Source organism: Reyranella sp. (assembly GCF_030651995.1).
In the GTDB taxonomy this organism is placed as follows: domain Bacteria; phylum Pseudomonadota; class Alphaproteobacteria; order Reyranellales; family Reyranellaceae; genus Reyranella.
Window position 1 is genome coordinate 55523 of sequence record NZ_JAUSBN010000040.1, and the last position, 49915, is coordinate 105437.

49 protein-coding genes (1 of these 49 only partly in view) are annotated in these 49915 nt (G+C 66.0%); 21 read left to right on the forward strand and 28 right to left on the reverse strand.

Features of this window, described 5'->3' with window-relative positions:
- The 3 genes in view from Q7V45_RS11970 to Q7V45_RS11980 are tightly spaced (at most 55 nt apart) and all read left to right on the forward strand, a layout consistent with a single transcriptional unit that may run on beyond the window.
- Window positions 1-79, forward strand: the 3' portion of a protein-coding gene (locus Q7V45_RS11970; RefSeq protein WP_304852126.1) for an efflux RND transporter periplasmic adaptor subunit. It extends 1055 nt beyond the left edge of the window; 79 of the gene's 1134 nt are visible here — the last part of the coding sequence; its start codon lies off the left edge, out of view; the stop codon is at window positions 77-79.
- Between the two features lie 11 nt (window positions 80-90).
- Window positions 91-3204, forward strand: coding sequence for an efflux RND transporter permease subunit (locus Q7V45_RS11975; protein WP_304852128.1), 3114 nt, complete (start codon window positions 91-93; stop codon window positions 3202-3204).
- 55 nt (window positions 3205-3259) lie between these two features.
- Window positions 3260-4438, forward strand: a complete 1179-nt coding sequence (locus Q7V45_RS11980; RefSeq protein WP_304852131.1) for a GNAT family N-acetyltransferase — start codon at window positions 3260-3262, stop codon at window positions 4436-4438.
- A gap of 4 nt (window positions 4439-4442) precedes the next feature.
- Here Q7V45_RS11980 and Q7V45_RS11985 read toward each other — a convergent pair whose 3' ends face one another.
- From Q7V45_RS11985 to Q7V45_RS12000, 4 genes are read right to left on the reverse strand one after another with little or no spacing between them, the layout of a single operon-like run.
- Window positions 4443-4616 carry a hypothetical protein gene (locus tag Q7V45_RS11985; protein WP_304852133.1) on the reverse strand — a complete coding sequence of 58 codons (174 nt, stop codon included), beginning with the start codon at window positions 4614-4616 and terminating at the stop codon, window positions 4443-4445.
- Window positions 4616-6937 (reverse strand): ATP-dependent Clp protease ATP-binding subunit ClpA, encoded by a 2322-nt coding sequence (gene clpA / locus Q7V45_RS11990; protein ID WP_304852135.1) that lies wholly within the window; start codon window positions 6935-6937, stop codon window positions 4616-4618. Before clpA ends, Q7V45_RS11985 begins: the two co-directional genes overlap by 1 nt.
- A gap of 42 nt (window positions 6938-6979) precedes the next feature.
- A complete protein-coding gene (gene clpS, locus Q7V45_RS11995; protein ID WP_304852137.1) occupies window positions 6980-7408 on the reverse strand; it encodes an ATP-dependent Clp protease adapter ClpS in 429 nt (142 codons plus the stop codon).
- A 51-nt stretch (window positions 7409-7459) separates the two neighbouring features.
- On the reverse strand, window positions 7460-8179 hold the full coding sequence (locus tag Q7V45_RS12000) for a hypothetical protein (protein ID WP_304852139.1): 720 nt from the start codon (window positions 8177-8179) through the stop codon (window positions 7460-7462).
- A gap of 161 nt (window positions 8180-8340) precedes the next feature.
- Here Q7V45_RS12000 and Q7V45_RS12005 point away from each other — a divergent pair, with 161 nt between their 5' ends.
- The gene (locus Q7V45_RS12005; RefSeq protein ID WP_304852142.1) at window positions 8341-9783 is read left to right on the forward strand and encodes a D-alanyl-D-alanine carboxypeptidase family protein; all 1443 of its coding nucleotides are present in this window, start codon (window positions 8341-8343) and stop codon (window positions 9781-9783) included.
- On the opposite strand, the gene Q7V45_RS12010 is transcribed toward Q7V45_RS12005, so the two are convergent.
- The 10 genes from Q7V45_RS12010 to fabD form a co-directional block, all read right to left on the reverse strand.
- Complete coding sequence (locus Q7V45_RS12010; protein ID WP_304852144.1) at window positions 9752-10186, reverse strand: gamma-glutamylcyclotransferase family protein; 435 nt, start codon at window positions 10184-10186, stop codon at window positions 9752-9754. The two genes, Q7V45_RS12005 and Q7V45_RS12010, sit on opposite strands and share 32 nt — an antisense overlap.
- On the reverse strand, window positions 10186-11589 hold the full coding sequence (gene pgmG / locus Q7V45_RS12015; RefSeq protein WP_304852147.1) for a phosphoglucomutase/phosphomannomutase PgmG: 1404 nt from the start codon (window positions 11587-11589) through the stop codon (window positions 10186-10188). The genes Q7V45_RS12010 and pgmG overlap by 1 nt, the downstream gene beginning before the upstream one ends.
- A gap of 34 nt (window positions 11590-11623) precedes the next feature.
- Entirely contained in the window at window positions 11624-12940 is a 1317-nt protein-coding gene (locus Q7V45_RS12020; RefSeq protein ID WP_304852149.1) for a UDP-glucose/GDP-mannose dehydrogenase family protein, read from the reverse strand.
- A 4-nt stretch (window positions 12941-12944) separates the two neighbouring features.
- Window positions 12945-13820, reverse strand: coding sequence for a UTP--glucose-1-phosphate uridylyltransferase GalU (galU, locus tag Q7V45_RS12025; protein WP_304852151.1), 876 nt, complete (start codon window positions 13818-13820; stop codon window positions 12945-12947).
- A gap of 117 nt (window positions 13821-13937) precedes the next feature.
- Window positions 13938-14648 carry a molecular chaperone DnaJ gene (locus Q7V45_RS12030; protein WP_304852153.1) on the reverse strand — a complete coding sequence of 237 codons (711 nt, stop codon included), beginning with the start codon at window positions 14646-14648 and terminating at the stop codon, window positions 13938-13940.
- Window positions 14649-14651: 3 nt separating this feature from the next.
- On the reverse strand, window positions 14652-15689 hold the full coding sequence (mltG, locus tag Q7V45_RS12035; RefSeq protein ID WP_304852155.1) for an endolytic transglycosylase MltG: 1038 nt from the start codon (window positions 15687-15689) through the stop codon (window positions 14652-14654).
- A gap of 22 nt (window positions 15690-15711) precedes the next feature.
- Window positions 15712-16968 carry a beta-ketoacyl-ACP synthase II gene (fabF, locus tag Q7V45_RS12040; RefSeq protein ID WP_304852157.1) on the reverse strand — a complete coding sequence of 419 codons (1257 nt, stop codon included), beginning with the start codon at window positions 16966-16968 and terminating at the stop codon, window positions 15712-15714.
- A 34-nt stretch (window positions 16969-17002) separates the two neighbouring features.
- Window positions 17003-17242: an acyl carrier protein gene (locus Q7V45_RS12045; RefSeq protein WP_295135853.1), complete on the reverse strand. Its 240-nt coding sequence runs from the start codon at window positions 17240-17242 to the stop codon at window positions 17003-17005.
- Window positions 17243-17376: 134 nt separating this feature from the next.
- Window positions 17377-18117, reverse strand: a complete 741-nt coding sequence (gene fabG / locus Q7V45_RS12050; protein ID WP_304852163.1) for a 3-oxoacyl-[acyl-carrier-protein] reductase — start codon at window positions 18115-18117, stop codon at window positions 17377-17379.
- Window positions 18118-18129: 12 nt separating this feature from the next.
- The gene (gene fabD, locus Q7V45_RS12055) at window positions 18130-19071 is read right to left on the reverse strand and encodes an ACP S-malonyltransferase (protein ID WP_304852165.1); all 942 of its coding nucleotides are present in this window, start codon (window positions 19069-19071) and stop codon (window positions 18130-18132) included.
- Window positions 19072-19308: 237 nt separating this feature from the next.
- On the opposite strand from fabD, the gene rpsF reads away from it, so the two are divergent.
- The 4 genes from rpsF to Q7V45_RS12075 all read left to right on the forward strand — a co-directional run bounded on the left by rpsF (window position 19309) and on the right by Q7V45_RS12075 (window position 22377).
- Window positions 19309-19764 carry a 30S ribosomal protein S6 gene (gene rpsF, locus Q7V45_RS12060; RefSeq protein ID WP_304852167.1) on the forward strand — a complete coding sequence of 152 codons (456 nt, stop codon included), beginning with the start codon at window positions 19309-19311 and terminating at the stop codon, window positions 19762-19764.
- Window positions 19761-19994, forward strand: a complete 234-nt coding sequence (gene rpsR / locus Q7V45_RS12065; protein ID WP_295135841.1) for a 30S ribosomal protein S18 — start codon at window positions 19761-19763, stop codon at window positions 19992-19994. The genes rpsF and rpsR overlap by 4 nt, the downstream gene beginning before the upstream one ends.
- 21 nt (window positions 19995-20015) lie before the next feature.
- Window positions 20016-20657, forward strand: coding sequence for a 50S ribosomal protein L9 (gene rplI, locus Q7V45_RS12070; protein ID WP_304852235.1), 642 nt, complete (start codon window positions 20016-20018; stop codon window positions 20655-20657).
- Between the two features lie 82 nt (window positions 20658-20739).
- Entirely contained in the window at window positions 20740-22377 is a 1638-nt protein-coding gene (locus Q7V45_RS12075) for an iron ABC transporter permease (RefSeq protein WP_304852171.1), read from the forward strand.
- Here Q7V45_RS12075 and Q7V45_RS12080 read toward each other — a convergent pair.
- Complete coding sequence (locus tag Q7V45_RS12080) at window positions 22352-23386, reverse strand: Fe(3+) ABC transporter substrate-binding protein (RefSeq protein WP_304852173.1); 1035 nt, start codon at window positions 23384-23386, stop codon at window positions 22352-22354. The two genes, Q7V45_RS12075 and Q7V45_RS12080, sit on opposite strands and share 26 nt — an antisense overlap.
- 287 nt (window positions 23387-23673) lie before the next feature.
- Here Q7V45_RS12080 and Q7V45_RS12085 point away from each other — a divergent pair, with 287 nt between their 5' ends.
- From Q7V45_RS12085 to Q7V45_RS12125, 9 genes are all read left to right on the forward strand, one after another.
- Window positions 23674-24798, forward strand: coding sequence for a cyclopropane-fatty-acyl-phospholipid synthase family protein (locus Q7V45_RS12085; protein ID WP_304852175.1), 1125 nt, complete (start codon window positions 23674-23676; stop codon window positions 24796-24798).
- Between the two features lie 87 nt (window positions 24799-24885).
- Window positions 24886-26412, forward strand: coding sequence for a replicative DNA helicase (locus tag Q7V45_RS12090; protein WP_304852177.1), 1527 nt, complete (start codon window positions 24886-24888; stop codon window positions 26410-26412).
- Between the two features lie 9 nt (window positions 26413-26421).
- A complete protein-coding gene (alr, locus tag Q7V45_RS12095; RefSeq protein WP_304852179.1) occupies window positions 26422-27591 on the forward strand; it encodes an alanine racemase in 1170 nt (389 codons plus the stop codon).
- On the forward strand, window positions 27588-28367 hold the full coding sequence (locus tag Q7V45_RS12100) for an ABC transporter permease (protein ID WP_304852181.1): 780 nt from the start codon (window positions 27588-27590) through the stop codon (window positions 28365-28367). Before alr ends, Q7V45_RS12100 begins: the two co-directional genes overlap by 4 nt.
- Window positions 28368-28381: 14 nt before the next feature.
- Window positions 28382-29155: an ABC transporter ATP-binding protein gene (locus Q7V45_RS12105; protein WP_304852184.1), complete on the forward strand. Its 774-nt coding sequence runs from the start codon at window positions 28382-28384 to the stop codon at window positions 29153-29155.
- 2 nt (window positions 29156-29157) lie between these two features.
- Window positions 29158-30621: a DNA repair protein RadA gene (gene radA / locus Q7V45_RS12110; RefSeq protein ID WP_304852186.1), complete on the forward strand. Its 1464-nt coding sequence runs from the start codon at window positions 29158-29160 to the stop codon at window positions 30619-30621.
- A 58-nt stretch (window positions 30622-30679) separates the two neighbouring features.
- The gene (locus Q7V45_RS12115) at window positions 30680-31291 is read left to right on the forward strand and encodes a CvpA family protein (RefSeq protein ID WP_304852188.1); all 612 of its coding nucleotides are present in this window, start codon (window positions 30680-30682) and stop codon (window positions 31289-31291) included.
- Window positions 31292-31337: 46 nt separating this feature from the next.
- Window positions 31338-32801 (forward strand): amidophosphoribosyltransferase, encoded by a 1464-nt coding sequence (gene purF, locus Q7V45_RS12120; protein ID WP_304852190.1) that lies wholly within the window; start codon window positions 31338-31340, stop codon window positions 32799-32801.
- A gap of 10 nt (window positions 32802-32811) precedes the next feature.
- Window positions 32812-33561 (forward strand): SDR family NAD(P)-dependent oxidoreductase, encoded by a 750-nt coding sequence (locus Q7V45_RS12125; protein WP_304852192.1) that lies wholly within the window; start codon window positions 32812-32814, stop codon window positions 33559-33561.
- 54 nt (window positions 33562-33615) lie between these two features.
- Here Q7V45_RS12125 and Q7V45_RS12130 read toward each other — a convergent pair whose 3' ends face one another.
- The 6 genes from Q7V45_RS12130 to Q7V45_RS12155 all read right to left on the reverse strand — a co-directional run bounded on the left by Q7V45_RS12130 (window position 33616) and on the right by Q7V45_RS12155 (window position 40873).
- Window positions 33616-35889, reverse strand: a complete 2274-nt coding sequence (locus tag Q7V45_RS12130) for a xanthine dehydrogenase family protein molybdopterin-binding subunit (protein ID WP_304852194.1) — start codon at window positions 35887-35889, stop codon at window positions 33616-33618.
- Window positions 35886-36362 (reverse strand): (2Fe-2S)-binding protein, encoded by a 477-nt coding sequence (locus Q7V45_RS12135; protein ID WP_304852196.1) that lies wholly within the window; start codon window positions 36360-36362, stop codon window positions 35886-35888. Before Q7V45_RS12135 ends, Q7V45_RS12130 begins: the two co-directional genes overlap by 4 nt.
- 4 nt (window positions 36363-36366) lie before the next feature.
- Window positions 36367-37233: a xanthine dehydrogenase family protein subunit M gene (locus Q7V45_RS12140; protein WP_304852198.1), complete on the reverse strand. Its 867-nt coding sequence runs from the start codon at window positions 37231-37233 to the stop codon at window positions 36367-36369.
- Between the two features lie 227 nt (window positions 37234-37460).
- Window positions 37461-38897, reverse strand: coding sequence for a ribosome biogenesis GTPase Der (der, locus tag Q7V45_RS12145; RefSeq protein ID WP_304852200.1), 1437 nt, complete (start codon window positions 38895-38897; stop codon window positions 37461-37463).
- Complete coding sequence (locus Q7V45_RS12150) at window positions 38884-40221, reverse strand: PQQ-binding-like beta-propeller repeat protein (RefSeq protein ID WP_304852203.1); 1338 nt, start codon at window positions 40219-40221, stop codon at window positions 38884-38886. Before Q7V45_RS12150 ends, der begins: the two co-directional genes overlap by 14 nt.
- Window positions 40222-40225: 4 nt before the next feature.
- On the reverse strand, window positions 40226-40873 hold the full coding sequence (locus Q7V45_RS12155; protein WP_304852205.1) for a tetratricopeptide repeat protein: 648 nt from the start codon (window positions 40871-40873) through the stop codon (window positions 40226-40228).
- A gap of 163 nt (window positions 40874-41036) precedes the next feature.
- On the opposite strand from Q7V45_RS12155, the gene Q7V45_RS12160 reads away from it, so the two are divergent.
- Complete coding sequence (locus tag Q7V45_RS12160; protein ID WP_304852207.1) at window positions 41037-41372, forward strand: DUF2794 domain-containing protein; 336 nt, start codon at window positions 41037-41039, stop codon at window positions 41370-41372.
- A 2-nt stretch (window positions 41373-41374) separates the two neighbouring features.
- Here Q7V45_RS12160 and Q7V45_RS12165 read toward each other — a convergent pair whose 3' ends face one another.
- The gene (locus Q7V45_RS12165; protein ID WP_304852209.1) at window positions 41375-41590 is read right to left on the reverse strand and encodes a bacteriocin; all 216 of its coding nucleotides are present in this window, start codon (window positions 41588-41590) and stop codon (window positions 41375-41377) included.
- Between the two features lie 187 nt (window positions 41591-41777).
- Here Q7V45_RS12165 and Q7V45_RS12170 point away from each other — a divergent pair, with 187 nt between their 5' ends.
- Window positions 41778-42749 (forward strand): homocysteine S-methyltransferase family protein, encoded by a 972-nt coding sequence (locus Q7V45_RS12170; RefSeq protein ID WP_304852211.1) that lies wholly within the window; start codon window positions 41778-41780, stop codon window positions 42747-42749.
- Here Q7V45_RS12170 and Q7V45_RS12175 read toward each other — a convergent pair.
- Entirely contained in the window at window positions 42746-43087 is a 342-nt protein-coding gene (locus tag Q7V45_RS12175; protein ID WP_304852213.1) for an ArsC family reductase, read from the reverse strand. The two genes, Q7V45_RS12170 and Q7V45_RS12175, sit on opposite strands and share 4 nt — an antisense overlap.
- An 18-nt stretch (window positions 43088-43105) precedes the next feature.
- Window positions 43106-44689 (reverse strand): ABC transporter substrate-binding protein, encoded by a 1584-nt coding sequence (locus Q7V45_RS12180; RefSeq protein WP_304852215.1) that lies wholly within the window; start codon window positions 44687-44689, stop codon window positions 43106-43108.
- A 110-nt stretch (window positions 44690-44799) separates the two neighbouring features.
- Here Q7V45_RS12180 and Q7V45_RS12185 point away from each other — a divergent pair, with 110 nt between their 5' ends.
- Window positions 44800-45180 carry a hypothetical protein gene (locus Q7V45_RS12185; protein ID WP_304852217.1) on the forward strand — a complete coding sequence of 127 codons (381 nt, stop codon included), beginning with the start codon at window positions 44800-44802 and terminating at the stop codon, window positions 45178-45180.
- On the opposite strand, the gene Q7V45_RS12190 is transcribed toward Q7V45_RS12185, so the two are convergent.
- From Q7V45_RS12190 to cysG, 4 genes are read right to left on the reverse strand one after another with little or no spacing between them, the layout of a single operon-like run.
- Window positions 45181-45624, reverse strand: coding sequence for a DUF934 domain-containing protein (locus tag Q7V45_RS12190; protein WP_304852219.1), 444 nt, complete (start codon window positions 45622-45624; stop codon window positions 45181-45183).
- A complete protein-coding gene (locus Q7V45_RS12195; RefSeq protein WP_304852221.1) occupies window positions 45611-47284 on the reverse strand; it encodes a nitrite/sulfite reductase in 1674 nt (557 codons plus the stop codon). The genes Q7V45_RS12190 and Q7V45_RS12195 overlap by 14 nt, the downstream gene beginning before the upstream one ends.
- The gene (locus Q7V45_RS12200) at window positions 47277-47591 is read right to left on the reverse strand and encodes a DUF2849 domain-containing protein (RefSeq protein ID WP_304852223.1); all 315 of its coding nucleotides are present in this window, start codon (window positions 47589-47591) and stop codon (window positions 47277-47279) included. The genes Q7V45_RS12195 and Q7V45_RS12200 overlap by 8 nt, the downstream gene beginning before the upstream one ends.
- Window positions 47591-48940 carry a siroheme synthase CysG gene (gene cysG, locus Q7V45_RS12205; RefSeq protein WP_304852225.1) on the reverse strand — a complete coding sequence of 450 codons (1350 nt, stop codon included), beginning with the start codon at window positions 48938-48940 and terminating at the stop codon, window positions 47591-47593. Before cysG ends, Q7V45_RS12200 begins: the two co-directional genes overlap by 1 nt.
- A gap of 318 nt (window positions 48941-49258) precedes the next feature.
- On the opposite strand from cysG, the gene Q7V45_RS12210 reads away from it, so the two are divergent.
- Complete coding sequence (locus tag Q7V45_RS12210; protein WP_304852227.1) at window positions 49259-49702, forward strand: Hsp20 family protein; 444 nt, start codon at window positions 49259-49261, stop codon at window positions 49700-49702.
- The last annotated feature ends 213 nt before the right edge of the window (window positions 49703-49915 follow it).

Sequence of the window (49915 nt, forward strand, 5' to 3'; positions counted from 1 at the left end):
ATCCGGCATGACCGTGGTCTCCGCCCCCCTGCCCGGCCTGCATGCCGGACAGAAGGTCAAGATCCTCGAGACCCGCTAGGAGACAAGGCCGTGAAGCTCACCCAGATCGCGGTCGACAATCCGGTCTTCGCCACCATGATGATGGTGGCGTTGCTGGTGATGGGCCTGTTCTCCTATCGCCAGCTCGGCATCGACCAGTTCCCCAACGTCGACTTTCCGATCGTCGTGGTCACGACCGACTATCCGGGCGCGTCGCCGGAGACGGTCGAGAGCGAGATCAGCCGCAAGATCGAGGAATCGGTCAACGCCATCGCCGGCCTCAAGACGCTCACCTCGCGCTCCCTCGAGGGCAGGTCGATCGTCATCGCCGAGTTCGAACTGTCGGTCCCCTCCGCCGTCGCCATGCAGGACGTCCGCGAGAAGGTCCAGATGGTCCGGGCCTCCTTCCGGCCGGAGATCAAGGAGCCGCTGATCCAGCGGTTCAATCCCGACGACCAGCCCATCGTCTCGATCGCGGTGCGCTCCGATGTCCGCTCGGTACGCGACCTCACGACCCTCGCCGACCAGATCATCATCAAGCGCCTGCAGACCGTCCGCGACGTCGGTCGCGCCACCATCGCCGGCGGGCTGAAGCGGCAGATCAACATCGAACTCGATCCTGGCCGCATGCACGCGCTCCGCGTCGGCGTGAACGACATCATGCGGGCGATCAAGGACGAGAATCAGAACTTTCCCGCCGGCAACGTCCAGCGCGGCAACGACGATCGCGTGATCGAGGTCACCGGCCGCGTCGTCGATCCGGGCGACTTCGCCGACCTGATCGTGGCCCGCCGCGGCCAGGCGCCCGTCTATCTCCGCCAGGTCGCCACCGTGGTCGACGGCCAGCAGGAGCTGGAAAACGTCGCCACCCTGAACGGCGAACGAGCGCTCGCCATCGACGTCGTGAAGACACAGGGCTCCAATACGATCGAGGTGGCCCGCGGTGTCCGCCGCACCGTTGCCGAGTTGCAGGCCTCCCTGCCCGCCGATGTAAAACTGGAAATCGTGCGAGATAGCTCGCGCGGCATCCAGAATTCGGTCAACAACGTCCAGCAGACCATGGTCGAGGGTGGCCTGCTCACCATCGCCATCGTCTTCCTGTTCCTGCATTCCTGGCGCAGCACCGTGATCACCGGTCTCGCGCTGCCAATCTCGGTGTTCGGCGCCTTCATGGTGATGGCCGCGTTCGGCTTCACCCTGAACGTGCTGACCCTGATGGCGCTCAGCCTGGCGGTCGGCATCCTGATCGACGATGCGATCGTGGTGCGCGAGAACATCATGCGCCATATCGGCTTCGGCAAGACCCACCGCCAGGCCGCGATCGACGGCACCAACGAGATCGGCCTGGCCGTGCTCGCCACCACCTTCTGCATCGTGGCGGTATTCCTGCCCGTCGCCTTCATGGGCGGCATCATCGGCCGCTTCTTCTTCCAGTTCGGCGTCATGGTGTCGGCCGCCGTCCTCATCTCCCTGTTCGTATCCTTCACGCTCGATCCGATGCTGTCGTCGGTCTGGTACGACCCGCAGGCGCATGGTAACGGCCGCTTCGCCCGAATCGTCAACAGCACCCAGGAAAAGGCCAACGGCGTCTATCGAGTCGTGCTCGCCTGGGCGCTGCGCTGGCCCAAGATCACCCTGCTGATCGCGCTCGCGACCTTCGTGGGCAGCTTCGCGCTGCCGAAGTACATCGGCTTCGAATTCGTCCCCCAGGCGGATCTCGGCGAGCAGGTCGTCAGCATCGAGACGCCGGTCGGCTCGTCGCTGGAATACACCGAGGCCAAGATGCGGCAGGTCGATGCCGCGCTGCGCGAGTTTCCCGAGATCGACTACACCTACGGCACGGTCAACACCGGCTACGCCAACGGCAAGAATCAGGCGAGCCTCTATCTCAAGCTGAAGCCGCTGAAGGATCGCAAGCGCTCGCCCGAGCAGCTCGCCCAGCCGATCCGCGAGCGGCTGGCCAGCATCCCGGGTATCCTGGTTTCCATCAACATTCCCGGCGGACCCGGCGGCGGCGTCCAGAAGCAGCTCCAGCTTTCGCTGCAGGGACCCGACACCAACCTGCTCGACACGATCTCGCAGGACGTGATGAAGCGCGCCGCCGGCATCCGCGGCGTGGTCGATCTCGACCGCAACCTCAAGGCCGCCAAGCCGATCCTGTCCGTCCGCCTGCGCCGCGACGCGGCTTCGGATCTCGGCCTGGGAACCGCCGCGGTCGCCCAGTCCCTGCGGCCTCTGTTCGCGGGCGACGAGACCAGCCTGTGGCGGGCGCCCGACGGCGAGAATTACATGGTCATGGTCCGCCTGCCGACCGACGACCGCACCGGCATCGCCGATCTGCACAGGGTCTGGTTCACCGCGGGCACCGAGCCCAACGGCCTGCCGCGCATGGTCCATATCGCGCAGATCGCCGATGTCGTGACCGACGTCGGCGCCTCGCAGATCAACCGCCGCGACCTCAACCGCGAGGTCCAGATCACCGCCAACGTCTACGGCCGCTCGGCCGGCGAGGTTTCGAGCGACCTGCAGCAGATCCTGACCGAGATCAAGCTGCCGCCCGGTTACCGCTTCGTGTTCGGCGGCTCGACCAAGGACATAGCGGAGAGTGCCGCCTATGCCGGCCAGGCGCTCCTGATGGCGGTCATCCTGATCTACCTGATCCTGGCCTCCCAGTTCGGCAGCTTCCTGCAGCCGATCGCCATCATGATGTCGTTGCCGATGTCGCTGATCGGCGTGTTCCTCGGCCTCCTGGTCGCCGGCACGACGCTGAACATCTTCTCGGCGATCGGCTTCATCATGTTGATGGGCCTCGTCACCAAGAACGCCATCCTGCTGGTCGACTTCTTCAATCAGTCCCGCGCCCGCGGCACGCCGGTCAACGAGGCCCTGCTCGAGGCCGGCTCGATCCGGCTGCGCCCCATCCTGATGACCACGCTCGCCATGGTGTTCGGCATGCTGCCGCTGGCGCTCGGCCTCGGCGAAGGCGCCACCCAGCGGGCGCCGATGGCCCACGCCGTGATCGGCGGCCTGATCAGCTCGACGCTGCTCACCCTGGTCGTCGTCCCCGTTGTGCTCGTCTATATCGACCGCCTCAGCCTGTGGGCGACCCGCCGGTTCAGCCGCTCGGCCGACGAGGTGGCGCGCGACCACAAGCCTGCCGAGTAGAATCAGGAGCACCGATTGGCCATCGCGCTGGCACGATTCGCGCTATGCTGGCCTCATGCCGGATGATGCCTCGACTGTCGGTCTGCGCATCGTCGATTCGCTTGCAGCGGTCGACGCCGCCCAGTGGGATGCCTGCGCGCTCGGCCCGGGCTCGGCCGGCAGCCCCTTCCTCAGCTACCGCTTCCTGAAGGCGCTGGAAGACTCGAAGTCGGTGGGCCGGCGCACCGGCTGGCAACCGCAGTATCTGCTGGCCGAATCGGACGATGGAACGCTCCAGGGCGCCGCACCGCTCTACATGAAGAGCCATTCGCAGGGCGAGTATGTGTTCGACCATGGGTGGGCGCAGGCGCTGGAGCGCGCGGGTGGTCGCTACTATCCGAAGCTCCAGGTCGCCGTGCCGTTCACACCGGTCCCGGGGCCACGCCTTTTCGCCCGCCCCGGCCCGATGGCCGACGCCGTGCGCGACGCCCTGATCGACATGCTGGCCAAGATCGCCGACGACAACAACATCAGTTCGGTCCACGCCACCTTCTGCACCGCAGAGGAGTGGAAGCGCTTCGGCGAACGCGGCTGGCTGCTGCGGCTCGGGCAGCAATATCACTGGAGCAATGACGGCTACCGGACCTTCGACGATTTCCTGGGCGCCCTCGCCTCGCGCAAGCGCAAGGCGATCCGCAAGGAGCGCGAGGCCGTGCGGCGCGAAGGCCTCGTCATCCACACGCTGAGCGGGGATGATATCCGGCCCGAGCACTGGGATGCCTTCTTTGCCTTCTACATGGATACCGGCGGCCGCAAGTGGGGCACGCCCTACCTTACGCGGTCCTTCTTCGACATCCTGGGCGCGACCATGGCCGACAAGGTCGTGCTCGTCCTGGCCGAGGCCGATGGCCGGCCGGTCGGCGGTGCCCTCAATCTCAAGGGCGATGACACGCTCTATGGACGCTACTGGGGCTGCCTCGAAAGCCACGCCTTCCTGCATTTCGAGGCCTGCTACTACCAGGCCATCGACTATGCGATCGCCCACGGCCTGGCTCGGGTCGAGGCGGGAGCGCAGGGCGACCACAAGATCCAGCGCGGTTATCTGCCGGTGCCGACCTACTCCGCCCACTGGATCGTCGATCCGAACTTCCGCCGCGCCGTCGACGATTACCTCACGCGCGAGCGGCCCGCGGTGCAACAGGAGATCGACGGGCTGATGCAGTACTCGCCGTTCCGGAAGGAAAACGAGGGCTGACGGCCTACTTGGCCATCAGGACGCCGAAGAAGAATACGACGAAGAAGACGAGCTGCTCGGTGAGCCCGAGCGGAGCCTGCCAACCGATTTTTTCGATGATGAACAGGACCACCCAGAACACCGCGGTGGCGAGCACCGCGGCGCGAAAGGCGATCCAGAGAGGCTTGAAGGCGCTCACTATTCGGCGAGCACCGGTTCCTGGCTGGCCGGCGGCAGCGCGCCGCGCTCAGGCGGCAGGAAGGTGAAGACGAGCTTGCCGGCCTCGCCCGGCGCGTCGACATCGACACGCACGGTGCCGCCGTCCGAGAGCTTGCCGAACAGCACCTCCTCGGCCAGCGGCTTCTTCACGTATTCCTGGATCACGCGGGCGAGCGGACGGGCGCCGAACAGCTTGTCGTAACCCTTCTCCGCCAGCCAGCGGCGCGCCCCGTCGGTCAGCTCGATGAAGACCTTGCGGTCGGCGAGCTGGACCTCGAGTTCAGCCACGAACTTGTCGACGACCTTGCCCATCGACTCCGGTCCGAGACTGGCGAACTTGATGATCGCGTCCAGCCGGTTCCGGAACTCGGGGGCGAACATACGGTTGATCGCCTCGTTGTCCTCGTCGTGCCGCTGCTCGCGACCGAAACCCAGCGCGGGCTTGGCAATGTCGGCCGCGCCGGCATTGGTCGTCATGCAGAGGATGACGTTGCGGAAGTCGACCGTCCGGCCGTTATGGTCGGTCAGCTTGCCGTAATCCATTACCTGCAGCAGGACGTTGAAGACGTCCGGATGCGCCTTCTCGATCTCGTCGAACAGCACCACGCAATGCGGATGCTGGTTCACCTTGTCGGTGAGCAGGCCGCCCTGGTCGAAGCCGACATAGCCCGGCGGAGCGCCGATCAGGCGCGAGACGCTGTGCCGCTCCATGTACTCCGACATGTCGAAGCGGATGACCTCGAGACCGAGCAGGCGCGCGAGCTGGCGCGTCACCTCGGTCTTGCCGACGCCGGTCGGGCCGGCCAGCAGGTAGCTGCCGATCGGCTTCTCCGGCGAACGCAGACCCGCGCGGGCGAGCTTGATCGAGGCGGCGAGCTGGTCGATCGCATGATCCTGGCCGAACACGACCGTCTTGAGATCGCGGTCGATGGTCCGCAGCAGCGCAGTGTCGTCCTTGGACACGGCCTTCGGCGGAATGCGGGCGATCTTGGCCACGATGTCCTCGATGTCGGACACCTCGATCATCGTCTTGCGCTTGTCGGGCGCCACCAGCATCTGGGCCGCGCCGACCTCGTCGATCACGTCGATCGCCTTGTCCGGCAGCTTGCGGTCGTGGATGTAGCGCGCCGACAGCTCGACCGCCGCCTTGATGGCGTCGTCGGTGAAGCTCACGTGATGGTGCTTCTCGTAGACCGGCTTGAGGCCGCGCATGATCTCGACGGCGTCACTGATCGTGGGCTCCGGCACGTCGATCTTCTGGAAGCGGCGGACCAGTGCGCGATCCTTCTCGAAGTAGTTGCGGTATTCCTTGTAGGTCGTCGAGCCGATGCAGCGCAGTTCGCCCGACTGCAACGAGGGCTTCAGCAGGTTCGACGCGTCCATCGAGCCGCCGGAAGTAGCGCCGGCGCCGATGATCGTATGGATTTCGTCGATGAAGAGCACCGAGTTCGGCTTCTTCTTGAGTTCACCCAGGACCGCCTTGAGCCGCTCCTCGAAGTCGCCGCGATAGCGCGTGCCGGCCAGCAGCGCGCCCATGTCGAGCGAGTAGATGATCGCTTCCGTCAGGACCTCCGGCACCTCGCCGTCGACGATCTTACGGGCAAGCCCCTCGGCGATCGCCGTCTTGCCGACACCCGGCTCCCCGACATAGAGCGGGTTGTTCTTGGTACGGCGGCACAGGACCTGGATGGTGCGCTCGACCTCATACTCGCGGCCGATCAGCGGATCGACGCGACCATCCCGGGCCTTCTGGTTGAGATCGACACAGTAGGCCGCCAACGCTTCGTTGCCCTGCTTGGCCGGGTTTTCACCACCGGCCTCCTCCTCGGAGCCGGTGACGCGGCGCGCGCGGGACCGGCCCGGCACCTTCGCCTTGCCGTGGCTGATGTAGTCGACCGCGTCGAGACGCGTCATGCCCTGGTTCTCGAGGAACGAGACGGCGTGACTGTCGCGCTCGGAGAAGAGCGCCACCAGCACGTTGGCGCCGGTCACCTCGTTGCGCCCTGACGACTGCACGTGCACCGCGGCGCGCTGGACGACGCGCTGGAAGCCCGCGGTCGGGAGCGGTTCGCTCGGGTTCTGCGTGATGATGCCCTTGAGGCGATTGTCGACGAAGGTTTCGAGGTCGTGGCGCAGTCGATCGAGATCGACGCCGCACGACTTGAGGACGGGTATTGCGTCGTCGTCCTCCGTCATCGCCAGCAGCAGGTGCTCCAGCGTCGCGTATTCGTGGCGACGTTCACCTGCAAGTCCGAAGGCGCGATGCAGGGACTTCTCGAGGTTCTTGGACAGCATGGACATCGAAACACCTCGACAGGAAAAACGAACTACACTCGGTCGTCGTTACTCTTTCTCCAACGTGCACTGGAGAGGGTGCTGGTTCTTGCGGGCGTAATCCACCGTTTGCGTCACCTTCGTCTCGGCGATTTCGTAGGTATAGACACCACAGACCCCCACGCCCTTCTGATGGACATGGAGCATGACCTCGGTCGCCTCTTCCCGATTCTTCTGGAAGATGTTCTGCAGAACATCGACCACGAATTCCATCGGGGTGTAATCGTCGTTCAGCATCAACACCTTGTACATCGACGGCTTCTTCGTGCGGGTGCGCGTGAGCGTGAGCGCGCCGGTGCGGCCGTCGTCTCCGCCCTCGCCGTCATCTCGACGCGGCGGCTGTTGGGGCGGTCCACCGGGCGGCTGCTGGGGAGGTTCGCCCGCCCCGCCGAGCCGCCATTCGCCTGCGTTGCGCAGAAAGTCCATCGTCGTCGTCACGCTCCAAGAACAATACACATCTGAATTATATAGGTAGCGTTACGGGTTCCGCTACCTCGGCCGAAGACCATCCTTTCCCACGACCAGCATCCAGCGGTCGGCGCGGGCGCGCTGAAGCGGAGCGTTCCAGTCGCGGCGAAATTCCGCTGGCTCCAGCTTGCGGGGCGGATTGACCGGTATCGGCACCTTGTCCCACGAGAACAGCCTGGCAGAGAACTTCACATTCACGAAGCCGTCGGTCGGATAATGATAGGCTTGGAATCCCCAGACGCCATTGCGGCACGAGGCGACCGTCCACCAGAAATCGTTGTCGGGCAGGCGCATTCCGTCCCGCGGCGGGCCAAAGGCGCGGCTCTCTTCCAGCAGCCCGATGAGTTCCCGGGTTTCGTCCACGGTCAGGATGCGTTGGCCGCCCTTCATGCTCCAGGGTGCGAATATGTCCCTCGGGTTCGAGATCAGCATGTTGGTGATGCCCGGCGTGGCATACCCCTGCCCCTCCAGCACGCCGATGTTCAGGCCGGCCACACCGTCTGGCTGAAGGAAGATCTCGTAGGCCCGAACCTGCTCCTCCCAGAGAGCGTTGTAGACAAGCCTGAGACGGCTCCGGCCGCCCGGCACGCAAGCATCCCTGATGTCATTGGCGGCGACGAAGTCGAACCAGTGGAAACTGCGCACGACCGGGAGTTCGACGTTGCGGTCGGGCCGCTGCGCCATCGTGGGCGCCGCCGTGAATACACCCAGGGCTGCCAAGGCCAGCAATAACGCCCTCATCAAGCCTCCCAATGCGAACCAAGCATAATCCGAACCAACTAGGGCAGCAGGACGGCAGGACCAAAGTTGCACCGGTCCCCAAACTTTAGTAAAGTTCGAGCAACAGCTCATAACCTATTGGATGAGCACAAGAATCAGATTTCGCGTGTGGCGTATTCGCAATGATATTTCCCCTCAGGCGAATTGCGGTCGGCTTTTCCTGGCTGGCTGTCAGCATTCTATTTCTGGGTGCCTCGCTCGCGCCATCGCCGGTTGACGCCCAGACCAAGGCGAAGTCGGTCAAGCGCGCCGCGCCGCCCGCCAAGGCCCGCGCCAAGGCCTCCGCACGCAGCACTTCCTCATCCTGGGTCGCCAATCCGGCCGTTACCGCCAAGGACGCCTACCTGATCGTCGACGCGACCAGCGGCCGCGAACTGGCCGCCGATCATGCCGACGATCTTCGTCATCCGGCCTCGATCACCAAGCTGATGACGATCTACCTCACCTTCTCGGCCTTGGATTCGGGCCGGCTGTCGCTCGGCGACGGGCTTCCGGTATCGGCCAATGCCCTGAACGCGCCGCCCACCAAGATGGGCATGACTCCGGGTGGCACCGTGAATGTGCGCGACGCCACGATGGCGCTGGTCACGCGCTCGGCCAACGACGCGGCCGTCCTTCTGGCCGAGGGTCTCGCGGGGAGCGAGGAGGCTTTCGCCCGCGTGATGACCCAGAAGGCCCGCCAGCTCGGCATGAGTTCGACAGTGTTCCGTAATGCGTCGGGCCTGCCGAACAGCGAGCAAGTCACCACGGCCCGCGATCTCGCCAAGCTCGCCAATGCGCTGATGCGCGACTACCCCCATTACTATGCGATCTTCTCGGCGCAGAGCTACAGCTACCGCGGGCGCGTCCTGACCAATCACAATCGCATGCTGGGCAACTACGACGGCGCCGACGGGTTGAAGACCGGCTACACGAACGCCTCGGGTTTCAATCTCGTGATGTCGGCTGTACGCGACAACCGCCGCCTGATCGGTGTCGTCATGGGTGGCACCAGCGCTGCCCAGCGAGACCGCACGATGGCTGCCCTGATGGATCGTAGCTTCACACTGGCGTCGGCTATGCAGCTCTCGCCCTGGACGTCCGTGCGCAAGCCGCCGTCGGCCCGTTACACGGCCGCGCAGTTCGATCCCGGCGCCAGCTTCGCGGAGGCCTATCGCCCGCCGGCCACCCCGTCGAAGCAGGTCAGCCCCAAGTATGCAGGCTTCGTTCCGCCCGCGCCGGCAACACCGGCTGCCCCGGCAGCCTTTGCAGCCGTCCCTCCGGCTGCGCCTTCCGCTTCTTCGGACATGCCCGCTCTCGGAAGCTGGGTGATCCAGGTCGGTTCGTTCAGCGAACCGCAGGCCGCCCAGGCGGCCCTCGAGCGCGCGACCGCGGCTTTGCCGGACGCGCGCTCGGCTTCGGCGATTGTCGACGAGATACAGATGGCAAACCGCGTATTCCATCGCGCGCGGCTCATCAACCTGTCGCAGAATCAGGCCGTCGAAGGCTGCAAGCGCCTCGAGAAGCGGAAAGTCTACTGCTCGGCGCTGCAGGTCACCGCCTGGAATACGCCGGGTGCCCGCTGAGGGCTCGCCTGAGCCGGTCTACGAACGATCGTTTGTGACGACGCTGCCAGAGCGTCAGGTCCCACAATTCCCGGCTGGGCTTTAGCCGCGACTGGATGGGCTCAAAAACCGACACGTCGGTCATCCTGCCCCGCACCTTCACCCTGAGCGACACGACCCTATAGCCCGGGCCCTCGTAGGCTGCGAGGTGCGCGACGTCACGGACGCTGAGACCTCCCACGATCGCGCCCGGCACCTCGCCGCACGGATCGGCGATGACGATGGGATAGGTCGCGCCCTGCACCCGCCGCCGCGCATGTCCAGGCAGGCGTGCTTCGGTATAGGCCTGAGGCGGCAGCCGCCGTCCCAGGACCAGGGCCGTCACGTCCCGATCGAGCAACGTGCCATAGAAGAAGAAGCGCATCAGTGGTGGCCGGACGAGGCATCGTCCGGAAGCTCCACGCCGCATGCCGCCAGGGCGGTCTTGAGGTCAGTCATGAGCCGCTCGAGACCGGCTTCGTCTGCCGCCTCGCAACGCGCCACCAGCACGGGCTGGGTGTTGGACGCCCGCAGCAGCCACCATCCGTCCTTGGTGCTGACCCTCACGCCGTCGATGTCGGAGAACTTGGCGCCATCCTTCTGCAGCTTGGCCTTGACCTTCTCGACGACCCCGAACTTCTGGTCGTCCGGGCAGTCGAAGCGAAGCTCGGGCGTGTTGACCGGCTGCGGCAGCCCGTCGCGCATCTCCGCCAGGCTCTCCTTGGCGTTGGCCACGATGTTGAGCAGGCGAAGGCCGCAATAGAGCGCGTCGTCGAAGCCGTAGAAGGTATCGGCGAAGAACACGTGGCCGCTCATCTCGCCGGCGAGCGGCGAGCCGATCTCGGCCATCTTGCTCTTGATCAGCGAATGGCCGGTCTTGAACATCATCGGCTTGCCGCCGGCCTTGGCGATCTCGTCGAACAGGACCTGGCTCGCCTTCACGTCGGCGATGATGGTGGCCCCGGGATGGCTCTTCAGCACGTCGCGCGACCACAGGACCAGGAGCTGGTCGCCCCACAGGATGCGGCCTTTGCCGTCGACAGCGCCGATCCGGTCGCCGTCGCCATCGAAGGCGATGCCGAGGTCGCAACCCTGCTTCTTCACCTCGGCAATGAGCTGCTCGAGGTTCTTCGGCACGGTCGGATCGGGATGATGCGACGGGAAGGTCCCGTCGACCTTCTCGTTCAGCACGAAATGCTCGCCGTCGAGCTTGTCGACGACGGCGCGGATCGAGACACCGACGGCGCCGTTGCCGGTGTCCCAGGCGACCTTGAGCTTCTTGCCGGGCTTCACGTCACGCAGCAGCCGCGCCGCATAGTCGGCGAGGACCGGTCGCTTCTCGACCTTGCCCTGCCCCGTCTCCCAGTCGCCCTTGCCGGCCATCGCTCCCAGCGTCTGGATGTCGGCGCCGAAGAACGACTTCTTGCCCATCATCATCTTGAAGCCGTTGTAGTCGGGCGGGTTGTGCGATCCGGTGATCTGGATGCCGCCGTCCGCTTCGAGGTGATAGACGGCGAAGTAGAGCATCGGCGTCGCCGCGAGGCCGATGTCCATCACGTCGATACCGGCCGCGGTCAGGCCCTCGATGCAGGCGGCCGCCAGTTCGGGAGAACTCAGCCGGCCATCGTACCCCAGCGCCACGCGCTTTCCGCCCTTGCGCCGTACCAGCGTGCCGAGCGTGCGACCGATCGCCCGCGCATCCGCGGCGTGCACGGTCGCGCCCACGATGCCGCGGATGTCGTACTCACGCAGGATGCTCGGATCGAACTTGTGCGCCATCTGGCTCATGCAATGAACTCCGGAAGAGGATCGTCAGGAAGTACTATGAGCGCGGGCCAGGGCGGCCGACGCCTTCGTAGGCAAAACCGAGGGAACGCATTTCCTCGGGATCGAAGATGTTTCGCAGGTCGACGATGCGCGGCTGGCGCATGGTCTCCTTGAGACGGCGCGGGTCGAGGCCGCGGAACTCGTGCCATTCGGTGATCACCACCAGAACGTCGGCCCCGGCCGCCGCCTCGTGCGCCGTCTTCGCAAAGGTCACGTCCTTCAGCAGGTGCCCTGCCTCCGTCATGCCCTCGGGATCGAACGCCACCACCTTCGCCCCCGCCGCCTGCAGCGCCGGCACGATGTCCAGCGACGGCGCATCCCGCATGTCGTCGGTGTTCGGCTTGAACGTCAGACCCAGCACCCCGATCGTCAGCCCCGCCACCGACCCGCCGCAGAAATCGATGACCTTCTGCGCCATCTTCTTCTTGCGGCTGTTGTTCACCTCGATCACCTGCTCCACGATCGTCTGCGGCGCATTCGCCTCGCGCGCCGTATAGGCCAGCGCCAGCGTGTCCTTGGGGAAGCACGAGCCGCCGAACCCCGGACCCGGGTGCAGGAACTTCCGACCGATCCGCCCGTCCAGCCCGATCCCCCGCGCCACGTCGTGCACGTCCGCTCCAACCCGCTCGCACAGGTCCGCGATCTCGTTGATGAACGTGATCTTCGTCGCCAGGAATGCGTTGCCCGCGTACTTCGTCACCTCCGCCGTCTCGATGTTGGTGAACACCATCGGCGTCTGGATCAGGTTCAGCGGACGGTAGATCCCCGACATCACGTCCCGCGCCCGATCGCTCTCCACCCCGATCACCACACGGTCGGGCTTCATGAAGTCCTCGATCGCCGCGCCCTCGCGCAGGAACTCCGGGTTCGACGCCACGTCGAACTCCCCGGCCGGACGCGCCTCGCCGATGATCCGCGCGATCTCGCGCCCCGTCCCCACCGGCACCGTCGACTTCGTCACCACCACCGTGTAGCCCCGGATCGCCCGCGCGATCTCCGCCGCCGCCGCGTAGACGTAGCTCAGGTCGGCATGCCCGTCGCCCCGACGCGTCGGCGTCCCCACCGCGATGAACACCGCATCCGCATCCCCCGCCGCCGCCGCAAGGTCCGTCCCGAACCGCAGCCTGCCCGCCTCCACATTGTCCGCCACAAGCTTGTCGAGACCGGGCTCGTAGATCGGCATCACGCCCTTCAGCAGCCGGTCGATCTTCCCCGCATCCTTGTCGACGCAGAAAACGTCGTGCCCGAAATGAGCGAAACACGCCCCGGACACCAGACCGACGTAGCCAGACCCGATCATCGCTATACGCATGTACTCAGCCTTTCAGCATACGAGTCAGAAGTGCCCGCGTGTCTGCACTGGTATCTGTCCGATGCAGGGCCACGGCGACATTGGCTTCGAGAAAGCCGAGGCGGCTGCCGCAATCATAGCGCTGCCCGGCATAGCGCAGCGCATGGAACGGGCTCTGCCCGATCATCCTGGCCATGGCGTCCGTGAGCTGGATCTCGCCGCCGGCGCCGGCTTCGTGCCGGTCGAGGTGATCGAAGACTTCCGGCAGCAGAACGTAACGGCCGATCAGCGCCAGGGTGGAAGGCGCCTCTTCCGGTTTGGGCTTCTCCACCATGCCGGTGATCTCCGACAGGTTGCCCTTTTCGTTCTTCACGGCTGCGATACCGTAGCTCTTCGTCTGCTCGCGCGGTACTTCCATCACGGCCACCACGCTGCCGCCGGTCTTCTCATGCGCCTGGACCAGCTGCCCGATGCAGCTCGGTGTGTCGATCGTCAGTTCGTCCGGCAGCAGGACGGCGAACGGCTCTCTCCCGATCCAGTGACGGGCGCACCATACGGCGTGGCCGAGACCAAGGGGCTTCTGCTGCCGCGTGAAGATGGCGTTGCCCGGCTTGATCGTGGCGCCTTGTGTCTGCTTCAGCTCCGCCGCCTTCTTGCGCTGCTCGAGCGTCGCCTCGAGCTCGTAGGCGTGATCGAAGTGATCCTCCAGCGCGCCCTTGTTGCGCCCCGACACGAAGACGAACTCCTCGATGCCGGCGGCGAGGCATTCCTCGACCGCGTACTGAATGAGGGGGCGATCGACGACGGTGAGCATCTCCTTCGGCATGGCCTTCGTTGCGGGAAGGAACCTGGTGCCCAGACCGGCGACCGGCAGGACGGCTTTACGAACAGGCAGCGCCATGCTTTTCGACCTCATTGAACGGCGGGATTGCATATTAAAATCAATGATTTGACAGGACCGTGGCGAGAGGGCCCACGGGCTGCGTTTGATGCCATGTCAGCGCGCGCTCTGGCAAGGTCATCCACCGAGCAGCACATCCTTGGCGCGGTTGATACGCGCGGCGAGGTCCGCCGTTCCACCGACATCGGGATGCATGCGCTGGATCAGTCGCCGGTGCGCCGCCCGGATGTCATCGACACTGGCCCCTTCGGCCAGCCCCAGCACGGCCAACGCCTCTTCACGTGTCATGTCGGTACGCGGGCCGCGGGGCGGTGGCGTCTGCTGCGTGTTACGCCAGTCGGCGCCGAGCCGGCGGTCGAGATAGGCTTCGAGGACACGAAGCGAATCGGAATCGGCCGCGCATTCCGCCCGCAAGTCGATGAGCTCGGCGTCCGTCAATGCATCGAGAGTGCGCCCGGCAAATCGGCCGACCAGCACCGTGCCGCCGACGTCGCCGCTACCATGATCGATCCAGGCCTTGAGGAAGGCCGTGCCAACCTCGGTGCGCTGTCCGGTTCCCGGCGAGCTGAAGCCACCGGACGGGCGATTCCTGACGGCCCGCGCGATCAGCGCAGTGATGACCACGCCCGCCAGTCCCATCAGCTCCGGCAGGAGGCCAGGCAGGAAGCGCAGGCCGAAAATCAGCATCCCGCCCACGCCTATGCCGCCCAGGACCACCATGACGACCCGCAGCACCCGCGCCATCGAGGACGGGTTGGCTCGCAGGAACCAGGCGGCCACGAGCGCGATCGCCGCCAGGACCAGAAGCGCCAGCAGGACCGCCGGCATGATCTACTGCCGGGTGGTCGGCGGCGCCTGTGGCGCCGGCGCTTGCGGCTGCGTCTGGGATTCCGCCCGCTCGCGCTGGATCTGGCGCCAGCGCTCGACGTTGCGATTGTGCTCGGGCAACGTCAGCGCAAAGGCGTGGCCGCCCTGTCCGTCGGCCACGAAGAAGAGCGACCGGTCGCGCGCCGGGTTGGTCGCCGCGACGATCGAAGCACGTCCGGGATTGCAGATCGGCCCGCGCGGCAGGCCCGCGATCACATAGGTGTTGAACGGGGTGTTCGATTGCAGGTCGGCCCGCGTCAGATCGCGACCGATGGGCGCTTTGCCCTCGGTCAGACCGTAGATCGTGGTGGTATCGCTCTCGAGTTTCATGCGACGGCGCAGCCGGTTGATGAACACCGCGGCCACCCGGGTGCGTTCGGACGGCACCGCCGTCTCCTTCTCGATCATCGACGCCAGGATGAGCGCCTCGCGCTTGTTGGCGAGCGGCAGCCCGGCGGCGCGCTTGCGCCACGCCTCGTCGAGCGTCTTGTCCATTGCCTCCTTCATGCGCAGGAGCAGCCCGTCGCGAGTGTCGTCGCGCGAATAGAAGTAGGTTTCCGGCAGGAGATCGCCCTCCTTCACGTCGAGCGTGATGTCACCCGTCAACGCTTCGGTCTTCCGGACAAGTTCCAGCACTTCGGGCGTCGTCATGCCCTCGGGAATCGTGAGGCGACGCTGCACGACCTTCCCCGACTGCAGAAGCTCCACGAGCGCGTGCATCGAGGTATGGGCCGGCACCTCGTACTCGCCCGCCTTGATGGGCTTGGGCGAGGGATCGATCATCAGGGCCAGGCGGAACAGGCGAGGATGGGCGATGACACCCTCCTCCTGCAGAAGCTTGGACATGGTGGCCGGACCCGCGCCGCGCGGGATTACGATGTTCTTGGTCCGCTCAAGCGGCCCCTGGGCCGTGAGGATGGCATGACCGACATAGATCGAACCGCCCATCAGGGTGACGAACAGGGCGATGAAGAAGAGAACCCAGCGGAAGTAGCTGAGCATGACTCAGCTCCTCAGAAAGATATCAGACGGGTCCGACGATCAGGGACGCGTTGGTGCCGCCAAAGCCGAACGAGTTGCTCAACGCGTGGCGGACCTTGCGCTGCTTGGCCTGCTTCGGAACGAGATCGATGTCGCAGCCCTCGTCCGGCTCGTCGAGATTGAGAGTCGGCGGAACGGCCTGATCGATCAGCGACTTGATCGCATAGATGGCCTCGATCGCACCGGCAGCCCCCAGCAAATGGCCGGTCGCCGACTTGGTCGACGACATCGACAGACTGTAGACATCCTGACCGAAGGTGCGCTTCACGGCGCCGAGCTCGATCACGTCGGCCATCGTCGACGTGCCGTGCGCATTCACATAGTCGATCTGGTCCGTACCCAGATTGGCGCGCTTGAGCGCCGCCTTCATGGCGCGCATGGCACCGTCGCCGTCCTCGGACGGAGCCGTGATGTGATAGGCGTCACCCGACAGGCCATAGCCCAGAATCTCGGCATAGATCTTGGCGCCGCGCTTCCGGGCGTGCTCGTATTCTTCAAGCACGAGGCAGCCGGCACCCTCGCCCATGACGAAGCCGTCGCGCCGCTTGTCCCAGGGACGCGAGGCCTGTGTCGGCGTATCGTTGAAGTCGGTCGACAGCGCCTTGCAGGCATTGAAGCCCGCGATGCCGATCCGGCAGATCGCGGCTTCGGCGCCGCCGGCGACCATGACGTCGGCGTCCTCGTACTGGATCAGCCGGGCCGCATCGCCGATCGCGTGTGCGCCCGTGGCGCAGGCGGTGACGACGGCGTGATTCGGTCCCTTGAAGCCGTACTTGATCGAGACCTGTCCCGAGACGAGGTTGATCAGCGCCGACGGTATGAAGAACGGGCTGACACGGCGAGGTCCCCGCTCCTTCAGAATCAGCGACGTCTCGTAGATCGTCTGGAGGCCGCCGATGCCGGAGCCGATCATGACGCCGGTCCGGTTGAGACCCTCCTCGTCCTGCGGCATCCACCCGGAATCCTCGACCGCCTGCTGGGCGGCCGCGATTCCGAAGATGATGAACTTGTCGAGCTTCCGCTGCTCCTTGGGCGCAAGGTAGTCGTCCACGTTGAAGTGGCCGTTTGCCTTGTCGCCCTGGGGCACCTCGCCCGCGATCTTGGTCGCGAGGTCCGAAGTGTCGAAAGCCTGGATCGACCGGATGCCGGACTCGGCCGCCATCAGGCGGCGCCAGTTCGTGTCGACGCCGTCACCCAACGGCGTCACCATACCCATGCCGGTTACGACAACACGCCTCATCGTCCGCCCTTCCTCGTCCAGGAACCGGTGAGGGTCAGGACTTCGCGGTGCCCTTGATGAAGCCGATGGCGTCGCCGACGGTCTGGATCTTCTCCGCTGCATCGTCGGGAATCTCGATGCCGAACTCTTCCTCGAACGCCATCACCAGCTCGACCGTGTCGAGGCTGTCCGCGCCCAGATCGTCAATGAACTTGGCCTCTTCCTTGACCTGCGCGGCCTCGACGCCGAGATGCTCGACGACGATCTTCTTAACGCGCTCGGCAATATCGCTCATTGTCTTATCCTTCCCGTGTATCCAACAAATTCCGGTCGCCAGGGGGTTGGCGAATGCCGGGCTCTTAACATAGCTCCCGTGCCATTGGCTAGGTCCGAAAAGCCCACAGAATCAGGCACTTGTAGGCCTGAGTCTCAGATCATGGCCATCCCGCCGTTGATGTGCAGCGTCTGACCTGTGACGTAGGCGGCCTCGTCGCTGGCGAGATAGACCACGCCGGCCGCAATCTCTTCGGGCGTACCCAGCCGGTCGGCAGGAACACGCCCCAGAATGGCTTTTTTCTGGTCGTCGGTCAGCACGTCGGTCATCGGCGTGGCGATGAAGCCGGGTGCCAGGCAGTTCACGGTGATGCCCCGCGACGCCAGCTCCTGTGCCAGCGACTTCGACATCCCGATCAGGCCGGCCTTGGCGGCTGCATAGTTGGCCTGGCCCGGATTGCCGGTGACGCCCACGATCGAGGTGATGTTGATGACCCGGCCGAAGCGCCGCTTCATCATTCCGCGCATCGTCGCGCGGGTCAGGCGAAAGGTCCCGGTCAGGTTGACCTGCAGGACCTTCTCCCATTCCTCGTCCTTCATGCGCATCGAGATGTTGTCGCGCGTGATGCCTGCATTGTTCACGAGGATGTCGAGCTTGCCGCCCATCGCGGCTTCCGCCTCCTTCGCGAGCCGCTCGATGTCGGCCGGATCGTCCATCCTGGCGGCGACGACGTGCGCTCGTTCGCCGAGCGAGGCCTTGAGCCCTTCCAGCGCCTCGGCGCGGGTGCCTGACAGGGTGACGGTCGCGCCCTGCTTGTGCAGCGCACGCGCGATCGCGCCGCCGATGCCACCGGACGCACCGGTCACGAGAGCTGCCTTGCCGGTCAGATCGAACATGGCATTCTCTCCTTATGCCGTCTTCAGGAAGGCTTCGATGTCAGAAGGCGTGTTCAGTGCCAGGCCGGTCATGTCCTTGTCGATACGCTTGACGAGACCCGACAGGACCTTGCCGGTGCCGCACTCGACCAGCGCGTCGACGCCCTTGGTTTTCATATACTCCACGCTCTCGCGCCAACGAACGAGGCCGGTCACCTGTTCCACCAGCCGCTGCTTGATGGAATCAGGGTCGCTGAGCTCGGAGGCCAGCACGTTGGAAACGAGCGGCACGCGCGGCGGCATCAACACCACCTCCTCCAGCGCGACCTTCATCGCATCGGCGGCAGGCTGCATCAGCGGGCAATGGAAGGGTGCGCTCACCGGCAGCATCATGCCGCGCTTGCACCCCCGGGACTTGGCGGCCTCGATGGCCCGCTCGACCGCTTCCTTGTGGCCACTGACGACGATCTGGCCGCCGCCATTGTCGTTTGCGACCGCGACCACCTCTCCCTGGGCCGCTTCCTTACAGGCTTCCTGGGCGGCCTCCAGCTCGATCCCGAGCAGGGCCGCCATGGCGCCGACGCCGACCGGCACGGCCTTCTGCATCGACTGCCCCCGCAGCTTCAGGAGGCGCGCGGCATCCGGGAGCTTGAGAGCGCCGGCCGCGGCAAGCGCGGAATACTCGCCGAGCGAGTGGCCCGCGACATAGGCGGCGAGCGACGACAGCGGCTTGCCCCCGTCCGTCTCCAGAATCCGGGCGACTGCGACGCTGACGGCCATGAGGGCGGGCTGGGCGTTCTCGGTCAGGACGAGGTCGCTCTCCGGCCCTTCCCGCATCAATTTCGAGAGATTCTGCTTCAGCGCCTCGTCGACTTCGCCGAAGACCTCCCGGGCGGTGGCAAAGGCGCCGGCGAGGTCGCCGCCCATGCCAACGGCCTGCGATCCCTGTCCCGGAAAGACAAAAGCCCGACTCATGCGCGTTTTCCCCTAGATTCGGCTTGAATTGCGGCAGTCATACCGGCGTAACCAACGCAGTCAAGCCGCGTGGGGAATACTTGCTTTCAGGCCGCTTGCCTGTATAACCGCCCCTCTTCGGGGCCTCAGTCGACCCCGATCTCCTTGCCGCCCCGGCGCATTCCGCGATGGGACGGCTAGATCCGACCGGTTCCTCGGAACTCCGGGTCGCTAACAGCCATAAGGAGCCGAATCTACATGGCACTCTACGAGAATGTCTTCATTGCGCGTCAGGACGTTGCGACGACGCAGGTGGAGGCCCTGACCACCCAGTTCGCCGAACTGGTCACCAGCCTGGGCGGCACCGTCTCCAAGAAGGAGTACTGGGGCCTGCGTTCGCTGACCTACCGCATCAAGAAGAACCGCAAGGGTCACTACACGCTGCTCAACATCGACGCCCCGTCGGCGGCGGTGAAGGAGCTTGAGCGCACGATGTCGATCAACGAAGACATCATTCGCTACATGACCGTGCGCGTCGACGAGCTCGAGGAAGTGCCGTCGGCCATCATGGTCCGCAGCGCCGAGAAGTCCGACCGTCCGGGCGGCGATCGTGGCGACCGTTGGGGCGATCGCCCGCCGCGTCGCGAGCGTCCGCGCTTCGGCGACGAAGGCGTTGCCGCTCCGTTGGTTGCTGACACGGGAGAAGAAGCATGAGCGCCCAGCGTCGTCCATTCACCCGCCGCCGCAAGAGCTGCCCGTTCTCCGGCGCCAACGCTCCGAAGATCGACTACAAGGACGTTCGCCTCCTGCAGCGCTTCATTTCCGAACGCGGCAAGATCGTTCCGAGCCGCATTTCCGCAGTCTCGTCCAAGAAGCAGCGCGAACTCGCCCAGGCGATCAAGCGAGCGCGTTTCCTGGCGCTCCTGCCCTACCTCATCGCCTAGTCGGGAGACGAAATCATGCCGATGAACGTCATCCTGCTTGAGCGCGTGCCGAAGCTCGGCCAGATGGGCGACGTTGTGAAGGTGAAGCCCGGCTTCGCCCGCAACTTCCTCCTGCCGCAGAAGAAGGCGCTGCGCGCAACCAAGGACAACATCACCTACTTCGAATCGCAGCGTAAGGTCCTGGAGGCGCAGAATCTCGAGCGCCGCCAGGAAGCCGAAGCGGTCGGCACCAAGATGAGCGACCTCAAGGTCACCATCATCCGCCAGGCCTCCGAGGCGCTGCAGCTCTACGGTTCGGTCACCTCGCGCGACATCGCCGACGGCGCCGGCGCGCAGGGCGTGAAGATCGAGCGCAGCCAGGTCGAACTGGACAAGCCGATCAAGGCGCTGGGCGAGCACAAGATCAAGATCCACCTCCATCCGGAAGTCGTGGTCGAGATCTCCGTGTTGGTCGCCCGTTCTGCCGAGGAAGCCGAATTCCTCGCCAAGGGCGGCAGGCTGGTCGCGGAGACCGAGCGTGCGGCCCTGGAAGCCGCGGAAGCAGCTCAGCGCGCAGCCGACCAGGCCGCCGCACTGTTCGAGGCCAAGTCGGCCGAGGCTGCCGAGGGCGAAGGCGAGACCGCCGAGGCTGCGGCCGAGGAAACGCCGGCCGACCAGAAGTAAATCGCGTGCCGACAGGCACTGCGCAGCTCTTCGAACGCATGTCATCGCACCGCGATGGCATGCGTTTTCTTTTGGTGCATCGATGATCTGGCGTTTGGGCGCCCTCGCTGTGGCGGCTGTCGTCGCGCTGCCCCTGCTCGGAATCGCGTCCAGCCTGTTCAGCGACCAGGGTGAACTCTGGCGTCACCTCGCTGAAACACAACTCCGCGACATCGCGGGCAACACCATCGTCCTGCTGATCGGCGTCGGGCTCGGCACCGTCGTGATCGGCACGGGCACGGCCTGGCTCGTGACGATGTGCCGGTTTCCCGGAAGCCGGATGCTGCAATGGGCGTTGCTGTTGCCGCTCGTCATGCCGACCTACATCATCGGCTATGCCTATGCCGACCTGCTGACCTTCGCCGGCCCTCTCCAGTCGGCGCTGCGCGCCGCCATGGGGTGGAGCCGTGGCGACTACTGGTTTCCCAACTTCGGATCATCCCAGGGCGTCGCCCTTCTCTTCACGCTGGTCCTCTACCCCTACGTCTATCTGGCTGCGCGCGCGGCGTTCCTTGCCCAGTCACAGTCGCTGCTCGAGGCGAGCCGCATCCTCGGCAACGGGCCGTGGCGCACCTTCCTGCGCATCGGCCTGCCGCTGGCCCGACCCGCCATCGCCGCAGGCGCGGCCCTCGCCCTGCTGGAGACCCTCGCCGACTTCGGCACCGTCCAGTATTACGGCATCCACACCTTCACCACCGCGATCTACCGGACCTGGTACGGCATGGGAAACCGCGAGGGTGCCGCTCAGCTCTCCATGGTCCTCATCCTGATCGCGATCGCCCTCGTCGCGGTGGAGTTTCGGTCGCGCGGACGGGCGCGGTTCACGATCGCTTCGAACCTGCGCTACGTCGCCGAGCCGGTGCAGCTTCCCCTGATCGCGGGCCTCGCCGCGCTGGCCGCCTGCGCCCTGCCGATCCTGCTCGGCTTCGTCGTGCCGACGGCGCACCTCGCGCAGTTGGCTTTGTCGTCCGGAGTGCTGGTGACCGACCGGCAATTCATCGGCGATGCCCTGAACAGCCTGCTCCTGGCGACGGTGGCGGCAGCGATCATCGTCGGTCTTGCCGTATTCCTGAGCTACGCTGGACGGCTTGTCCGCCGCCGGTTTCTCCACCGCACCATCGCCTTCGCGTCGCTCGGCTACGCCATCCCCGGCGCCGTCATTGCCGTCGGCGTGCTGCTGCCGCTGGCGTTCGCCGATCGCGGCCTCGACCTGCTCTCGCGGCAGGTGCTCGGCGTTCCGACCGGCCTGCTGCTGAGCGGCACCGCCTTCGCCCTGGTCATCGCCTATACGGTTCGCTTCCTCGCCGTCGGCATGGCCAACGTCGCGCCCGGACTTGCCGCGATCGATCCAGCCATGGACGCCAGCGCGCGGATCCTCGGGGCCCGGCCACGCGAAGTCCTGTGGCGCATCCACCTGCCCATGCTGCGGGCACCGGCCCTGACGGCCGGCATCGTCGCATTCGTCGAGGTCCTGAAGGAGCTGCCGGCAACCCTGCTGATTCGGCCCTTCAACTTCGACACGCTGGCCATCGGGGTTTACCGTTTCGCATCCGACGAGCGCCTCGCCCAGGCGGCCGTCGGATCGATCCTCATTGTCACCGTGTCGCTTGCGCCGGTGATCCTCCTGAGCCGCACTGTGGCGGCGTCGGGACGGCCTACTTCCAGCCGGCCCGGTCCATGATCTTCAGCGCCTCGGCGTTGTTCTGCGCAAAGACGCGGGCGTTGAGCTGATCTTCCTTGAAGGTGCCGAGCGCCTTTAGCTGCGGCGACAGTTCGACCGAGGCCACGACCGGGTACTCCGAATTGCCGTCGGCGAAGTACTTCTGGGCCTGCGGCGAGACCAGGTACTCGAGGAACTTGACCGCCGCCTGCTTATTCGGCGCGTGCTTGGCGATACCACCCGCGCTCAGGTTCACGTGAGTGCCGCGGTTGGCCTGGTTCGGGAAGATCACGCCCAGTTTGGCGACGACCTCGCGGTCCTCCGGCTTGGCCGAGCGCATCAGGTTGACGAAGTAGTAGGTGTTCACGACGGCGACGTCGCCCTCGCCGGCTGCGGCGGCCTTGATCTGGTCGGTATCGCCGCCGCGCGGCGGACGCGCCACGTTGGCGGCGACGCCCTTCGCCCAGGCTTCCGTCTTCTCCGGACCGTTGGCCGCCAGCACTGAGCCGGTGAGCGACTGATTGTAGATGTTGCCCGATGAACGCATCAGCACCTTGCCCTTCCACTTGGGATCGGCGAGATCCTCGTAGTTCTGTGGGCCGGTGGCAGCCTGCATCTTCTCCTTGTTGAAGACGAAGACTCGGGCACGCTTGGAGAAGCCGAACCAGGTGTTGTCGGGATCGCGCAGGTGCGGGGGGATGGCCTTGACCAGAACGGCCGAATCGGTCGCCTGCAGCAGCCCCATCTCGCGCGCGCGCTCGATGCGGCCGGCGTCGACCGTGATGAACACGTCGCACGGGCTCTTGTCGCCTTCGGTGCGAAGACGCTGGATGAGCGGATCGGGCTCGGCGTCGATGCGGTTGATCTTGATGCCCGTCAGGTCGGCGAAATTGCCGTACAGGGCTTCGTCGGTCTTGTAGTGACGGGCCGAATAGAGATTGAGTGTCCCGCCCTGCGCCCAGGCCCGTCGGGCGATGAACACACCGGAGCCAAACGCCAGGCCAGTCTTCACGAGCGCACGTCTCTTCACGTCTTCCTCCGATGCGAGTGAGTATCAATTCCCGGATATCACCCGGAGTGCATATTGGCAATCCAAATGCGATTCATTCACACTATCTTCGGGCAATTTCACACATTCATTCCTTTGCGTCGAAAAAGCGGATGGGACTAACATCATGCCACGACAAATTGGAGTGATCCGTCGTGCTGCTTGCGCAGGTCCTTGCCCGGGTCGTGAACGAAGGCCAACTGACCATCATCGATGAAGCTGGTCGGTCACATCAGGTCACGGGTGCAAGACCTGGCCCCGCAGTGACCATGCGGGTCCACGACCGGTGGACCGGCATCCGCCTTGCCTTCCGGCCCCGGCTCGCCCTGGGCGAGGCGTACATGGACGGCCGCCTCACCGTCGAACACGGCGATCTCTACGGCCTGCTCGACCTCCTGGGGCGCAACATGACCGCCGTCGATTCCACGGCCATGATGCGCTGGTCCTATAGGCTCCAGCGGTGGCTACGCGTGCTGGAACAGTACAATCCCATCGGCAAGGCCCAGAAGAACGTGGCACATCACTACGATCTGAAGGGTGAACTCTACGATTTCTTCCTCGATCGCGACCGGCAGTATTCCTGCGCCTACTTCAGGACCGGCAGCGAGCCGCTGGAGACGGCACAGGCCGACAAGAAGGCGCACATCGCGGCCAAGCTTCTGCTCAGTCCCGGCCAGAAGGTGCTCGACATCGGATCGGGCTGGGGCGGCATGGGCCTCTACCTCGCCCGAGCCTTCGACGTCGATGTCACGGGCGTCACCCTCTCGCGCGAGCAACACGGCGTTTCGAGCCGCCGCGCCGTCGATGAGGGCGTCTCGGACAAGGTCCGCTTCAAGCTTCTCGACTATCGCGAGGAGCCCGGTCGCTACGACCGCATCGTTTCGGTCGGCATGTTCGAGCATGTCGGCTCCGCGCACTATCTCGAATTCTTCACGAAGGTGAAGGAGCTGCTGGCGGACGATGGCGTGATGCTGCTGCATTCGATCGGCCGCATGGAGCCGCCGGGCGGCACCAACACCTGGCTCCGCAAGTACATCTTCCCCGGCGGCTACAGCCCCGCCCTGTCGGAAGTGCTGGCGGCGATCGAGAAGGCAGGACTTTGGGTGACCGACATCGAAGTGCTGCGTCTGCATTATGCAGAGACGCTGCGTCTCTGGCGCGAGCGCTTCCTCGCCAACCGCCAGCAGATCAAGAATCTCGCCGGCTACGACGATCGCTTCTGCCGGATGTGGGAATTCTATCTCGCAGGCTGCGAGGTGGCCTTCCGGTACATGAACCAGATGGTCTTCCAGATTCAGATCACCCGGCGGCAGGATGCGGTGCCGCTCACGCGCGACTACATGGCGTCTGGAGAACGCCTGAAGAACGTCGCAGGATCCCTGGCGGCCGAATAGGAAGGTATCCTCGCTACGCTCGGGATAAGCGGGCACTCAAAATCTTTGCGCTGTGATCCCCCTCCCATCTTGGGCAAAGACAATCTGATGGAGCCACTGAAAGAGTCCTCGAACGTCACGCGCCTGCCGGGCGCCGAAGAGGCGCGCCTGCGCGAGCCGCCGCACAACTTCGAAGCGGAGCAGGCGCTGCTCGGCTCCATCCTCGTGAACAACGCCTCCTATCAGCGCGTGGCCGAGTTCCTGCGCCCCGAACATTTCGCCGATCCGTCGCACGGCAAGCTCTACGATTCGCTATCGCGGCTGATCGAGCGCGGCCAGGTGGTGAGCGCCGTCACGCTCAAGACCTACGTCGAGCAGGATCCCGCGATGAAGGAAGCCGGTGGCGCGGCCTATCTCGCCCGGCTTGCCGCAGCTTCCGTGCACGTGATCGACGCCGCTGCGTTCGGTCGGGCGGTGCACGATCTGTATCTCCGTCGCCAGCTCATCGATCTCGGCGAAAACGTCGTCAACGGCGCCTTCTCCGGCGACGTCGACGAGACGGCGCTGCAGCAGATCGAGGTTGCCGAAAAGAAGCTCTACGACCTGGCCACGACCGGCCAGACCGAAGGCGGCTTCAAGCCGTTCCGCATGGCTCTCACCGAAGCCATGACTGCCGCCGAAGCGGCCTATGGCCGCGAGGGCAAGCTCACCGGCGTGGCCACCGGCCTGGGCCAGCTCGATCAGTTGCTGGGCGGACTGCACAGGTCGGACCTCCTGATCCTCGCCGGCCGTCCTTCGATGGGAAAGACCGCGCTGGCGACCAACATCGCCTTCAACGCCGCCAAGGCGTATCGCGAGGAGATCGTCGAAGGTCATCCCAAGGCGGTGGACGGCGCCGTCGTCGGGTTCTTCTCGCTGGAAATGTCCGCCGAGCAGCTCGCCACCCGCATGCTGTCGGAGCAGGCCGAACTCTCCTCCGAGAAGATTCGCAAGGGTGAGATGAACAGCACCGAGTTCGACAGGGTGCTGAACGTCAGCCACGAACTCGAGCACCTGAACTTCTTCATCGACGACACGCCCGCCCTGTCCATCGCCGCGCTGCGTACCCGCGCCCGCCGACTGAAGCGGACCCACGGGCTGGGCCTGATCATCGTCGACTACCTCCAGCTCCTCAATCCGTCAGGCAAGAGCCGCCAGGAAAATCGCGTCCAGGAGGTTTCGGAGATCACCCGAGGACTGAAGACGCTGGCCAAGGAACTGGACGTTCCGGTGGTCGCCTTGTCACAGCTCTCCCGCGCCGTCGAGCAGCGTGAGGACAAGCGCCCCCAGCTTGCCGACCTTCGCGAATCGGGCTCGATCGAGCAGGACGCCGACGTCGTGATGTTCGTCTACCGTGAAGAATACTACCTGACCCGCACCGAGCCCGCCCGGCGCGCCGAGGAGAGCGACCAGAAGTTCAACGAACGCCACGACGCCTGGAAGCAGCGCTGCGAGGAAACCTACGGCAAGGCGGAGGTCATCGTGGCCAAGCAGCGCCATGGTCCGACCGGAATCGTGCGCCTGTCGTTCGAAGGACAGTTCACGAAGTTCGGCAACCTCGATGTCGGTGCTGACGAGCCCGTACCGGCGTTCTAAGGTCAGGGTGTGTCAATCTCCGGCGACGACGACGCGGCCCGGCGGGCCGGCGCGATCCTTTCCATCGACCTGGGCGCAATCGCGGCCAACTGGCGCGGGTTGCGCGACGCCGGTCGCGCCACCGGCCGGCAGGTCGACTGCGCCGCCGTCCTGAAGGCCGATGCCTACGGCACCGGCGCCGCGGTGGTTGGCGCCCGGCTGGCCGCCGAGGGCTGCCGACACTTCTTCGTGGCCCATATCGACGAGGGAATTGCGCTCCGCCGCGTCCTGCCCGAGCCGCCGATCTACGTCCTGAACGGACTACTCCCCGGCACCGAGCCCGACTTCGTCGAGCACCGTCTCATCCCGGTGCTCAATCACCTGGCGCAGCTCAACACCTGGCGGGCCGCCGCCCAGCGCTTCAGCAGGACGCTCGACGCCGTCGTGCATTTCGACACCGGCCTGCACCGGCTGGGCTTCTCTGCCGAGGACGCTCAGGTCCTGATCAACGAGCGCGGCCGGCTGCGCGGCCTGCGACTTGCCCTGATCATGAGCCACCTCGTCGCCTCGGAGGACACGTCAAACCCGGTCAACGGCGAGCAGCTCTCGCGCTTCCGTACCTTCGTGCGCGCGATGCCGGGCGCGCCGACCTCGCTGGCCAACTCCTCGGGCATCTTCCTGGGGCCGGACTTCCATTTCGACCTGCTGCGCCCGGGCGCGGCGCTCTACGGCATCAATCCCCTGCCGGGCCAGCCCAACCCGATGCTGGGCGTGGTGACACTCCACGCGCATATTCTTCAGACCCGCCGGATCGATGCCTTCCAGACGGTGGGCTATGGCGGCGCCTGGCGTTCAGCGCGGCCGAGCCGGATCGCCACGATTGCGCTCGGGTATGCGGACGGCTATTTCCGCAATCTCGTCAACCGCACCCACATGCACCTTGCCGGGCACACCGTGCCCGTGATCGGTCGTATCTCCATGGACCTCGTGACCATCGACGTGACCGACGTGCCGGAGGCCGACTGCCAGGCCGGCGCCATGGTCGAGGTGCTGGGCCCGCATCTCACGCCGGACGATCTCGCCGACCACGCCAGGACGAACGCCTATGAGATCATGACCGCGCTCGGCCGGCGCTACCATCGAGCCTATGTCGACGGCTATGCCGGCGGCCCGGCCGACGACGCGGGAGAAGCAGCGTGAGCATTCCTCTGGTCACGATGCTGGGGCGCATGACGCTTGCCTTCCTGGAGGCGATCGGCAGCGTTACCTCTTTTGCCTTCAAGGCGATCCGGCAGGGTCTGCAGCCGCCCTACTACCGCCGGCAGATCCTCCGGCAGATTATGGAAATCGGCTATTACTCGCTGCCTGTGGTCGGCCTCACCGCGATCTTCACCGGCATGGTGCTGGCGCTGCAGAGCTACACCGGCTTCGCACGCTTCTCCGCCGAGAGCGCGATTCCCAATGTCGTCGTGGTCTCGCTGACTCGCGAACTGGGTCCCGTGCTGGCGGGCCTGATGGTCGCAGGTCGCGTCGGCGCGGCGATGGCCGCCGAGATCGGCACCATGCGGGTCACCGAACAGATCGATGCGCTCACTACGCTCTCGACCGACCCGTTCAAGTATCTGGTCGTGCCGCGACTGATCGCGGGCATCCTCACCCTGCCGTTCCTGGTGCTGATCGCCGACATCATCGGCGTGCTGGGCGGTTTCCTGGTCGGCGTCTACAAGCTCGATTTCAACGACGCGGCCTACCTGCGCAACACGATGGACTTCCTTGAATTCCAAGACGTCTTCTCGGGCCTGGTGAAGGCGGCGGTGTTCGGCTTCCTGATCACCCTGATGGGCTGCTACCACGGCTACACGTCGCGCGGCGGCGCCCAGGGTGTCGGCATGGCGACCACCAACGCCGTGGTCTCGGCGTCGATCCTCATCCTGACGTTCAACTACTTCATCACCGAAGCCTTTTTCGCGCGCTGATCGGCTCCCGCCTCATGGCCTCCCCCAAGATCTCGCTGCGCGGCGTCACCAAGGCTTTCGGGCAGAAAAAGGTGCTGCAGGGCATCGAGCTCGACGTGGCCCCCGGCGAATCGATGGTCGTGATCGGCGGCTCCGGAACCGGCAAGTCGGTGCTGCTGAAATGCATCCTCGGTCTGCTTCGGCCGGAAAACGGCTCGATCAAGATCGACGGCGAGGAAACACGAGACCTCAGCGACCGCAACAGGGCGCGCGTCATGCGCAAGTTCGGCATGCTGTTCCAGGGCGGGGCGCTGTTCGATTCGCTGCGCGTCTGGGAGAACGTCGCCTTCGGCCCCATCCAGAGCGACGGCATGGCCCCCGCCCAAGCCCGTGAAGTCGCCGTCGCCAAGCTGGGCGCGGTCGGCCTGGGCCCCGAAATCGGCGACCTCTTCCCTTCGGAATTGTCGGGCGGCATGCAGAAGCGCGTGGCGCTGGCCCGCGCCATCGCCCGCGAGCCCGAGATCATCTTCTTCGACGAACCGACGACCGGCCTCGATCCGATCATGGCCGACGTCATCAACGACCTGATCGTGAAGTGCGTCAGCGACCTCGGCGCGACGGCGGTCTCGATCACCCACGACATGGCGAGCGCCCGCAAGATCGGCCACCGAATCGGCATGCTGCACGAGGGCAAGCTGATCTGGCAGGGGCCCGTCGCGGACATCGACCGCTCGGGGAACGCCTATGTGGACCAGTTCATCCACGGCCGGGCCGAAGGTCCGATCCGTATGCAGGTCCGGAAGTTCTGACCTTGGCACGGCCGCTCAAGCGCTTCGTCTGCCAGTCCTGCGGGGCCGTCACGACCAAATGGAGCGGCCGTTGCGAATCCTGCGGTGAGTGGAACACCATCGTCGAGGAGGCCGCTCCCGCGCCCGGCCCGGCCGGCGGCGCGATGGCCCGTCGCGGCAAGGGCCGCCTGCTCGACTTCACGGGCCTCACCGGCTCGACGCCGCAGCCGCCGCGCCTCAAGAGCGGCATCAACGAATTCGATCGCGTCTGCGGTGGCGGTCTGGTCGTCGGCTCCGCGCTGCTGATCGGCGGCGATCCCGGGATCGGCAAGTCTACCCTGTTGCTGCAGATGGCGGCGGCGCTCGCCAGACAGAACACCGCCTGTGCCTATATTTCCGGCGAAGAGGCCGTCGATCAGGTCCGGCTGCGGGCCGAACGGCTGGGCCTGGCCGACGCCCCGGTTCAGCTGGTCGCCGCCACGTCCGTGCGCGACATCGTTGCCTCGCTGGAGCAGCCTGACGCTCCCAAGGTGGCGGTCATCGATTCGATCCAGACCATGTGGCTCGACACCGTCGATTCGACACCCGGTACCGTCACGCAGGTGCGCGCCTCGGCACAGGCGCTGGTCGAACTTGCCAAGCGCCGCGGCATCGCCGTGCTGCTGGTCGGCCACGTCACCAAGGACGGCGCCATCGCGGGTCCGCGTGTGCTCGAGCACATGGTCGACACGGTGCTCTACTTCGAGGGCGAGCGCGGCCACCAGTTCCGCATCCTGCGCACGGTCAAGAACCGCTTCGGCCCGACCGACGAGATCGGCGTCTTCGAGATGTCCGACCGCGGACTTTCCGATGTCGCCAATCCCTCGGCCCTGTTCCTGGCGGATCGTCGCGGTCATGTCTCGGGCACCTGCGTCTTCGCCGGCATCGAGGGCACCCGGCCCTTGCTGGTCGAGATCCAGGCGCTGGTCAGCCCCTCTTCGCTCGCCACACCCCGACGGGCCGTGGTCGGCTGGGATTCGAACCGCCTCGCCATGGTTCTGGCCGTGCTGGAGGCCCGTTGCGGCGTCACGGTCGGCGCCAATGACGTCTATCTGAACGTGGCGGGCGGCCTCCGGATCGGCGAGCCGGCCGCCGACCTCGCCGTGGCCGCGGCGGTCATCTCCTCGCTGGCCGACGAACAGGTCCCGGGCGACATGGTGGTATTCGGGGAAATCGGCCTTGGCGGCGAGGTCCGTCCGGTGGGGCAGCGCGAAGCCCGGTTGCGGGAGGCCGCCAAGCTCGGCTTTCGAAGCGCCCTCGTTCCGCAGGTTCGCAGTGGGTCGGGGCCTGCCCCGCGGGCGCCGGAGGGCATCGCCATTGACGAAATTGAGCATCTGTCGGACCTTGTGGCGCGTTTCCAACCGGCCGATCAGCCTCTAAAACGTGGCCGGCGCGAGGGCCCCCGCGAAGGATCCGGGGACCGCCGACGCGATCGGGATCAATATTAACGGGACAGAGAGAACGGGGTCGATGGAGCAGCTTGGAATTACCGTTTTCGACGTCGCCGTGATCGCCATCGCCGTGTTCGGAGCGGCCATCGGCCTGTCCACGGGCTTTGCCCACGCCGTCCTTTTCATCGTCTCCTGGATCGCCTCCGGGTGGATCGCCTGGCGTTTTTCCAAGGTCGTCGAGCCGGAGGTCCTGAAGGTCGTCGGCAGCGCCGAACTCTCCTATTTCGTCTCTTTGCTGGTCGTCTTCGTGGCCGCCCTGATCGTGCTGATCATGCTGACCAGCGTGCTGTCCCGGTCGATCAGGTCGAGCCCGCTCGGCAAGCCGGACAAGATCCTCGGGGCGGGCTTTGGCGTGCTGTGCGCCTGGGTCGCCATGGGCGCGGCCTTCCTGTTCTACGGGTATCTGGGACCCCGCCAGTTGCCGCCCGCCGTCGAGGGGGCCGCCAGTTTCCCGATGATCCGGGAAATGGCCACCTTCGTGGAGCCCTATCTTCCCACCGGATTCCGCAACCGTCTGCAGCGGCCGGGCATGGAAAGTGGCGCGATCACGTCGCCGGCGAGGACTTCGCCCGCACCGTCGGACGTGGCGCCGGCAGCACCGTCCGCCGCCCCGGCCGCGCCATCAGCTGCACCGGCGGCCCCGGCTGAAACCAAACCGCCGCAGTGAGTGATCCTTGATAGCCTTGGGGCGACACGCCAGCTATAACGCCGCCGTGTTTAGCGCCCCGAAACGCTCCGACGACACCCTCGACGACAAGTTTCACGAGGAGTGTGCGCTGTTCGGCATCTACGGGACATCGGATGCCGCCGCTCATACCGCTTTGGGCCTCCACGCCCTGCAGCATCGCGGCCAGGAAGCGTCCGGAATCGTCACCTTCGACGGCCGACTTTTCCACAATCACCGCGCCGCCGGCCTCGTCGGCGATATCTTCGGCACCCAGGCCGTCATGGACAAGCTGGTCGGCTATTCGGCGATCGGCCACAACCGCTACGCCACAACGGGCGGTTCCTCGGACCGCAACATCCAGCCGATCTTCGCCGACTTCGACTTCGGCGGCCTCGCCCTGGCGCACAACGGAAACCTCACCAACGCCTACCTCCTGCGCAAGGAGCTGGTGCGGATCGGCTGCCTGTTCCAGTCGACCACCGACACCGAAGTCATCAACCATCTGATCGCCCGCTCCAACTACTCGACCGTCGTCGACCGGCTGATCGATGCGCTGGGCCGGGTCAAGGGCGCTTACTCGCTGCTGCTGCTGACGAACGAGGCCCTGATCGGCGTGCGCGACCCGCTGGGCGTGCGGCCCCTGGTGGTTGGCCGGCTCGAGGATGCCTGGATCCTGGCCTCCGAGAGCTGCGCGCTCGACATCATCGGCGCCCGCTTCGTGCGCGACGTCGAGCCGGGCGAGATCGTGATCGTCGACGGCAACGGGCTCAGGTCCATCAAGCCGTTCGTGAAGCAGAAGCGCCGCTTCTGCGTGTTCGAGCACATCTACTTTGCGCGGCCCGATTCGAAGGTCGAGGGCATCGGCGTCTACGATGCGCGCAAGCGCATTGGCATGGAACTGGCCAAGGAGAGCCCCGTGACGGCCGACGTAGTCGTGCCCGTGCCGGACTCCGGCGTACCGGCCGCGATCGGTTACGCCGCCCAGTCGGGCCTGCCGTTCGAACTCGGCATCATCCGCAACCACTATGTCGGCCGCACCTTCATCGAGCCTGCGGACCATATCCGCCATCTCGGCGTGCGGCTGAAGCACAACGCCAACCGGGCCCACATCGAGGGCAAGCGTGTCATCCTCGTCGACGATTCCATCGTGCGCGGCACGACCTCGATGAAAATCGTCGAGATGGTGCGCAACGCTGGCGCCCGTGAAGTGCACATGCGCATCGCCGCCCCGCCGACCACCGATCCGTGCTTCTACGGCATCGATACGCCCGAGCGCGACAAGCTGCTGGCCTCGCGCTACGACGTCGCCGGCATGGCGAAGTTCATCGGCGTCGATTCGCTGGCCTTCGTCTCGATCGACGGCCTCTATCGCGCGATGGGCCTGCCGGGCCGGGATGCGAACGAGCCGGCCTTCTGCGACGCCTGCTTCACCGGCGACTACCCGATCGCGCTCGACGACGTGGTCGGCATCGAGGATCGCCAGCTCTCCCTCCTCGTCGAATCGGCCTGAGTTCAGGATCATGACCGAAGCCGCCGTCGGCCGCCTCGCCGGGCGTGTTGCGCTGATCACCGGCGCCTCACGCGGCCTCGGTGCAGCCGCCGCCCTCGCCTACGCCGCCGAAGGGGCACATTGCGTGCTGGTCGCCCGGACCGTGGGCGGCCTCGAGGAAGTCGACGACCGCATCAAGGAGATCGGTGGCTCCGCAACCCTCGTGCCGCTCGATGTCACCGACGGCCCCGGGATCGACCGGCTGGGCCAGGCGCTCTTCGACCGCTTCGGCCGCCTGGACGTATTGCTGGGGAATGCCGCCATCCTGGGCACGCTCTCGCCGATAGGCCATTTCGAGCCCCGGATTTTCGAGCAGGTGATGGCGGTGAACGTGACCGCCAACTGGCGCCTGATCCGCTCGATGGACCCGCTCCTGCGCCGCTCGGATGCCGGCCGCGCCATTTTCGTGACCTCGGGCGCCTCCCGCAGGATCATTCCCTATTGGGGCGCCTACGCCACGAGCAAGGCCGCGCTGGACATGATGGTCGGCATCTATGCCGCCGAGGTCGCGCACACCCAGGTGAAGGTCAATCTCTTCAACCCGGGCCCAATGCGCACCTTCATGCGCCGCGAGGCCTTCCCGGGCGAGGACGAAGCCCATCAGATCCCGCCCGAGGCGCACGGCGAATCGCTGATCCAGCTCGCGATGCCCGCCTGCGCCATGAACGGCCAATGGGTCGCCGGCGACGCGGCCCTGGAGCAGCGCCCCAGCATCAGCTGAGGACGCCGCAGGCAGTTTCGAGGAGGTGACGGCGCGGGGCCGTCACCAGCTCCCCTATTCGGCGGCCATGTCCATCGTCGCCAGCACCTTGGGCGGCGACATCGGCAGGCTGTAGAAGCGCCGGCCGAGCGCGTCGTAGACCGCGTTCGAGATGGCGCCCAGCGGCGGCACCAGCGGGACCTCGCCGACGCCGCGGACGCCCTGCGGATGCTTCGGGTTGGGGATCTCGAGGATCACCGAGTCGAGCATCGGCAGGTCGGAGCTGACCGGCATGCGGTAGTCGAGGAAGCTCGGATTATCGAGCTTGCCGTCCTTGTTGAAGATGTACTCCTCGCTGAGCGCCCAGCCGATGCCCTGGGCAGCACCGCCCTGGATCTGGCCCTCGACATAGCTGGGATGGATGGCCCGGCCGACATCCTGGAAGGCCGTGTACCTCAGCACGCGCACGATGCCGAGATCGGGGTCGACCTCGACGTCGCAGACATGGGTGGCGAAGCCGCCTTCGGCACCCGTCGTGTTGAGCTGCTGGCCGGCGCCGATCGGACCGCCGGTGGCGCTCGCCTGCGCTGCGATCTGGCCGAGGCTGAGCGGCTCGAACTTGCCGGCGTTGTCGCCGGCCGGACGAGCCTCGCCATTTTCCCAGACGACCGCGTCGGGATCGATCTTCCAGATCTTGGCCGCACGCTCGCGGAGTTGGCTGATCACGCGTTCCGTCGAGTGCGTCACGACCATGGCCGAGGCGTAGGTCACGCGGCTACCGCCGGTCAGGTTGCTGAAGCCGATGACGCTGGTGTCGCCGATCAGCACCGAGACCTTCTTGTAGTCGATGCCCAGCAGCTCGGCGGTGATGTTGGCCGTCGAGGCGCGCGAGCCGCCGATGTCGGGATGACCGGTGATCACCACCACCGTGCCGTCCTCGTTGATGTTGACCTGCGCGCTCGACTCGCCGCCGGCATTGAACCAGAAGCCCGAGGCCACGCCGCGGCCGTAGAGCATGCCCTTCCCGGCCTTGGGCAGCGGCGTCGTGTAGTGGGCGTGCTTCTTCGCTTCCTCGATCGTCTCGACGAAGCCGATGCGCGGATAGACCGGCCCGTGCGCGGCCTTCGTGCCCTGCTTCGCCGCGTTCTTCAGACGGAAATCCAGCGGATCCATCTTCAGCGCCTCGGCCATCTCGTCCATGACGCACTCGACGCCATAAGCGCCGATCGGCGCGCCGGGCGCGCGATAGGCCGCGACCTTGGAGCGGTTCGACACCACGTCGTAGCCGAACGAGTGCACGTTCGGGATGTCATAGGGCGCGAAGGCGCAGCCCGCCGCGCCGCGGATGGGCGAACCGGGCAGCGCGCCGGCCTGCAGGCAGAAGGTGCCCTGCGCCGCCACCAGCTTGCCGTCCTTGGTCGCGCCGAGCTTGACGGTGCTGTAGGAGCCCGAGGTCGGGCCGGAGGCATGGAACACCTCGGCCCGGCTCATGGTCATCTTCACCGGCCGGCCGGACTTCTTGGCCAGGATCAGCGCCAGCGGCTCGAGGTAGATGATCGTCTTGCCGCCGAAGCCGCCGCCGATCTCCGCGGGAATGGCACGGATGTCGTTCTGGGGCAGCCCGGTCAGGTAGGCGCACATGGCGCGGACCATGAACTGGCCCTGGCTGGAGCTCCAGATCGTGGCCTTGCCATCGGAGACGCTGACCAGGCAGGCATGCGGCTCGATATAGCCCTGGTGCACCGGCTGGGTTCGGAAACTGCGCTCGATGACGACGTCGGCCTTGGCGAAGCCCTCACCGATATCGCCGAGCTTGTGCTCCAGCGTCCCGGCGATGTTCGAGGGCTTGTCCTTGTACTTGATGAAGTCGTGGAGGATCGGCGCGTCGGGCTTCATCGCCTCCTCGACGTCGATCACGAAGGGCAGCACCTCGTACTCGACCTCGATCAGCTTGCAGGCCTCCGCCGCGATCTTCTCCGTGGTTGCCGCGACCGCCGCCACCGGATGGCCGGCGAACAGCGCCTTCTCCCGCGCCATGACGTTGCGGCACATCCAGCGCATGTCCTGGATGCCCAGCATCACCGACTTCTCGATCGGGAAGTTCACGATATCCTTGGCCGTCATCACGGCCTTCACGCCGGGATGCGCTTCCGCCTTGCTGGTGTCGATCGACTTGATGCGCGCGTGCGGATGCGGGCTGCGCAGCACCTTGCCCCAGATCATGCCGGGCATGGTGGTGTCGGCGGCATAGGCCGCGCGTCCCGTCACCTTGTCGGCGCCATCGGGACGGACCGTGCGCTTGCCGATCCACTTATTGTCGTTGGCGGTGTCGGGGGTCTTCGTGTTCATCGGGCGGCCCTCATGTCGGCAGCGGTGTCCAGTACGGCGCGGATGATCTTGTCGTAGCCCGTGCAGCGGCACAGGTTGCCGGCCAGCCAGAAGCGGACTTCATGCTCGGTCGGATCGGGGTTCTTCTCGAGCAGCGCCTTGGCAGCCATCAGCACGCCCGGCGTGCAGATGCCGCACTGGAGCGCCGCCGATTCGAGGAACTTCTGCTGCAGCGGATGCAGTTCCTCCCCGGCCATGCCCTCGATGGTGTCGATCTTCTGCCCCTCGGCCTCGGCCGCGAGCATCAGGCAGGAACAGACGATCCGTCCGTTCAGGGTGATCGTGCAGGCGCCGCAGTCGCCGGTGCCGCAGCCTTCCTTGGCGCCGGTCAGCCCGAGCGGCCCGCGCAGGACGTCGAGCATGCTCTGGTCGGCATCGCAGAGGAACTCCTGCGGCTCGCCGTTGATCGTGGTGGAGACGTGAAGCTTCGCCATGGTCTTATTTTCCTCCCGCGCGTTCTGCGGCAATCAGTGTGGTGCGCTTCAGCAGGACGCCGGCGACCTTGGTGCGATAGGCGATGGTGCCGCGTTTGTCGTCGATCGGACGGCAGGCGGCGCTGCAGGCGGCTGCGGCCTTGGCCAGCGCCGCGTCGTCGAGCTTGGAGCCGATCAGCGCTTTCGCTGCCGCCTCGACCAGAAGCACCGTCGGCGCGACGGCGCCGAGGCCGACGCGCGCGGCGGTGCAGGTTCCGTTGTCGATCGTCAGGCTGACGCCGCACCCCACGACGGCGATGTCCATCTCGGTGCGCGGGATCATGCGCAGGTAGGCGTCGCTCGAGCCCTTCGGACGCGGCGGCAGTGTGAACGAAACGACGATCTCGCCGGGCTCGAGGTTGAGGCGGCCCGGCCCCTTCGGCACCTTCTCGACGGCAAGCTCTCGTCGCCCGTTCGGTCCCTGGATGGTGACGATGGCGCTGGCCGCGATCATGGCCGGCACGCTGTCGCCGGCGGGCGAACCGTTGCACAGGTTGCCGCCCGGCGTGGCACGGCCCTGGATCTGGGTGGAGCCGATCAGGTTGGTGGCCTCGACGACCCCCGGCCAGACCTTGCTGACCTTGGGATGCTCGCGCAGGGCGGCGCCGGAGACGGCGGCACCGATCCGGAAGCCGCCCTCCTTCGTCTCCTCGATGGTGGTCAGCTCGCCGATCTTCTTGACGTCGACGATCGTCCCGGGTGCAACGACCCCGTTGCGCATCTGGACTAGGAGGTCGGTCCCGCCCGCCAGGATCCGGCCGGCCCCCGCCGCCGCGGCAAACGCCCGAACCGCCTCGTCGAGCGTCTTCGGCGCTACGTATTGGACATCCATCGTTCTACCCTTTCATCCCGTCGGCGGCTGCGGCGCAGCTCGTTATTTCGACTTTCTTGGAGTGAAGCCTAGGGCAGCAGGTCGGTGCCGGGCAAGGCGCCTCTGCACCATTGGCCGCAATGCGGCCGATGGCATGGGCAGCTTCCTGTGATCGCTCTTTCTTCAACGCTCTCGGACATTGCCAGAGGCAATGTCCTGACGCTCCCCGGGCTGAACTCCGCTCAACCCTACCGTTGCGGCTTGCGCCGGCCCTCGTAGGGGTTCTTCGGCTTGCGCATGCTGAGCCGGATCGGCACACCCGGCATGTCGAAGTCGTCGCGCAGGCGGTTGGTCAGGAAGCGCAGGTAGTCGTTGCCCAGTTCCTGCGGCTGGCTGACCGACAGGATGAAGGTCGGCGGGCGGCGCTTGATCTGGGTCATGAAGCGCAGCCGGATGCGGCGGCCGTTGGGCGCGAGCGGCGGCGGATGCAGCACCTCCATCTCGCGCAGCCAGCGATTGAGCTTCGGGGTCGTGACCCGCTTGTTCCAGATCTCGTAGGTCTCGAAGACCTTGGGCAGCAGTCGCTCGACGCCGCGTCCGGTCAGCGCCGAGAAGCCGACGATCGCTACGTCCTTCACCTGCGAGAACGACATCTCCAGCCGGTCGCGCAGCTTGCGCCACTGTTTCGACGACTCCGACTGGTCGTCGGCCAGCAGGTCGGTCTTGTTGACCGCGATCACCAGCGCGCGCCCCTCCTCGATCACCCAGCCGGCGATGTTGAGGTCCTGCTTCTCGGCCATGTCGGCCGCATCCAGCACGACCACCACGACGTCGGCCAGCCGGATCGTGTCGAGCGAGTCGGCCACGGAGGCCGCTTCCAGCTTGGCATCGATGCGGCTGCGGCGGCGCATGCCGGCCGTGTCGACCAGGCGAACCGGGCGGCCGCGCCATTCCCATTCGACACGAATCGAATCGCGCGTGATGCCGGCCTCGGGCCCGGTCAGGACACGCTCCTCGCCGACCAGGCGGTTGAGCAGCGTCGACTTGCCCACGTTCGGCCGCCCGACGATGGCCAGCAGCAGAGGCCGGCCTTCGGGTACGTCCTCGAGATCGGGATCGACTGCCTCGGCCTCGTCTGGATCGGCCTCCTCCGGCATCGGCTCGATGTGCCGGCTCAGAGCCTCGTGCAGGTCGCTCAATCCCTCGCCATGTTCGGCCGAGACCGGGATCGGTTCGCCGAGCCCGAGCCCATGCGCTTCGGCGAGCCCCTGCTGGCCGGCGCGGCCCTCGCACTTGTTGGCGACCAGGATCACCTTCGCCGAGCGCTTGCGCAGCCAGTTCGCGAAGCTCTGGTCGAGGGGCAGGATTCCGGAGCGCGCGTCGATCAGGAACAGGACGACGTCCGAGCCTTCGATCGCCCGCTCCGTGAAGCGCCGCATGCGGGCCTCGAGGGCCTCGCCTCCCGCCGTTTCCCATCCCGCCGTGTCGAGCAGCATGAAGGCGAGGTCGCCGAGCTGCGCCGGCTGCTCGCGCACGTCGCGCGTGACGCCGGGCGTGTCGTCGACGATGGCGCGCCGCCGACCAGCCAGCCGGTTGAACAGCGTCGACTTGCCGACGTTGGGACGGCCGACGATGGCGACGCGGCGCAGCCCCGGGGTGGGTGGCCGTTCTTCAGCGGAGGGCAATGAGTCGCCCGGAATCTGTCAGGACGTAGATGGTCCGGTTGGCGATGACGGGACCGAGGCGCACGCGGTCGCGCACGTCGATCTTGCCCATGATCTCGCCGGTATAGGGCGAGACCACCACCAGATCACCCAGCGAACTGGTCAACAGAAGGCGGTCGCCCGCCAGAACCGGGCCGCCCCACAGGACCGGGACGTGCTTCTTGGCATCCTCGAACCGAGTCAGCGGCGTGACCCAGCGGACCTTGCCGGTGTCGCGGACCATGGCCACCACGTCGGCATTGCCGGTGACCACGAAAAGGAAGCGGCCTGCCGTCCACGGTGTCTGGCTGCCGCCGATGTTTCGATCCCACTGGCGCTGGCCCGAACGGAGGTCGATGCCGGCGATCTGGCCCGCCGAACCCATCGCGATCACGAGGCCGCGGTCGATCACCGGGCGGCCGCGAATGTCGGCCAGGTTGCCGAAAGCGCGGATATCCGCGCGCGCACCGATCAGCGATTCGTTCCAGATCGGACGGCCATTGTCGGCGCGCAGCGCCACGACCTCTCCCGACGTGAACGGCGCGACGACGGTATCGCCCGAACCTGCCGGGCTGTTGCCGCCGACATATCCAGACGATTCCTGCAGACCGGGGAACTGCCACAGGTCGGAGCCGTCGGAAGCGGCCAGCGCATGCAGCTTGTTGTCGATGGCGATGACGTACACCCGGTCGTTGAACACCAGCGGCGCTCCCCGTACCGGCGCGCTGACGCCCGAGTTCCATTCCTCCTTGCCGGTGTTCGGGTCGAGCGAATAGACCATGGCGAAGCCCGTCGTCACGAAGAGCTTCCCGCCGTAATAGGCCAGGCCGCCGCCGAATTCGTCGGAGTCGCGCGCCTTTTCCGGCGCCAGGGTGACCCGCCACAGCAGCGCGCCAGTATCGGCATTGAAGGCCGACACGGTGCCCTGCGCGTCCTTGGCGAACACCTTGCCCTCGGCGACGACCGGCGGCGTCGTCAGGATGCGGGTCGAGCTGCTGCCCGAGCCGACGTCGGCCGTCCAGATGATCTGCGGCGAGGGCCCGATGGCCAGATTGTGCATGGCATTGTGCGCGAAGCCGCCGGACTGCGGCCAGGATTCGTTCACCGTGGGGGGCGGCAGCACGACCTGCATGCCCGCGACATCGCTGTCGGGTTCGAGGTCCTTGCGATCCCCCAGCACGGAAATTCGCTCGCCGGGCAGCGCCGTCTTCTTCTTGTCTAGGATATCGCAGCCGGAAAGGGACACCACCATCAGGGCGGCGGCGAGAAGGAAACGGGGATCGACCACGCGCAACACGCTCGACATCGGACTACTTAGCCTCCGCGCCGCCGTGAAGATTGAGCATTGCCGTGACCCGCTGCGACGTGCCCTGCGGCACGGCCGGATCCTTGGCGATCTCGTTCCACAATTCCTTGGCGCGCTTGGTATCGCCCTTGCGCACGGCCAGCATCGCCTGGAGCTCACGCACGCTCAGACCAAACGGGCGACCGGGAGCCGCAAGCGGCTCGAGCCTGGCGACCATTTCTTCGGCCTTGGGCGTGTCGATGCTCTTGAAGGCGGCGATCACCAGGGCGAGATCGCTGAGTTCGCTCGCCGAAAGGCTGGGGGCCACCGTGGAGAGCGCGGTCACCTGCTCCTCGAGCGTGGCGCGGAGCTGCGCGGCAGTAAGCGCGGCGAGAGAACGGTAGGGCTGGAGGGCGTCGGCCGCCTGCTTCTCCAGCTCGGCACGCGCCGCGGCCGGATCCGCCGCGATCTGCGCCAGCGCGGCCGAATAGGCGACGCTCGCAGCGGCACGTTGCGCCCGATCGTACTGGCTCCAGCCCACGAATCCCGTGACGGCCACGACGATCACGACCGCTCCGGCCACCACCCAGGTGCCGTAACGACTCCACCATTCCTTCATCTCGTCCTTGCGGACGGCCTCGTCGATCTCGTGGAACGCGGCGGAGTCGGACACGTAGTGCTCCCGGAATATCGCGGAATATCAACAGCTTCAACCGCGGTTCATAGCCCCCTACCCGAGCTTTGGCAAACAACCGAATGGGGGACTCGAGGCGCTTTACCCCCACCCGCGCTTCTGCAAGAATTCATATCACTGACATGTTCGAAGTCGCGGTGGCATGACCAACCTCTACCGTTTGGCCGATCAGCGAGCCCGGCGCCGAATCGTTTCGTTCGACAAGCGGGAACTCTCGCGGCTTCTGGGTCTGTACAGCATGCGTGTGGCAACCGGCGAATGGCGAGATTACGCCATCGACTTTCGACCGGGCATGGCGATCTTCTCGATCTTCCGCCACACCGCCGAGCAACCACTGTTTGCCATCGCCAAGGTGCCGGGGGCCGGCAATGGCGGTAGTTACGTCGTCTATAATGGGCCACGCAAACTGGCCCATGGCGACACGCTCGAAGACGTGCTGCGCGTCTTCGAGCGTAAACTCAGGATTTTGCTGGGATAGCGCTACTTCTTCGGCGTGGTGGCCGCGCCGATACCGGCGCCGACCGCCGTGCCGACCAGTACCGGAGCGACCAGCGGCCAACCGGCGATCGCGCCAACCGCGAGACCGGTGCCTGCGCCAATGCCGCCACCTGTTACGGCGCGCTCACCCCATGTATCGCCGCAGGCGGAAACCGACAGGGCCAGAGGCAGGACGAGAAGAGCAACGGCGGTTTTCATTTCAGACCTCGAAATAAAGAGGGGAACTGCGGTAGCAGCGGTCAAAATCAATTGTCTTGGCCAAGCAAGGCCTTATGAGGCGATCTTTCGATATTTCCCTTAACGTGTCAATTGGATCATTTAACTACATGAAATATAATACTTTTTTACACAAACATCATGGGCGAGTGGCCCTTCGAGGCAAACGATGAAGACCACTGCCAGGTACCGCCATCGGCTGCCGCAGGGCGACGGTGGCCTGTTCCTGACCGACGGCGGAATCGAGACCAGCCTGATCTTCCAGGATGGTCTGGACCTTCCCCTCTTCGCGGCTTTTCCCCTGATGCGAGATGCCAAGAGCCGGCAATTCCTGATCCGATACTATGAGCGCTACATCGACATCGCGCGCACGCACGCCATGGGCTTCGTTCTCGAGAGCCCGACCTGGCGGGCAAGCGCCGACTGGGGCGCGAAGCTCGGCTATTCGGCGGCAGACATCGCCGCGATCAACGCCGACGCGATCGGCCTGATGCACGACCTGCGGGACGGCTATGAGGACCGGGCATCACCGATGGTCGTGAGCGGCTGCATCGGACCGCGTGGCGACGGCTACGTGCCGGGCGAGGTGATGTCGGAGGACGCGGCCGAAGCTTACCACGCCCTGCAGGTCGAAGCCTTCGCGGATGCCGGTGCCGACATGGTGAGCGCCACCACCATGACCAATACCAGCGAGGCCATCGGCATCGTGCGGGCTGCCCTCCAGGCCGGCATGCCCGTGGCGATTGCCTTTACGGTCGAGACCGATGGCCGCTTGCCGACCGGGCAGACCTTGACCGAGGCCATCAGCCTTGTCGACCAGGCGACCGCGAACGGGCCGGCCTACTACATGATCAACTGCGCCCACCCCACCCACTTCCGGGAGGTGATGGAAGCGGACCAGGACTGGACGCGCCGCATCCGCGGGCTGCGGGCCAATGCCTCGCGCCGCAGCCACCAGGAGCTCAACGACTCGCCCGATCTCGACGCCGGCGATCCGATCGAGCTCGGCGGGCAGTATCGCGACCTCTTGCAGACCCATCCGCAGATCAACGTGCTGGGGGGTTGCTGCGGCACCGATCACCGCCACGTCGAGTGCATTGCCCTCGCCTGCAAGACCGTGAGCGCGGCCGGGACTGCCTAGACGAGCGCCTCGTACTGCTCGGGCTTGAAGCCGACGAGCAGCTTGCCGCCGCCTTCGAGCACCGGCCGCTTGATCATCGAGGGCTGGGCGATCATCAGCGCGATCGCCTTGCTCTCGGTGAGCCCCTCCTTCTCCTTGTCCGGGAGTTTGCGGAAGGTCGTACCGGCACGGTTCAGCAACACCTCCCAGCCGACCTTGCGGGCCCAGCCTTCGAGGCGGGCGCGATCAATGCCGGACGCCTTGTAGTCATGGAAATCGTAGGCGACGCCCTTCTGGTCCAGCCAGGCGCGCGCCCTCTTCATCGTGTCGCAGTTCTTGATGCCGTAGATCGTGGTCATGCGTCCACGATCCCGGAGTCAGGGCTGCACGTCCAGCCCCTTGTAGAGCGCGGCGCTGTAGATGCCGTGCGACCGCACGTTCTTGATGTTCTTCTTCGCGACGAGAAACAGCCTCGAATGCGCCGCCGGGATCATGAGCGCTTCGTCGTGCACGCGGCGCTGGATCTCCTTGAAGAACTTCGCGCGGTCGGCGTCGTTCAGCGCCGTGCGGCCGGCGTCGAGGATGCGGTCGGTCTCGGCGTCGTTCCACATCATGCGGTTGGGCACCGGCCGGTTCTTGGAGTGGTAGTAGAGGTACATCTGATCGCCGGCCGACGTGTAGGGCACCGCCAGCGTCCAGATGTCGTAGTCCTGCTGGGCGATCTTCTGGAAGAAGACCGTCGGATCCCAGGTCTGGATCTTGATGTCGATACCAACCGTGCGCGCGGCGCCCTGCAGCACCTCCGACAGCTTGGGATTCTGTCCCACCGTGTACGAATACATCAGCAGCTCGAGCTTCTTGCCGTCCTTGTGTCGGAAGCCGTCGGGTCCCATTTTCCAGCCGGCCTCGTCGAGCAGCTTCTTCGACTTCTCCGGATCGCGCGTCGTGAGCACGTCGAGCGTCGCCGGCTCGAAGTCGAGCGCCTTGGGGTGGACGAGCGACCGCGCCGTCTCGGCCTGGCCGAAGAAGATCGCCTTGTTGATCTCCTCGCGGTCGACGAGATGGGCGAGCGCCTGGCGGACCCGCTTGTCCTGCAGGTTCTCGCGCGTGCTCTTCAGGCCCCAGTAGTACATCGCGAAATCGGCCGTCGGTTCGTAAACGGCGAGATTTGGCGCCTTCTTGAAGCTCTCGATCGCCTGCAGCGGATTCCAGTGACAGAAATCGGCCTGGCCCGAGAGCATCGTGGCGATGCGCGTCGTTTCCTCCGGCACGATGCGCCAGATCATCTTCTCGTACTTCACCGGACCCTTGTTGGCGTAGACGCCGGTCGGGCCCCACTTGTAGGCGTCGTGGCGCTTCAGCACGAGTTCCTTGCGCGGCTGCCAGCTTTCCCAGCAGAGCGGCCCGGTCCCGTCGAAGCCCTTGACGCCGAAATCGGCACCGAGCACCTCGACGTTCTCCTTGTTGATGATCGTCGCGGCGAAATTCGCGAGATCGACCAGCAGCTCGGAATGCGGCCGCTTCAACTTGTAGACGAGCGTGTAGGGATCGGGGGCGGTCAGACTGTCGATCTCGCCCAGCCGCCAGTAGAACGGCCAGCGGGCGGAGGGATCCGCCAGCCGCGTGAAGGAGTAGATCACGTCGGCCGCCGTGAACTTCTTGCCGCTGCAGAACGTGACGTCGTCCCGCAACGAGAACGTATAGGTGAGCCGGTCGTCGGAGACCGTCCACGATTTGGCCAGCAACGGATGGACGCTCTTCAGGTCCCAGTCGAGCGCGACCAGCGTATCGCCCATCATGAACATGGGATGTCCCATGCCGCTCGATGTGTTGCTGTGGGGATCGTACCTCGGTGCGTCCTGCGAACGAATGTTCACGAAGATTTGTGCAGAGGCCGGCACCGCGAGCGCACACCAGCCCAGAGCGAGCGCCAGCACGGCGCCCGTTGCTCCCTTGATCATGTCGCTTCCTCCCGCCGGTGTATCCCCGGCTATGGGAAGCAGCCTATCCCGGGTGGCCAGTGCCGCCAAGCGGCTCGACGGCCACCGGGCCGTTCGCCTAAAGTCCGGCCATGCCCATCGAGTACACGATCGATCACGAAAAGCGCTTCGTCCACGCCCGGGTCCTGGGCGTTATTGCGATAAAGGACATCGAGGACTTCACCGACGCGGTCGTGGCTCAGAACGCCCTCACCTATCGCAAGCTGTTCGACGCCAGCAAGGGCGATGGGACCTACACCGAGCAGGACGTCATGACACTCGCTGCCCGCGCGGCGGCCTATGCAAGTCTCGCCAAGCGCGGGCCACTCGCACTGATCCCCAGGCCCGGCCACAATGCCGACCTCGCCCGGCGATACGTGAATCTCGGCAAGTTTACCGGCCAGGCGCAGATTTTCGACTCGGCCGAGGACGGCCTGAAGTGGCTGGAGGCCCAGTCCGAAAGCGGGCACTGATCAGGACGCCGCTGCGTTGCCGTGCGCGAGCCGGCGCAGCGAGGCCGGCACCTGATCGTCCTCCGCCGGTTGATAGACGACGCTGAACACGCTGCGCGCCCTGGCCAGCGCCTCACCAAATCCCTGCTGCTCGCTCTCGAAGGAATCGAACCCGCAGCGCAGCATGAATGCCACCTGGTCCTGGAGCACGCCGCCCGTGGCGCGCAGCTCGCCGCGATAGCCCATGCGACCGCGCAGGAGACGCGCCTGACTATAGGCGCGACCATCGCTGAATTTGGGGAATTCGAGCACGATCAGGCGCAGGCGTCCGAGATGCGGCGCGAGGTCCTCGACGGGATCGGTGTTGGCCAGAGACACAGCCGGCCATTCGGGCCGCGCCTGCCATTCGGCGAAGGGCAGAGCGACATAGGATGCGGGCAGCCCCGCTTCACTAAACAGCGGCATAGACTCTCTCCTTGAAGGGTTGGGCGCCGATGCGCCGGTAGGTATCGACGAAGCGCTCCCCGTCCCGGCGCGCATCCAGATAGGTGGCGACCAGCGCATCGACCGCCTCGACCACCTTGTCCGCCGTCACGGCGGGCCCGAGGATCGCGCCCAGCGCCGTCTTGCCGAAGTCGACGTCTCCACCGAGGCTGATCTGGTAGAGCTCGACGCCGTTCTTATCGACGCCGAGGATGCCGATATGGCCGACATGGTGATGACCGCAGGCATTGATGCAGCCCGAGATCTTGATCTTGAGATCGCCGATATCGTGCTGCCGCGCGAGGCTCGCGAAGTGGTTGGAGATGCGTTGCGCCACCGGGATCGAACGCGCATTGGCCAGGGCGCAATAATCAAGCCCGGGGCAAGCGATGATATCCGTGATCTTGCCGACATTGGCTTGCGCGAAGCCCAGCGCCGCCAGTGAGCGGTAGACCTGCGGCAGGTCCTCCACCGCGACATGCGGGAAGATCAGGTTCTGCTCGTGGCTGACCCGCAGCTCGGCCTGGCTGCAGGCCTCGGCGATGTCGGCGACGCCATCCATCTGCGCGGCACTGGCATCGCCCGGCGGCGTGCCGGCAGGCTTCAGCGAGGCGGTCACGATGGCATAGCCGGGCACGCGATGCGGCGCGACGTTGGACGTGAGCCACAACGCGAAGTCAGGGTCGCCCAGACGCTGCGCCTCCACCAGTCCAGACACGGCGGGTCGCGGTGGCAGATCCGGCGGCGCGAACTGGCGGGCGATGGCCTCGATCGTCCCGGCCGGCAGCTTGAGCGCGCCATCGCGGCTCGCGGCATACTCGGCCTCGACCTCCTCGCGCATCTTCTCCACGCCGACCTCGTGCACCAGGATCTTGATGCGGGCCTTGTAGAGATTGTCGCGGCGGCCGTAGCGGTTGTAGACGCGCAACGTCGATTCCAGATAGGCGAGCAGTTCTTCCTTCGGCAGGAACTCGCGCAGCGTCTTGCCGATCATCGGCGTGCGGCCGAGACCGCCGCCCACGATCACCTCGAAGCCGACCTCGCCCTGCTCGTTTCGCCACAGGCGCAAGCCGATGTCGTGCACGCGCACGGCGGCGCGATCGTTGGGGGAGCCCGTGATGGCGATCTTGAACTTGCGCGGCAGGAAGGCGAACTCGGGGTGCAGCGTCGACCACTGGCGCACGATCTCGGCCCAGATGCGGGGATCCTCGATCTCGTCGATCGCCGCGCCGGCATAGTGATCGGCGGTGACGTTGCGGATGCAGTTCCCCGACGTCTGCATGGCGTGCATGTCGACCTCGGCCAGCGCCGCCAGAGCGTCGGGAGCATCCGCCAGCTTGATCCAGTTGAGCTGCAGGTTCTGGCGCGTCGTGAAGTGGCCGTAGCCGCGATCATACCGGCGCGAGATGTCCGCGAGCTTGCGCAGCTGGCGCGACGACAGCGTGCCGTAGGGAATGGCGATCCGCAGCATGTAGGCGTGGAGCTGCAGATAGAGGCCGTTATGCAGGCGCAGCGGCTTGAACTGCTCCTCGGTCAACTCGCCCGCCAACCGGCGGCGGACCTGGTCGCGGAACTGCTCGACCCTCTCGGAGACCAGTGTGCGGTCGTAGTCGTCGTAGCGGTAGAAATGGGTGTCAGGCATAACGCACCGCGTCGGCTGCGATGGCATCGAATGTGAGGCCCGAGGCGCGGATCTTCTCGCGCAAGGACAGCGGTTCGATCGTGCCGTCCTCACCCTCGGTCACCGCCACCAGGAACGGATCGACCACGCTGAAGGCCTCGACGCGGGCGCGCTCCAGCAGGAACTCGGCGCCACGCTTGTCGCGCGCGACCGCCGCATGCTCCAGGCGGTCGGTCCATTGCCCGGCCTCGTCGAGCCAGACCACCAATCCGTCGACCAGCCGGTTCGCCGATGCGACCTGCAGGTCGCCGCTCAGATTCTTGGCCATCAGGACACCTCTGCGAGCGCTGGGCTTTGGGACACGGCGGCATAGGCCGCGACGTCGCCCACGATGATCAGGCTTGGACCAGCCACACCGCTTTGGGCATGGGCGGCGGCGAGTCGTGCGAGATCGCCGAGCCGGCCGGTTGAGACCCGCTGGTCGGGCCGCGTGCCGTTCTCGACGATGGCTACCGGCGTGGACGGCGCAGCGCCGGCGGCGAGCAGCCGGTCGCGCACGGCTGACGCTTCCGTGGCGCCCATGTAGATCGCCAGCGTGTGCCCTTCCGTGGCAAGCGAGGCCCAGGCGGGCTGCCGGCCGTCCTTGGCGCTGTGCCCGCTGACGAAGGTCACGGCCGCGGCGTGATGCCGATGCGTGAGGGGAATGCAGGCCGAGGCGGCGCACCCCAGCGCAGCGGTGATGCCCGGCACGATCGTAAAGGCGAGGCCGGCGGCGCGCAGCGCGTCGACCTCCTCGCCGCCGCGACCGAACACGAACGGGTCGCCCGCCTTCAGGCGCACCACGGTCTGGCCGGACCGCACCCGGCGGACCAGCTCGGCATCGATGTCGGCCTGCGCCCAGCTCGGGCGGCCCTTGCGCTTGCCCACCGGGACGATCTCGGCGTCGCGCCTTGCCCGCGCCAGCACGGCCCGCGGCACGAGATCGTCATGCAGGATGGCGTCGGCTTCCTGAAGGAGTTGCGCCGCCCGAAGGGTCAAGAGATCAGGGTCGCCTGGCCCCGCCCCCACGATATGGGCGATGCCGGAGGGCGTCATCTGGCGCCGCGCCGCGTCCAGTTCACCGAGCGCCACGCGCCGGGCCCCGGCCGCGTCGCCGGCGAGCACCAGGCGTGCCGCTGGTCCCTCGACCAGGCGCCGGAAGAAGGCGCGGCGGCGGGCGGGGTCGGCGATCAGCGCATTGACCTGCGCCCGGAACGTCGTGACGAGGCGCGCCAGCGCGCCCAGCCGCTCGGGCAAAGCCGCCTCGATCCGGCCACGCAATACCGTCGCCAGGGTGGGCGAAGCGCCGCCGGTCGAGATCGCCACGACGACGCCGTCGCGATCGACGATGGCCGGCATGATGAAGTCGCAGAGGGCCGGCCGGTCGGCCACGTTCACCGGGACGCCGGCGGCCTTCGCCTGCCGATGCGCGGCGGCATCGCTGGCTTCATCTTCCGTAGCGACAAAGACGGCCACAGCGCGCCGCAGCTCCTGTGCGGTGGCAGAGCGCGCCTCGAACCTCAGGACGTCGGCACCGGCGGAGCGGGCCAGATCGGCCCGCAGATCCGCCTTCGGTCCCTCGCCGACGACCGCGACCTTGCGGCCGGTGAGATCGAAGAAGAGCGGCAGGTGCTTCACTATACGGCCACGTGCACGACGACGTTGAGGGGGAGCATGCCGGTGGCCTGGGAGACCGACAGGACCCACAACGCAGCCTCGGAACGGGGAATGAACTTGGACATGCGGTTACCGCCTTTGATCTGGCGATATCTCGCACATTAGCCATGAGTTGAATTTCCGAAGGTTCTCCGGAAGGAAGCATTTCCTGCCGTTCAAGGTCCGGAGAAGGAAATTTTTACCGCCCTTGAAGCGGCCTCCTCCGCCCCTAAATCACTGGTGTTCCCCGCGCCCATTCGGGGCGGGAACGTCCAACATCGCTCAAGAGAGGATGATCAAATGCGTACTGTCGACTATTCCCCGTTCTATCGCGCCACTGTCGGTTTCGACCGCGTCTTCGACCTGCTCGACTCGGTGTCCAGCCAGTCCGCCGCCAACGGCTATCCCCCGTACAATATCGAGAAGGCCGGCGATAACGCCTACCGGATCGTGATGGCGGTGGCGGGCTTCGCCGAGGCCGAGCTCAACGTGACCCAGAAGGAGAACGAGCTCCTGGTCACCGGCCAGACCGCGCCCACCGACGGCCAGGAAGAGAAGCAGTATCTCTATCGTGGCATCGCCGGCCGCAACTTCGAGCGCCGCTTCCAGCTCGCCGACCATGTGAAGGTCACGGGTGCGAAGCTCGCCAACGGCCTGCTCACGATCGACCTGCAGCGGGAGATCCCGGAGGAGAAGAAGCCCCGCGCGATCCCCGTCCAGGGCCAGGCGGCCCTTACCCACTAAGCAGGCAGCAGCCTGCTGTCTCCGAAGGGGCGTCGCGGGAAACCGCGGCGCCCTTTCTTTGTGGCGAAAGCCAAAGGTCCCTCACTTCGTTCGGGATGACAGTTTTGTTGGGATTTGCGCAGTGCGCCGACGCGAGAAAACGCTGTCATCCCGAACGAAGTGAGGGTGTGGATTCAAGTTTGAAGTGCAACAGTTGAGCGATGAATACCTCGG

What these genes read in the sequence shown, in the direction of transcription:
- Q7V45_RS11980 (WP_304852131.1), top strand. Translation starts at nt 3,260, where the DNA reads ATGCCGGATGATGCCTCGACTGTCGGTCTGCGCATCGTCGATTCGCTT.
- clpA (WP_304852135.1), bottom strand. Translation starts at nt 6,937, where the DNA reads ATGTCCATGCTGTCCAAGAACCTCGAGAAGTCCCTGCATCGCGCCTTC.
- Q7V45_RS12000 (WP_304852139.1), bottom strand. Translation starts at nt 8,179, where the DNA reads ATGAGGGCGTTATTGCTGGCCTTGGCAGCCCTGGGTGTATTCACGGCG.
- Q7V45_RS12005 (WP_304852142.1), top strand. Translation starts at nt 8,341, where the DNA reads ATGATATTTCCCCTCAGGCGAATTGCGGTCGGCTTTTCCTGGCTGGCT.
- Q7V45_RS12010 (WP_304852144.1), bottom strand. Translation starts at nt 10,186, where the DNA reads ATGCGCTTCTTCTTCTATGGCACGTTGCTCGATCGGGACGTGACGGCC.
- pgmG (WP_304852147.1), bottom strand. Translation starts at nt 11,589, where the DNA reads ATGAGCCAGATGGCGCACAAGTTCGATCCGAGCATCCTGCGTGAGTAC.
- Q7V45_RS12020 (WP_304852149.1), bottom strand. Translation starts at nt 12,940, where the DNA reads ATGCGTATAGCGATGATCGGGTCTGGCTACGTCGGTCTGGTGTCCGGG.
- galU (WP_304852151.1), bottom strand. Translation starts at nt 13,820, where the DNA reads ATGGCGCTGCCTGTTCGTAAAGCCGTCCTGCCGGTCGCCGGTCTGGGC.
- Q7V45_RS12030 (WP_304852153.1), bottom strand. Translation starts at nt 14,648, where the DNA reads ATGCCGGCGGTCCTGCTGGCGCTTCTGGTCCTGGCGGCGATCGCGCTC.
- mltG (WP_304852155.1), bottom strand. Translation starts at nt 15,689, where the DNA reads ATGCTCAGCTACTTCCGCTGGGTTCTCTTCTTCATCGCCCTGTTCGTC.
- fabF (WP_304852157.1), bottom strand. Translation starts at nt 16,968, where the DNA reads ATGAGGCGTGTTGTCGTAACCGGCATGGGTATGGTGACGCCGTTGGGT.
- Q7V45_RS12045 (WP_295135853.1), bottom strand. Translation starts at nt 17,242, where the DNA reads ATGAGCGATATTGCCGAGCGCGTTAAGAAGATCGTCGTCGAGCATCTC.
- fabG (WP_304852163.1), bottom strand. Translation starts at nt 18,117, where the DNA reads ATGTTCGATCTGACCGGCAAGGCAGCTCTCGTGACCGGTGCGTCCGGT.
- fabD (WP_304852165.1), bottom strand. Translation starts at nt 19,071, where the DNA reads ATGAGTCGGGCTTTTGTCTTTCCGGGACAGGGATCGCAGGCCGTTGGC.
- rpsF (WP_304852167.1), top strand. Translation starts at nt 19,309, where the DNA reads ATGGCACTCTACGAGAATGTCTTCATTGCGCGTCAGGACGTTGCGACG.
- rpsR (WP_295135841.1), top strand. Translation starts at nt 19,761, where the DNA reads ATGAGCGCCCAGCGTCGTCCATTCACCCGCCGCCGCAAGAGCTGCCCG.
- rplI (WP_304852235.1), top strand. Translation starts at nt 20,016, where the DNA reads ATGAACGTCATCCTGCTTGAGCGCGTGCCGAAGCTCGGCCAGATGGGC.
- Q7V45_RS12075 (WP_304852171.1), top strand. Translation starts at nt 20,740, where the DNA reads ATGATCTGGCGTTTGGGCGCCCTCGCTGTGGCGGCTGTCGTCGCGCTG.
- Q7V45_RS12085 (WP_304852175.1), top strand. Translation starts at nt 23,674, where the DNA reads ATGCGGGTCCACGACCGGTGGACCGGCATCCGCCTTGCCTTCCGGCCC.
- Q7V45_RS12090 (WP_304852177.1), top strand. Translation starts at nt 24,886, where the DNA reads ATGGAGCCACTGAAAGAGTCCTCGAACGTCACGCGCCTGCCGGGCGCC.
- Q7V45_RS12105 (WP_304852184.1), top strand. Translation starts at nt 28,382, where the DNA reads ATGGCCTCCCCCAAGATCTCGCTGCGCGGCGTCACCAAGGCTTTCGGG.
- Q7V45_RS12125 (WP_304852192.1), top strand. Translation starts at nt 32,812, where the DNA reads ATGACCGAAGCCGCCGTCGGCCGCCTCGCCGGGCGTGTTGCGCTGATC.
- Q7V45_RS12130 (WP_304852194.1), bottom strand. Translation starts at nt 35,889, where the DNA reads ATGAACACGAAGACCCCCGACACCGCCAACGACAATAAGTGGATCGGC.
- Q7V45_RS12135 (WP_304852196.1), bottom strand. Translation starts at nt 36,362, where the DNA reads ATGGCGAAGCTTCACGTCTCCACCACGATCAACGGCGAGCCGCAGGAG.
- Q7V45_RS12140 (WP_304852198.1), bottom strand. Translation starts at nt 37,233, where the DNA reads ATGGATGTCCAATACGTAGCGCCGAAGACGCTCGACGAGGCGGTTCGG.
- Q7V45_RS12150 (WP_304852203.1), bottom strand. Translation starts at nt 40,221, where the DNA reads ATGTCGAGCGTGTTGCGCGTGGTCGATCCCCGTTTCCTTCTCGCCGCC.
- Q7V45_RS12160 (WP_304852207.1), top strand. Translation starts at nt 41,037, where the DNA reads ATGACCAACCTCTACCGTTTGGCCGATCAGCGAGCCCGGCGCCGAATC.
- Q7V45_RS12165 (WP_304852209.1), bottom strand. Translation starts at nt 41,590, where the DNA reads ATGAAAACCGCCGTTGCTCTTCTCGTCCTGCCTCTGGCCCTGTCGGTT.
- Q7V45_RS12170 (WP_304852211.1), top strand. Translation starts at nt 41,778, where the DNA reads ATGAAGACCACTGCCAGGTACCGCCATCGGCTGCCGCAGGGCGACGGT.
- Q7V45_RS12175 (WP_304852213.1), bottom strand. Translation starts at nt 43,087, where the DNA reads ATGACCACGATCTACGGCATCAAGAACTGCGACACGATGAAGAGGGCG.
- Q7V45_RS12180 (WP_304852215.1), bottom strand. Translation starts at nt 44,689, where the DNA reads ATGATCAAGGGAGCAACGGGCGCCGTGCTGGCGCTCGCTCTGGGCTGG.
- Q7V45_RS12185 (WP_304852217.1), top strand. Translation starts at nt 44,800, where the DNA reads ATGCCCATCGAGTACACGATCGATCACGAAAAGCGCTTCGTCCACGCC.
- Q7V45_RS12190 (WP_304852219.1), bottom strand. Translation starts at nt 45,624, where the DNA reads ATGCCGCTGTTTAGTGAAGCGGGGCTGCCCGCATCCTATGTCGCTCTG.
- Q7V45_RS12195 (WP_304852221.1), bottom strand. Translation starts at nt 47,284, where the DNA reads ATGCCTGACACCCATTTCTACCGCTACGACGACTACGACCGCACACTG.
- Q7V45_RS12200 (WP_304852223.1), bottom strand. Translation starts at nt 47,591, where the DNA reads ATGGCCAAGAATCTGAGCGGCGACCTGCAGGTCGCATCGGCGAACCGG.
- Q7V45_RS12210 (WP_304852227.1), top strand. Translation starts at nt 49,259, where the DNA reads ATGCGTACTGTCGACTATTCCCCGTTCTATCGCGCCACTGTCGGTTTC.